The 57,671-nt window shown below is 54.4% G+C and carries 50 protein-coding genes and 8 pseudogenes (1 of these 58 running past the window's edge); 36 read left to right on the top strand and 22 right to left on the bottom strand.

Annotated features, from left to right (window positions below; all coding sequences use genetic code 11):
- Positions 1-656 carry the 3' portion of a bile acid:sodium symporter family protein gene (locus AC2FLP_RS18140; protein WP_496685354.1) on the top strand. Its footprint begins 199 nt before the window's first position, so only the last 656 of its 855 coding nucleotides appear in the window; its start codon lies off the left edge, out of view; its stop codon occupies positions 654-656.
- Positions 657-1,275: 619 nt separating this feature from the next.
- Here AC2FLP_RS18140 and AC2FLP_RS18135 read toward each other — a convergent pair.
- The 6 genes from AC2FLP_RS18135 to AC2FLP_RS18110 all read right to left on the bottom strand — a co-directional run bounded on the left by AC2FLP_RS18135 (position 1,276) and on the right by AC2FLP_RS18110 (position 8,915).
- A complete protein-coding gene (locus tag AC2FLP_RS18135) occupies positions 1,276-4,416 on the bottom strand; it encodes an efflux RND transporter permease subunit (protein ID WP_496685351.1) in 3,141 nt (1,046 codons plus the stop codon).
- 4 nt (positions 4,417-4,420) lie between these two features.
- Positions 4,421-5,521: an efflux RND transporter periplasmic adaptor subunit gene (locus AC2FLP_RS18130; protein WP_496710066.1), complete on the bottom strand. Its 1,101-nt coding sequence runs from the start codon at positions 5,519-5,521 to the stop codon at positions 4,421-4,423.
- Between the two features lie 238 nt (positions 5,522-5,759).
- A complete protein-coding gene (locus tag AC2FLP_RS18125; RefSeq protein ID WP_496685348.1) occupies positions 5,760-6,836 on the bottom strand; it encodes a DUF2652 domain-containing protein in 1,077 nt (358 codons plus the stop codon).
- A gap of 202 nt (positions 6,837-7,038) precedes the next feature.
- Complete coding sequence (locus tag AC2FLP_RS18120) at positions 7,039-7,452, bottom strand: ester cyclase (RefSeq protein ID WP_496685346.1); 414 nt, start codon at positions 7,450-7,452, stop codon at positions 7,039-7,041.
- 124 nt (positions 7,453-7,576) lie between these two features.
- On the bottom strand, positions 7,577-8,107 hold the full coding sequence (locus tag AC2FLP_RS18115) for a TetR/AcrR family transcriptional regulator (RefSeq protein ID WP_496685343.1): 531 nt from the start codon (positions 8,105-8,107) through the stop codon (positions 7,577-7,579).
- A 556-nt stretch (positions 8,108-8,663) separates the two neighbouring features.
- Positions 8,664-8,915, bottom strand: a complete 252-nt coding sequence (locus AC2FLP_RS18110) for an SH3 domain-containing protein (RefSeq protein WP_480547197.1) — start codon at positions 8,913-8,915, stop codon at positions 8,664-8,666.
- 252 nt (positions 8,916-9,167) lie between these two features.
- Between AC2FLP_RS18110 and AC2FLP_RS18105 the strand changes: the two genes are divergently transcribed.
- Positions 9,168-9,668, top strand: coding sequence for a methyltransferase family protein (locus AC2FLP_RS18105; RefSeq protein ID WP_480547081.1), 501 nt, complete (start codon positions 9,168-9,170; stop codon positions 9,666-9,668).
- Between the two features lie 188 nt (positions 9,669-9,856).
- Here the strand turns inward: AC2FLP_RS18105 and AC2FLP_RS18100 are convergent, their stop codons facing one another.
- The 3 genes from AC2FLP_RS18100 to AC2FLP_RS18090 form a co-directional block, all read right to left on the bottom strand.
- Complete coding sequence (locus tag AC2FLP_RS18100; protein ID WP_496685340.1) at positions 9,857-11,269, bottom strand: DUF6880 family protein; 1,413 nt, start codon at positions 11,267-11,269, stop codon at positions 9,857-9,859.
- Positions 11,270-11,491: 222 nt separating this feature from the next.
- The gene (locus AC2FLP_RS18095; protein WP_480547085.1) at positions 11,492-11,719 is read right to left on the bottom strand and encodes a DUF6429 family protein; all 228 of its coding nucleotides are present in this window, start codon (positions 11,717-11,719) and stop codon (positions 11,492-11,494) included.
- 233 nt (positions 11,720-11,952) lie between these two features.
- Positions 11,953-12,345 (bottom strand): GFA family protein, encoded by a 393-nt coding sequence (locus tag AC2FLP_RS18090; RefSeq protein ID WP_480547087.1) that lies wholly within the window; start codon positions 12,343-12,345, stop codon positions 11,953-11,955.
- Between the two features lie 342 nt (positions 12,346-12,687).
- Between AC2FLP_RS18090 and AC2FLP_RS18085 the strand changes: the two genes are divergently transcribed.
- From AC2FLP_RS18085 to AC2FLP_RS18060, 6 genes are all read left to right on the top strand, one after another.
- A complete protein-coding gene (locus tag AC2FLP_RS18085) occupies positions 12,688-12,981 on the top strand; it encodes a WGR domain-containing protein (protein ID WP_496685337.1) in 294 nt (97 codons plus the stop codon).
- A 526-nt stretch (positions 12,982-13,507) separates the two neighbouring features.
- The gene (locus tag AC2FLP_RS18080; RefSeq protein WP_496685334.1) at positions 13,508-13,912 is read left to right on the top strand and encodes a DUF3768 domain-containing protein; all 405 of its coding nucleotides are present in this window, start codon (positions 13,508-13,510) and stop codon (positions 13,910-13,912) included.
- A 220-nt stretch (positions 13,913-14,132) separates the two neighbouring features.
- Positions 14,133-15,557, top strand: a complete 1,425-nt coding sequence (locus AC2FLP_RS18075) for a ParB/RepB/Spo0J family partition protein (RefSeq protein WP_496685332.1) — start codon at positions 14,133-14,135, stop codon at positions 15,555-15,557.
- 34 nt (positions 15,558-15,591) lie between these two features.
- Positions 15,592-15,999 carry a hypothetical protein gene (locus AC2FLP_RS18070; RefSeq protein WP_496685329.1) on the top strand — a complete coding sequence of 136 codons (408 nt, stop codon included), beginning with the start codon at positions 15,592-15,594 and terminating at the stop codon, positions 15,997-15,999.
- A gap of 179 nt (positions 16,000-16,178) precedes the next feature.
- The gene (locus AC2FLP_RS18065) at positions 16,179-16,715 is read left to right on the top strand and encodes a hypothetical protein (RefSeq protein WP_170709445.1); all 537 of its coding nucleotides are present in this window, start codon (positions 16,179-16,181) and stop codon (positions 16,713-16,715) included.
- Positions 16,716-16,961: 246 nt separating this feature from the next.
- The gene (locus tag AC2FLP_RS18060) at positions 16,962-17,564 is read left to right on the top strand and encodes a class I SAM-dependent DNA methyltransferase (RefSeq protein WP_496685326.1); all 603 of its coding nucleotides are present in this window, start codon (positions 16,962-16,964) and stop codon (positions 17,562-17,564) included.
- Positions 17,565-18,040: 476 nt separating this feature from the next.
- On the opposite strand, the gene AC2FLP_RS18055 is transcribed toward AC2FLP_RS18060, so the two are convergent.
- Positions 18,041-19,069, bottom strand: coding sequence for an IS110 family RNA-guided transposase (locus AC2FLP_RS18055; protein ID WP_496685324.1), 1,029 nt, complete (start codon positions 19,067-19,069; stop codon positions 18,041-18,043).
- Between the two features lie 588 nt (positions 19,070-19,657).
- Here AC2FLP_RS18055 and AC2FLP_RS18050 point away from each other — a divergent pair.
- The 6 genes from AC2FLP_RS18050 (at position 19,658) to AC2FLP_RS18025 (ending at position 24,908) form a co-directional block, all read left to right on the top strand.
- Complete coding sequence (locus AC2FLP_RS18050; RefSeq protein WP_496685321.1) at positions 19,658-19,858, top strand: hypothetical protein; 201 nt, start codon at positions 19,658-19,660, stop codon at positions 19,856-19,858.
- A gap of 472 nt (positions 19,859-20,330) precedes the next feature.
- The gene (locus AC2FLP_RS18045) at positions 20,331-20,750 is read left to right on the top strand and encodes a hypothetical protein (RefSeq protein WP_496685319.1); all 420 of its coding nucleotides are present in this window, start codon (positions 20,331-20,333) and stop codon (positions 20,748-20,750) included.
- A complete protein-coding gene (locus AC2FLP_RS18040) occupies positions 20,747-22,582 on the top strand; it encodes a relaxase/mobilization nuclease domain-containing protein (RefSeq protein ID WP_496685316.1) in 1,836 nt (611 codons plus the stop codon). Before AC2FLP_RS18045 ends, AC2FLP_RS18040 begins: the two co-directional genes overlap by 4 nt.
- A gap of 86 nt (positions 22,583-22,668) precedes the next feature.
- Complete coding sequence (locus AC2FLP_RS18035; RefSeq protein ID WP_282170902.1) at positions 22,669-23,706, top strand: hypothetical protein; 1,038 nt, start codon at positions 22,669-22,671, stop codon at positions 23,704-23,706.
- Positions 23,707-23,970: 264 nt separating this feature from the next.
- A complete protein-coding gene (locus tag AC2FLP_RS18030; protein WP_282170903.1) occupies positions 23,971-24,288 on the top strand; it encodes a hypothetical protein in 318 nt (105 codons plus the stop codon).
- Positions 24,285-24,908: a DUF3800 domain-containing protein gene (locus tag AC2FLP_RS18025; protein WP_496685312.1), complete on the top strand. Its 624-nt coding sequence runs from the start codon at positions 24,285-24,287 to the stop codon at positions 24,906-24,908. Before AC2FLP_RS18030 ends, AC2FLP_RS18025 begins: the two co-directional genes overlap by 4 nt.
- 624 nt (positions 24,909-25,532) lie before the next feature.
- Here the strand turns inward: AC2FLP_RS18025 and AC2FLP_RS18020 are convergent.
- Together AC2FLP_RS18020 and AC2FLP_RS18015 are read right to left on the bottom strand one after the other, a co-directional pair.
- On the bottom strand, positions 25,533-26,819 hold the full coding sequence (locus tag AC2FLP_RS18020; RefSeq protein ID WP_281973948.1) for a glycosyltransferase: 1,287 nt from the start codon (positions 26,817-26,819) through the stop codon (positions 25,533-25,535).
- Positions 26,816-27,748 (bottom strand): FCD domain-containing protein, encoded by a 933-nt coding sequence (locus AC2FLP_RS18015; RefSeq protein ID WP_281973947.1) that lies wholly within the window; start codon positions 27,746-27,748, stop codon positions 26,816-26,818. The genes AC2FLP_RS18020 and AC2FLP_RS18015 overlap by 4 nt, the downstream gene beginning before the upstream one ends.
- A 191-nt stretch (positions 27,749-27,939) precedes the next feature.
- Here AC2FLP_RS18015 and AC2FLP_RS18010 point away from each other — a divergent pair, with 191 nt between their 5' ends.
- The 9 genes from AC2FLP_RS18010 (at position 27,940) to AC2FLP_RS17970 (ending at position 36,765) form a co-directional block, all read left to right on the top strand.
- Complete coding sequence (locus AC2FLP_RS18010; RefSeq protein WP_281973946.1) at positions 27,940-28,989, top strand: polyamine ABC transporter substrate-binding protein; 1,050 nt, start codon at positions 27,940-27,942, stop codon at positions 28,987-28,989.
- Between the two features lie 106 nt (positions 28,990-29,095).
- Positions 29,096-29,950, top strand: coding sequence for an ABC transporter permease (locus AC2FLP_RS18005; protein WP_281973945.1), 855 nt, complete (start codon positions 29,096-29,098; stop codon positions 29,948-29,950).
- A gap of 1 nt (position 29,951) precedes the next feature.
- Entirely contained in the window at positions 29,952-30,743 is a 792-nt protein-coding gene (locus AC2FLP_RS18000; protein ID WP_281973944.1) for an ABC transporter permease, read from the top strand.
- Positions 30,740-31,804, top strand: a complete 1,065-nt coding sequence (locus AC2FLP_RS17995; RefSeq protein WP_281973943.1) for an ABC transporter ATP-binding protein — start codon at positions 30,740-30,742, stop codon at positions 31,802-31,804. Before AC2FLP_RS18000 ends, AC2FLP_RS17995 begins: the two co-directional genes overlap by 4 nt.
- 19 nt (positions 31,805-31,823) lie before the next feature.
- Positions 31,824-33,110 carry a nucleotide disphospho-sugar-binding domain-containing protein gene (locus AC2FLP_RS17990; protein ID WP_281973942.1) on the top strand — a complete coding sequence of 429 codons (1,287 nt, stop codon included), beginning with the start codon at positions 31,824-31,826 and terminating at the stop codon, positions 33,108-33,110.
- Positions 33,107-33,466: a cupin domain-containing protein gene (locus AC2FLP_RS17985; RefSeq protein ID WP_281973941.1), complete on the top strand. Its 360-nt coding sequence runs from the start codon at positions 33,107-33,109 to the stop codon at positions 33,464-33,466. Before AC2FLP_RS17990 ends, AC2FLP_RS17985 begins: the two co-directional genes overlap by 4 nt.
- Positions 33,467-33,479: 13 nt before the next feature.
- The gene (locus tag AC2FLP_RS17980; protein ID WP_281973940.1) at positions 33,480-33,824 is read left to right on the top strand and encodes a cupin domain-containing protein; all 345 of its coding nucleotides are present in this window, start codon (positions 33,480-33,482) and stop codon (positions 33,822-33,824) included.
- A 12-nt stretch (positions 33,825-33,836) separates the two neighbouring features.
- Positions 33,837-35,342 (top strand): aldehyde dehydrogenase family protein, encoded by a 1,506-nt coding sequence (locus AC2FLP_RS17975; protein ID WP_281973939.1) that lies wholly within the window; start codon positions 33,837-33,839, stop codon positions 35,340-35,342.
- Positions 35,343-35,376: 34 nt separating this feature from the next.
- Entirely contained in the window at positions 35,377-36,765 is a 1,389-nt protein-coding gene (locus AC2FLP_RS17970; protein ID WP_281973938.1) for an NAD(P)/FAD-dependent oxidoreductase, read from the top strand.
- A gap of 379 nt (positions 36,766-37,144) precedes the next feature.
- Here the strand turns inward: AC2FLP_RS17970 and AC2FLP_RS17965 are convergent, their stop codons facing one another.
- Positions 37,145-38,857, bottom strand: a complete 1,713-nt coding sequence (locus tag AC2FLP_RS17965) for a winged helix-turn-helix domain-containing tetratricopeptide repeat protein (protein WP_010443842.1) — start codon at positions 38,855-38,857, stop codon at positions 37,145-37,147.
- A 28-nt stretch (positions 38,858-38,885) separates the two neighbouring features.
- On the opposite strand from AC2FLP_RS17965, the gene AC2FLP_RS17960 reads away from it, so the two are divergent.
- Together AC2FLP_RS17960 and AC2FLP_RS17955 are read left to right on the top strand one after the other, a co-directional pair.
- Positions 38,886-39,623: a polysaccharide lyase family protein gene (locus AC2FLP_RS17960; protein ID WP_010443840.1), complete on the top strand. Its 738-nt coding sequence runs from the start codon at positions 38,886-38,888 to the stop codon at positions 39,621-39,623.
- Between the two features lie 625 nt (positions 39,624-40,248).
- Positions 40,249-40,464: pseudogene (locus AC2FLP_RS17955) on the top strand (DDE-type integrase/transposase/recombinase); the annotation flags it as partial.
- Between the two features lie 289 nt (positions 40,465-40,753).
- Here AC2FLP_RS17955 and AC2FLP_RS17950 read toward each other — a convergent pair.
- Complete coding sequence (locus AC2FLP_RS17950) at positions 40,754-42,448, bottom strand: sulfatase-like hydrolase/transferase (protein WP_496685307.1); 1,695 nt, start codon at positions 42,446-42,448, stop codon at positions 40,754-40,756.
- 258 nt (positions 42,449-42,706) lie between these two features.
- Between AC2FLP_RS17950 and AC2FLP_RS17945 the strand changes: the two genes are divergently transcribed.
- The 5 genes and pseudogenes from AC2FLP_RS17945 (at position 42,707) to AC2FLP_RS17925 (ending at position 47,670) form a co-directional block, all read left to right on the top strand.
- Positions 42,707-43,750: an alpha/beta hydrolase gene (locus AC2FLP_RS17945; RefSeq protein ID WP_496685304.1), complete on the top strand. Its 1,044-nt coding sequence runs from the start codon at positions 42,707-42,709 to the stop codon at positions 43,748-43,750.
- A gap of 545 nt (positions 43,751-44,295) precedes the next feature.
- Positions 44,296-44,646: pseudogene (locus tag AC2FLP_RS17940) on the top strand (IS30 family transposase); the annotation flags it as partial.
- Between the two features lie 147 nt (positions 44,647-44,793).
- Positions 44,794-45,633 (top strand): outer membrane protein, encoded by an 840-nt coding sequence (locus AC2FLP_RS17935; protein ID WP_496685301.1) that lies wholly within the window; start codon positions 44,794-44,796, stop codon positions 45,631-45,633.
- Positions 45,634-45,805: 172 nt separating this feature from the next.
- Positions 45,806-46,959, top strand: a protein-coding gene (locus AC2FLP_RS17930; protein ID WP_496685298.1) for an IS3 family transposase whose coding sequence is annotated in 2 segments (ribosomal slippage) — positions 45,806-46,073 and positions 46,073-46,959 — 1,155 coding nt in all. Because the reading frame shifts where the segments join, the coding sequence is not laid out codon by codon here.
- Positions 46,960-47,133: 174 nt separating this feature from the next.
- The gene (locus AC2FLP_RS17925; RefSeq protein WP_496685295.1) at positions 47,134-47,670 is read left to right on the top strand and encodes a hypothetical protein; all 537 of its coding nucleotides are present in this window, start codon (positions 47,134-47,136) and stop codon (positions 47,668-47,670) included.
- 188 nt (positions 47,671-47,858) lie between these two features.
- On the opposite strand, the pseudogene AC2FLP_RS17920 reads toward AC2FLP_RS17925, so the two are convergent.
- Positions 47,859-47,927 (bottom strand): annotated as a pseudogene (locus AC2FLP_RS17920) (hypothetical protein); the annotation flags it as partial.
- Here AC2FLP_RS17920 and AC2FLP_RS17915 point away from each other — a divergent pair.
- A pseudogene (locus AC2FLP_RS17915) lies at positions 47,901-48,152 on the top strand (integrase core domain-containing protein); the annotation flags it as partial. The pseudogenes AC2FLP_RS17920 and AC2FLP_RS17915 sit on opposite strands and share 27 nt — an antisense overlap.
- A 99-nt stretch (positions 48,153-48,251) precedes the next feature.
- On the opposite strand, the gene AC2FLP_RS17910 reads toward AC2FLP_RS17915, so the two are convergent.
- Positions 48,252-48,770: a hypothetical protein gene (locus AC2FLP_RS17910; protein WP_496685292.1), complete on the bottom strand. Its 519-nt coding sequence runs from the start codon at positions 48,768-48,770 to the stop codon at positions 48,252-48,254.
- A 425-nt stretch (positions 48,771-49,195) separates the two neighbouring features.
- Here AC2FLP_RS17910 and AC2FLP_RS17905 point away from each other — a divergent pair, with 425 nt between their 5' ends.
- Complete coding sequence (locus tag AC2FLP_RS17905; RefSeq protein ID WP_496685290.1) at positions 49,196-49,495, top strand: hypothetical protein; 300 nt, start codon at positions 49,196-49,198, stop codon at positions 49,493-49,495.
- Between the two features lie 187 nt (positions 49,496-49,682).
- Here the strand turns inward: AC2FLP_RS17905 and AC2FLP_RS17900 are convergent, their stop codons facing one another.
- The gene (locus tag AC2FLP_RS17900; RefSeq protein WP_496685287.1) at positions 49,683-50,465 is read right to left on the bottom strand and encodes a bestrophin-like domain; all 783 of its coding nucleotides are present in this window, start codon (positions 50,463-50,465) and stop codon (positions 49,683-49,685) included.
- Positions 50,466-50,582: 117 nt separating this feature from the next.
- A pseudogene (locus tag AC2FLP_RS17895) lies at positions 50,583-50,708 on the bottom strand (helix-turn-helix domain-containing protein); the annotation flags it as partial.
- An 84-nt stretch (positions 50,709-50,792) separates the two neighbouring features.
- On the opposite strand from AC2FLP_RS17895, the pseudogene AC2FLP_RS17890 reads away from it, so the two are divergent.
- The 3 genes and pseudogenes from AC2FLP_RS17890 to AC2FLP_RS17880 form a co-directional block, all read left to right on the top strand.
- Positions 50,793-51,392 (top strand): annotated as a pseudogene (locus AC2FLP_RS17890) (IS6 family transposase); the annotation flags it as partial.
- A gap of 77 nt (positions 51,393-51,469) precedes the next feature.
- A pseudogene (locus tag AC2FLP_RS17885) lies at positions 51,470-51,706 on the top strand (transposase domain-containing protein); the annotation flags it as partial.
- A 68-nt stretch (positions 51,707-51,774) separates the two neighbouring features.
- A complete protein-coding gene (locus AC2FLP_RS17880; protein WP_496685284.1) occupies positions 51,775-52,545 on the top strand; it encodes an IS110 family RNA-guided transposase in 771 nt (256 codons plus the stop codon).
- On the opposite strand, the gene AC2FLP_RS17875 is transcribed toward AC2FLP_RS17880, so the two are convergent.
- The 4 genes and pseudogenes from AC2FLP_RS17875 to AC2FLP_RS17860 form a co-directional block, all read right to left on the bottom strand.
- Complete coding sequence (locus AC2FLP_RS17875) at positions 52,542-52,787, bottom strand: hypothetical protein (RefSeq protein WP_496685373.1); 246 nt, start codon at positions 52,785-52,787, stop codon at positions 52,542-52,544. The genes AC2FLP_RS17880 and AC2FLP_RS17875 overlap by 4 nt on opposite strands.
- Before the next feature lie 339 nt (positions 52,788-53,126).
- Positions 53,127-53,477 (bottom strand): annotated as a pseudogene (locus AC2FLP_RS17870) (TniQ family protein); the annotation flags it as partial.
- On the bottom strand, positions 53,477-54,331 hold the full coding sequence (locus AC2FLP_RS17865; RefSeq protein ID WP_496685282.1) for a TniB family NTP-binding protein: 855 nt from the start codon (positions 54,329-54,331) through the stop codon (positions 53,477-53,479). The gene AC2FLP_RS17865 and the pseudogene AC2FLP_RS17870, both read right to left, overlap by 1 nt.
- Positions 54,309-55,964 (bottom strand): transposase, encoded by a 1,656-nt coding sequence (locus tag AC2FLP_RS17860; RefSeq protein WP_496685368.1) that lies wholly within the window; start codon positions 55,962-55,964, stop codon positions 54,309-54,311. The genes AC2FLP_RS17865 and AC2FLP_RS17860 overlap by 23 nt, the downstream gene beginning before the upstream one ends.
- Positions 55,965-56,504: 540 nt before the next feature.
- Between AC2FLP_RS17860 and AC2FLP_RS17855 the strand changes: the two genes are divergently transcribed.
- Positions 56,505-57,671: metal-dependent hydrolase family protein (locus AC2FLP_RS17855; RefSeq protein ID WP_496685279.1), on the top strand; the 1,167-nt coding region annotated here is incomplete at its 3' end.

Genomic DNA, 57,671 nt, shown 5'->3' with positions numbered 1-57,671 from the left:
TCGCAATCGGCTTGGCCATTCTTGCGTCATCCCCGGGCGCGCCGCTCACAACGCGCCGGTCGGAAGCGGCGGGCGCGGATTTTGAGTTCGTCTCAGCACTGCAGCTGTTCGTGGCGCTGCTGGCCGTATTATATACACCCTTGGCATTGGCCGCATTTGCCAGCATTCACGAAATAGAAATTGAACCGGTTGCACACGGCTCTGTAGCACTGCAAGTCGGCATGGTGACTTTGCTACCAGTGGCTCTCGGCTGGCTTTCGGCGCTTCTTGTGTTGCGCTTGCGTAACCGCCACAACCGCATCGTGGCAATGCTGTCCAGGAGTCTTTATCTTCTCTTTCTGTTGGCCTTGCTGCTGGCACTGGTATTTGTACCGGACCTGCGCAATTCAATGGCAATCGGTTGGAGCGGCGCGGGCGCAATCGTAGTGATATGTGTGATCGCGCTGGTCAGTGGCTTTGTTTTGGGAGGCCCCGATCGCAAGAAACGTGCTGGTCTCGCGGTCGCGACTATTGCACGAAATATTGGCCTCGCACTGTTCATTGCGGAATTGTCCGAGTCGACCTACGCCGCAATTCCGACGATACTGCTATTTGCAGTGACTGGCGTGTGTATTGCCCTTCCAGCGTCAGTAATCGTCAAATGCATTGCCAGGTAAACGGCATTGCCAACTTATCGTCGACTAGAATGCGCCAAGCGCGCTTCATACTCGGACACGTGACCTTGATACCTTCTCGATTTTCTAAAGCCCATACCTAGAAAGTGCATCGTTAACGGTCGCGCGGAAACGTACAGACTGAAACGGCAATGCTTTGAAGAAATGATCCCCATTGATGCCAGAGTGTCGCGATTGAGCACGACTTGCCCATTTTGCTGCGGTGGCTGGTTCACCTGCCAGATCATTTGCAATCACGGCTACTAGGTCCATCACTGGAAGCGCTTTCTAAGAATGTCAGGGCATTCCTTGTCTGCTATCAAATCACCCGAAACAGAAATGGACCAGCGTCCATCGAATCACGGGTTAGTCCGCGATCAGTAAGTTCGGACATCACTTATATTTGCGCTTGCAGCGAATGACCGTAAAGCGGGCTGCGACCGCAGCAATGCGGGTTGTCGGTCAAAGGCTGGTATGGGCCGTTTCTATTAGGTACTAAACTCGATTTTACGACTAATACCGAACAAAATGTAATGACGAATAAAAACCACATGAGAACTTGGTTTTCAATTATTGGCTCAGTCCTAACTCGGATTGATGCTGCCGTGCTTCTCCGAATGATCTAATGGACACTCGTGTCACCACCCAATTTCTTTTTACCGTGCACCTTCTCCCTGAACCGCTGCGCAATGATGTAAAGGGACGGGATGACAAATATGCCTACAAGAGCGGCTGCGATCATCCCGCCGAACACCGGCGTGCCGACGCCTCTACGAGCGAGCATGGATGCACCGTCAGCCACAACCAACGGGTAGAGCCCGGCGATGAAAGCAAAGCTGGTCATCATTACCGCCCGGAAACGCGCGCGGGCACCCTGAATGGCGGCATCCACCGCACTCAGCCCATGCCGGTACCGATCCATCGCAAACTCAACGATCAAAATCGCATTTTTGGCGGCAAGCGCTATCAGGACAACCAGTCCGATCTGGGCGTAAAGATTGTTCTGAAGACCCAGTAACAGCAGCGCACCCAACGCACCACACACCGCAAAGGCGACTGAGAATAGAACCGCAAGCGGTATCGTCCAGCTCTCATAAAGTGCGACCAGAAAGAGATATGCGAACAGCAAAGCAAGCCCCAGAACAATAGGTGTCTTTCCGGCGGCCTCGATCTCTTGCTGCGCTGTTCCCGTCCAATCGTAGCTGTAGCCCTCCGGCAGGGTCTGGGTCGCAATTTCTTCCATCGCCGCGATGGCCTCGCCCATAGATACGCCCTGAGACGGTCCACCGTTAATAGTGACGGCCTGAAAATTATTGTAGCGGGCAAGCATTTGCGGACCCAGAATGAGTTCTACCTTCGCCACGGCGCGCACTGGCACCATATCTCCGTCGCGATTTCGGACATGAATGCGAGCAATATCTCCGACATTGGCCCGGTATTTCTCATCTGCTTGTAAATTGACCTGCCACGTCCGACCGAACAGGTTCATGTCATTCACGTGATACCCGCCCAAAGTGACCTGCATGGCCCGGAACAGATCGTCGACGTTCACGCCAAGCGTTTGCAGCCTTTTGCGATCGAGATCGAGGTTCAGTTTTGGGGATTGCGCAGAGAATGTCGTGTAAACTCCGGACAATCGGGGATCGGCCTTGGCGTTTGTGACCAGTCCCGACGCAGTTGCGCCAAGATCCAGAACATTGGCACCATGCAGGTCCAGAAGTTCGAATTCAAACCCGGCACCGGTGCCAAGGCCAAGGATTGGCGGCAGATTGAACGGAAATGCAATCGCGTCTTCCAAACCGGCAAACTCGCGCCGGACATGCCGGATCGAGGATCTTACGGACAATGCTGGATCGGTCCGGTCTTCGAAAGGCATCATTATAGCAATGCCAAAGCCGCTGTTCGACTTGTTCAGACCGTCGACAAAGCTGAAGCCTGTGACCGTCATGACATCCTGCACTCCCGGTGCGGATTTGATAATAGCTGAGACGTCTTCCATCACTTTGGCTGTGCGATTGATCGACGAACCTTCGGGTAGCGCGACCTCGACGAAATAGGCCCCCTGATCTTCTACGGGAAGAAAGCCGGATGGCGTGATCTTGAACAGCCAACCCGCACCAAACAATGCGAAGCCGAGCAAAAGAACGCCTAAAATCGCGCGTCGCGCAAGAACTGAGACCGCGTATGCGTAACCGTCACGCGCGTTGTCTATACGGCGAGATATCCAGGCAAGTGGGCCGCGTCTGGGGCCGCTTTCCCGGCGCAGCAGCACCGCACACAGAGCCGGGCTAAGCGTCAGAGCATTCAGAGCCGAAATCAACATCGAAAAAGAAACGGCCACGGCGAATTGCTGGAACATCGTTCCCGTAATGCCTGGAATGAATGCTACCGGTACAAACACCGACAACAGAACACAGGTTATGGCCAGAATAGGGGCTGTAATCTGCTTCATCGCTTCGCCGGCGGCCTCGGGCACGGACATCTCTGGGTTCTCACCCATGACTTTTTCGACGTTTTCGATCACCACAATCGCATCATCCACGACGATGCCGATCGCAAGCACCAGTGCCAGCAACGAAACGGTATTGAGCGAAAATCCCAATGCCAGAATGAATGTGAGCGCGCCGACAAGCGAAACCGGAACCGCGATGAGCGGGATCAGGGCCATCCGAAGGTTGCCCAGAAACAAAAAGACCACGATCACGACCAGAGCAAATGCCTGTATCAACGTCTTTACGACTTCGTCGATACTGGCGCGGACGAATGTCACAGAATTGTATGGCACACTCCAGCTGACCCCATCGGGAAAGGCGCTCTGTAGCCCTGTCAGTGCCTTGTTTACAGCCTCTGATGTGTCAAGGGCATTTGCTCCCGGTTCAAGGTAGACACCGATCATCGCGGACGGTTTGTTGTCGAAAGAAGAGAACGAGTCCTGTGTTTTTGCACCCAATTCAACACGCGCAATATCGCGGATCAGGACAAATGAGCCGTCGGGAAGGGCGCGCACGACAACTTCTTCGAATTCGGCGATGCTGCTCAACCTGCCCTGTGTCTGAATGTTCAGCTGAAAGGTCGGGTCATTTGTCATCGGCTGCGCGCCGACGCGTCCCACAGCCGCCTGAACATTCTGTGAATTTAGCGCCGCGATGACATCGTCAACGGTCACTGAAAGATTGGTCATCTTGTCGATGTCCAACCAGATCCGCATAGAATAGTCCAGTTCCCCGAAAAGGGTGGCATCCCCTACGCCGGGCGATCTTTTGATGCTGTCCATAACGTTGATCGTTGCAAAATTTGACAGAAACAAATTGTCATTCTTCGGGTCGTCCGACGTAATGGCAACGACCTGCAACAGCGCCGACGACTTCTTTTTGGTGTTGACGCCGGCGCGCGTGACTTCTTCAGGCAGGGCGGACATGGCCAGGCTGACGCGGTTTTGCACGTTGACGGCGTTGATATCCGGATCGGTCCCGGGGGCAAACGTGACCTGCAGGTTATAGCTGCCATCCGATCCGCTCGTCGATTTCATGTAGAGCATATCGCTGACACCGATCACCTGTTCTTCGATGATCTGGGCAACGGTTGACTCGACCACTTCGGCCCCGGCACCTGGGTATTTGGTCGAAACCTGAACCTGCGGTGGTACGATGTCAGGGAGTTGTTCCACCGGCAGCTGCGTAACAGAGATCAGCCCCGCCAGCGTAATCACCACCGAAATGACAATGGCAAATCTGGGGCGTCGGATGAACAGTTGCGAGATCATGGGATCAATTCCCGTCGGCGGTTGATGAGGTCGTTTGGGGCGCTGAAACACTGACCTCAACACCGGCATGGACCCTCTGCAGGCCATCAGTGATAACTTGATCGCCTTCGCTCAGACCGCCTGAAATGACAGCTTCGGCCCCATGGGTCCGGTCCAGTTGGATCTGCTTTTTGACAACTTTATCGTCGCTTCCGACCGTAAAGACAAAGTAACCGGACTGATCTCTCTGCAAAGCCTTGGCGGGGATCACCAGAGATTTGTCGTTTGTAGGGTCGGTGACGATAACGCGCACCAGTTGGTTATCAATGAGACGTCCATCAGAATTGGGAAAGGAACCGCGGACCAGAACGGAATCCGTTCCGGACTGCACCTGTGTATCAATCACTTCGATGCTGCCCATTGCACCGTATGTCGTGCCATCGGCGAGGATCAACTGTAGTTTCAGCGGTTCGGTGTCGGACGCTTTGGCGCGGCGCGCGCGAAATTCAAGCAGTTCGGCTTCGGTTACCGGAAACGTAACGTGGATGGGATCGATGCTGGACAGCGACAACAGGGTTCCACCGTCCGGGCTGACAAATGCGCCAACGGACAGGTTCGTCAGTCCAATCCTGCCGTCAAAAGGCGCGGTTATCTTTGTGTAGGACAGGTTCAGCTGGGCATTTTGCAGACTGCCTTGTAGCTCAAGCACATGTCCATCGGCCTCACCTTGCTGGGCTTCAGCTTTTTGAACGACTGCTTGAGGTGTGTCACCTGTGGAGTAGAGCTTTTGCTGCCGATCAAGCTCGATATCGGCAAGCTTCTTTGCCGCCTGTGCAGCTTGTATTTGACCCTGAATTTCAGTGACAGTTGCCTCGTAAGAATCCGGTTCGATCTCGATCAGAACGTCCGCCGCTTTGACGCTCGAGCCGTCCTTGAAATTAATGGACTTCACAAATCCCGGTACACGCGCAATCAGGTCGACACGATTCAAGGCCTCGACCCGGCCAGTGAACACTTCGGTCAAAGATACCGCCTTCATTTCTGCCGCCGTCACGGTCACTTTGGGTTTCGTTTGGCTTTCCTGCGCCATGACAATGGAAGGAGATAGACCTAAGTGCAGAAACATTGCGGCGACTAACAACCTTATTGGCAAGGTTTATCCTCCTGAAGAATTTTGTAAGCACTCTCGTTGGTACGACGGTAACGTAATACGGTCGAAAATCCAGCAATTGACGTTGAGCGTCTTGCCCGCCAACTCAACCAGGTGAAAGTCGTCCCGATTAAGCAATACGGCTCGGTCTCGCCCCGCTGTCTTCAATACCCCGAAATTGCGGACGCAAGTTTATCACCCCATTTAAGATCTTTTAGGTCGAGGCGTTGAGTTGTTCGTCCAGATCAGAGAACGATGTGGCCCAGAATTCTGCCAGGAACGCTGAAACCTCCTGTTCTGAGATTTCCGACCTATTGCCCTCAGCATCCGTCGCTTGACCCATTGTGTATCGCAAGTCGGTGCCAGTGTTCGTTTGCGTCAGCTGATATGTCTCGGGGAGGCTTACTCCAGTGCGCGCCGGATCCTGGATGCAGGTCGAGAAATAGTGGAACGGTTCCCAATCCGTGATGCGATAGAAAAAGTCCGCCAATTCGTGAGAGCAATGATAGCCCGACCCATTGCCGAGGCGCCCTTGCGGGCTGTCGACGGTGATTTCCTGCACGCGGTTCATCCATTTCAGCTTTAGTTCCGGCGCGACCAACGCCTCCCAGACGACTGCAATTGGAGCATCGAAATGATGGAGGAATGTCCAAACTCCGTCTCCCTCGGTCAGAAAATGGCGCTCGCGGTTGGCACGCAAACGTTCCCAAGATTTAGCCAAATCGTAGACCATCATCGAAACCTCGCCAAAATGTTCGATGTCCTGTGAAAACGGTTCCACTATACCTTTGATATCCATGGCGTTTGCAGCGGCCTCGCTGAACAGCGCGTAGCTGCCTACACCAGTGGCTTCAACAACGTTCGTCTTGGCCATTCGGTGGACCAGAATAACGTCGGCGCCAGAAAAGTCCTTTACCGGGCCAAGTTGCATTTCTTCGAACTGGCCATGATGGGCGATAACCTTCAAATCCAGCCCTCCAACATTGGCGCAAGCGTTGCAGGTACAGGTTGTGTTGGCAATTATGTCCTGCCGACGAAGAGCAAATGCGTTGTAGAGGTTTTCGCAGATGGTCAGGAAGGTCTCGCCGGAGGGGAAATCCTGCCGCGTCGAATATGCCAAAACGGCATCGCCTTCGGTTTTCCAGAAATTGAGCGGATCACCTACTTGTTCGATCAGCACGCCCAGCAAGGATTTCAAAATCGGATTAGCGTGATCCATTTCCGAAGTGGTCAGAAACTGTGTGTATCCGGAAATGTCGGCGATCAACAGATATCCAGTTTGTGTTGACATGGCACGCTCTCCAAAAGAGTGTTTGGCAGGACTATTTTAATTCACAAAGGGTTCAAAACCACTTTGGACCCAAATGCGCTATAGACGGTCATCATGGTGTGTAGGCAGGGAACTCAGACGCATAGTTGCAGGTGAGATCCCGAATTGGTTATCAAGTTCACGCGACGCCACCCCAAAAGGCGGCGTCACAAAAGCGATGGCACTACGCCCATCCGAGTTGTTTTAGCGAATGCCCGTCATTCCAGATCTTGGTCATTCGAGCGATCTTGCGGCCTTCAAATTCCATAACATAGGCATAGTTGGTTGCGATTTCCTTGCCTGTGGCAGGAATCGGTCCACCTTCACCGGTTTGTTTGCCGCTGAATACTGCGGTGGCCGTTACGATGTTGCGTTCGTGATCAGTTGAGAATGAGGTGATGTCGTAGTTGCCATCTGGGATTGGGGTCAAAATTCCAGCGGTCCAAGCTGTATAACCTTCGATTGTCGAGATATCGGCCAATGCGTCAGCTTCACATGTAAAAGCGGCACCGTCCTGACAGTATGTCTTGCAGACGTTCCAGCCTTTGCCTGTTTCGCATGCATCAAAGAAGGCCATAGCCGTTTCGGAAATACTCATCGTGTTTCTCCTATCCCTGTTTCACTTACGTCCAGCGTGTCGTTGCCTTCAATTCCGTCTGGATGGGATAGTTTTAGAACATTTATTTTAAAAAATCAATTTTAAAATAAATGAAGGATGAACTTCACTCGCGAATTTCTCTCATGATAAAGTCGTAAAAATTTGGTATCACGTGCTTTTTTTCGTCGTGCCGCCCATACAAGACGGTCCCGTGAACGCAAAAAACCACAAAGCTTGCAAGCTGCGCCGTGTCCTTCTCCGCCCCGATGTCTCCATCCGCCTGGGCATTACGAAGAGCGGTTTCAACCAATGACTCGACTTCTGCGCAGAACGCGCCCACTTGCTTTGCGGCCTCAGGACTTATCACATGCTTTTGTGCAAGGTGGTTCATCATCAGGCAGCCCTTGTACTCCGATTTGGCGGCCCCCAAAAAAACGTTTCGGAGAAACATTTCGACGCCCTCTAAGTTAGGGTTGTCGATCAGAATACGATAGCGCGGCCCGATAACATGATCGCGGTAATGATCCAAAGCTGCTGAGAACAATCCTTCCTTGTCTCCAAACTCCTTGTACATGCTGGCCGTGTTCAGCCCGGTTTCGCGGACAACGTCACTTATCGATGCAGCTTTGTAGCCGTGTTGCCAAAAAACACCCATGGCTTTTTCAACTACGGCATCGCGTGAATATGATCTTGGTCTACCCATCGGAGTATATTAAAATGGTCATTTGAAAATCGCAACACGTACCGTCTGAGCAAGATCAGAAAAACTGTTACGCAGGGTAGAATCTTCGTGAGTTGCTACGGGCGGCTGGTCGCGCAACTGTATCTTGCCAGCGCAGCGGGTCAGTTTGGTCTACACGATCATGGAGAAAAGGCTCGGGAGACCCTATCGACGTCAGTTCCGGACCTCAGGGTTAGCGGCATGCGTCGGTTCCATTTTCATGATCCCACACGCTGGTGCGCGATTCTGGATGGGCTTCGCGCCTTCAGCGAATGCCCCCAAAGCGGGCGCAGGTGTAGCATCTGGACTGGCCGCCGGATGTCGGCTTTGGGCCGTAAGTGACTTCACAGATTCAATTGAAGGGCCGACTCCTTTGTGGCTCGCAAGTCAGTTCAAAGCTCATGTTAGCAGTGCCAACTAGACGGAGAGGGCCTCTTCTGCCGACATATCATGGACGTTGTTAAATTTGGTAACGTTGATCACTGTTTTTTCAAATTTTTCTCAAGTATGCCCAAGAGACATACCCCTTGAGCCCACGTGCGCGCTCCAAGGAAACGCGGCACCACCGGGTGCCACCAGTTTGCTCGCAACTGTGAACTCGTAAGGCGGTTCCATTTGGCAGACCAACAATCACAATGTAGCCTGTTCCAGGCCCACCACGCATTTTCAGCATGTCACCGTCTTCGACGCCAAATACCTCGTATTGTCCGAGCGAGGCGGCGGCTACGGGTTCAACGTTCATGATGGTGTCTAGGAACAATGCCGCTAGGGGTAAGAAGATTGCATTGCGCATCGCGATTTCCTGCTTGTTGCCTCAACTACAATCGTAGCAAATCAGGTCACCAAAATGAACAACTCCAAGACAGAAATATGAGAATTACCAAAGCTCAAGGCGATGATTGTCGCGTCAAATGATTTCCGCAAAATGAATATAAAGTTCGGCGCGATCCCGATGATAGACAAGATATGGTAATTCTACTCCATGTTTTGGCGAATGACTAAAGCAGTGCTTATCCTTCCGGGTACAGTGCTGATCTACATCCCGATATTGATCCAATGGTTCAGCGACCGTTGGCCATTTGACACAGGTGTTGGAACGCGTCTGCATTGGGCCGTGGCGGCGATGTTAGCAGTCCCCGCGCTTGTTTTGGCCGCCAATACGATGAAGCTGTTTGTTCATGAGGGGCGTGGAACTCCTGCACCGTGGGACCCACCTCAAAGATTTGTGGTCAGCGGACCTTATCGCTATGTGCGCAACCCGATGCTTTCATCGGTCATTCTAATGATATTGGCGGAAGCGGTGGCGTTGAGCAGCCCGCCCCTGCTCGGTTGGGCGATAGTGTTCTTTCTCCTCAACACACTTTATTTCATATTCGTAGAGGAGCCGGGGCTGGAGAGACGTTTTGGCGAGGGCTACCTAAAATACAAGGCGGCGGTACCACGATGGGTTCCCACGTTGCGGCCGTATGAGCCCCCAGGTGACAACGGCAGTTGAATTACCGGTTTGACTCGCGACCTGTGAGTTCGCTCATGATCAGATCGCAGCTTTCGCGAAGGACCGCAATGACGCGTTGCTCCGTGGCATCACGGCACTAGACCGTGTGACCACTCAAGTCCACACCCATAACCTCTGACCCAAACTGGGTGACGGAACCTACTGGCTCGTGGCGACTCAGATTGCTCCTAATCGACCCGGGTCCAGAACCCTGATTTGCGGGGGTGCGCTTTCGTAAGCCTGGCAAGATAAGTTGTGTGGTCGACCAATTTGCCGAGGCAACTGGGATTCGTCTCTTCAGCCAGCAGGGCCAGTTTCCCGAGGTATTTCGCGCCGTGCCCATAAGCCTTGGAGCGCGCGCGATCCAGGATGTCGTCCAAAAGTGCCCGGTAGAGTATCGTTGCTGCCAGCGGATAATCGTGCTCCAGAAGGGCTGCGACTTTCGGCAAGATGTGCCAATCACCACCGTTCCAGCGGTGCGGGTGCATTACGATCAGATTTGCTGCCAGATCGAGCCGCGGCCAGTCGAGGAAGAATTGCAGTGCCAACTCGGGTTCAGCCTTTTCCAACGCGAAGGCATGGGCGCGGTCTTCAGCTTCGACATCCTCGAAATCCGACAGCTGCCTGAGGTAATCCCGCAGAACAACGGCGGACAGCTTCGCCTCGAAGCAACGCCAGCGCAGGGCCTGCGCAGCAGGCTTGTCGCCCGTGGCTTCCAGGATACGCGCCTCCAGGCTGACTCGTGCCGGCGAAAGGTCACTATCGGTCTCGCCAAACGCGCGCTGCCCCGGTTTGCGCACCCAATCCAGCGCCTCGACGCTGCGGCCAGCATCCAGAAGCTGCGCGGCGATCCCCAGCGTGTCCTGCATACGCGGCTGCTTTTTTGTCTCCAGCGCGATGAGCAGATCGAGATCCCCCCGCGCTAGGGCAATGGTCTGGCGCATCGCTGCCCATTGTGAGGTCATGGAATAGAACCAGCCATCCGTATTGCCCGCCACTTCTTCAGCCCGCCGCTCAGTAATGGCATCCTTCAGATCGGCATCCCAGCGAGCCAGGCTGCTTTGCGGCAGATGCGGCGCCACGATCTCGGTTACCTCGACCAGATAGCCGTGAGTGCTTTCGCCAAGGGCGGTCATGATCTTGTCGGGTAGCAGATCCGCTTCGGGTGTAGCCATGCTCTGCGCCAGATCACCTGTCGCGGTGATTGCCTGATAATAAACGTCCTGAATGCGACCCGAAGAATCGTCGACACGCTCGAACACCTGTTCATGGGTGGCGATGAAGCGCAACAGCCGGTCTATGGCAAGCCCGGGCGCGGCAGCACCAAGCTCGGAAGTAAGGGTAATGGTTAGACTGCGCAGATCGTCAGCAAAGGCGCGGGCCTTGTCCCACTCGATGAAACTCTTTGCCCGCGCCAACCCGGACAGCCTCCGGTCGATCAGCCTGGCTATGGCCTCGGGGCCGGATTTCCCGGCGAGCGCCGCCTTGACCTGGCGCCGGAACCCCGCATTGCGCTCGGCTTCTTCCAGCACCAGCTGCGCGAGCTTGTCGGCACCGAGGTCTTTCAGCTTGTCAGTGGACAGGGCAGGCTTGCGGGCCATGGGCGGGTCTCGATTTTCACTGTTACCTAAATAAGTGCCTCGACCGGATCGTGAGGGCAAGGATTAGCTGTCTGGCCCATGAAATGCCGCAGGAAGACCCAATGGTCGCAATTTGATACCTGCGATGCCGCATCCGACTGACTGGTCAAAGTCAAAGCCAGGCTGTCTATAACGCAGAGACGGATGCGCCACTCAACGGCCAACCCCTGTGCGGCGGGCAGTTCAGGTTTTGCCGAACATCCCGGCCAGCACTGCTTCCGCCTCTGCGAGCCCTTCATCGGTCAGAACCAGAGACTTCGCCCGACCCGCGGGATTCTCGATCAGGCCCTTTTCATAGAGCCGGTCGGTGATCGCCCAGTCGATCCCTTTCCAGACCCGCCGACCGTCATGCAGCGTCAGGCTCAGAATGGCCAATGCTGCCGCGTCCAGTTTGTCGTTGTCCAATTCCATGGGTTCCACTCATATAGACTATCTTGTGATCATTCTGAAGCCACAGCGAAGATCCGCACAAGGTTTGCGGGGGGGAGGATTTGGGTGCGGAATCTTTCAACAGACTTTCTGCGGCGCAGTCGTCGCTGCATTGGAATTGTTGCTTGACGCATAAATGTCTGCAACGCGAAAGCTGCATCGCGGCGTGAGGCCGGATAATCAATGGCCGGGTCGGGCTGTAAAGACATGTACCGCTACATTTCTTCCAAATGGTGAGGAATCCTGGCCCAGTTGGGCGCATCTTTCACAAATACCTTTTTTGTTGGTTTGAAATTGCCCGGTTCATCCAACGTACCGGCAGCGATGCTGGTCAGCCCGAAGGATGTCAGACCCCACAAGTTTGATCCGCAGATTCCGCAGAAATTCCTGATGACAGGGCGTCCTTCCTTTGATGTTTTTTCAAAGGTCAGAGGTTTACCTTTCAGCAGCTGCAGATCTTCGGATTTTATCATGTACCCGGCGTAACCGTCTGTACCGGTCATCGACAGGCAGTCACTACAGAAACACATGAGTTGCAAAACCGCGTCACCGGTGATCCGATATCGAACTTCACCGCAAAAGCATCCACCTTCCAGTGGCTGAGACATGTTCCTTCTACTCCTTTATGTCGATTAGGAGGATAAAAAAATATCGTATGTGCTCTGGCAAATAGCCACAACAATTCCTGGTTTTGAACGGTGGCTCCATTCTGTTTTCTACCACGAAACCTAATGCAACGACTGGGAGCAATAAGCTGTTCTTTCCAACGTGTGCGCCATTCGTTCGACGGAGATCTTTGTACCGCCGATAAGTGGTTTCTCACCCGAAGCGCACATTCGTTTCCAGGCCCAAATGTGCCGTGGAAACTGCAAGAGAACAACCTATCGGTAAGTAGGTTGATGCCGGGTCTCATTCCGGATCAGAATCCTTTCACGGGAATTGATTTCGCAATGTCATTGGACAGACGGGCTGAGTTTGCCGACAATCGCGTCATGGAACTGACGGCAATCACACCTGTCCACCTGATCCATGTGGATCCAGACGTCAACATGGCGCGGTTCTATGGAATAGAGTTGCAGCCGACGCTGTTTGGCGAAGTTTCCGTGTTTCGTACCTGGGGACGTATCGGCACAAACGGACAAGCCATGTTGGTGACTTACGAAGATGAAGCCGAGGCTGCCGAAGCGCTCCAAAACCTCGAAAAGCAAAAGCTCCGACGAGGGTATGTTCCGGTCGGTGAGTGATTTCGGGTGGCAATTTGTTTCCATAGCAAATCCCGAGCCAGCCGGCTCGTGACCGGGCTCTAGGTTCCAGCCGGCAGACCGGCTTCCACCCAGAACACCCCAGCATGATCTCCCTGACGCAATAGTCCCTGACCCGTCTCTCGCGAGCCGGGGCAGGGGCTTTGGGTCATGGTCACTCCATGCCGTGGTGATCTGCCCGTTCGGGTGACGATCCCTTTTGCGCTCCCGCAGGATCGAAGATCCTTTGGCTTTTTTTGTTGGTCAGGCGGGATTTGGACAAGCCAAACGCCCCCCGACGTCAGGGGGAAGGCGCGGCCTCCCCCCTCGGACAAGACAAATAGACAAGACCGTGTCCTCGCGCGGTGCGCTGCGGGCCGCACCACTCTTGTCGATTTGTCCTGTCTCGCCCCTCTCCGCGTTCGCCACGGGGCAGGTTTTAGAGACGACGCCCTTTCAGGGCTCGGCTCAAAACCAGCACCAAAAGGGGATCAACCCCGGAGGTCGCACCACAAAAGGAGAGACGGTTTTGAACAGTGAAGCAACAAAAGACATCGAGAATGACGCAACTCTGCAGGCGGCAGAGATCGCGGCGCAGAATGACCTGTTTCGGAAAGCCCTGATCGATCCGACTGCGGCGATCGAGAAGCAGTCCAAAGGCATTCAGGGACAGGTGTTTGTCACGCCGGGCGTGTCAGGCGAGGGGATTGAGTTTCAGGCTGCGGCTTTGAAGGCAGTGGCATCGGATGACCAGTTTGACGAAGGCAACGATCCTTATGGTGATCACACATTCGGAACGGTGACTGTCAGCGGTCAAAAGCTGTTCTGGAAAATCGACCTTTATGACGCGGACTACAAATACGGCTCCGAGCGACCGTTTGATCCCGCAGTGACCCGCCGCGTCCTGACCATCATGTGCCCCAGCGAATACTGATCCCAATCCCAATCCAGAAAGGAGGTGAGTTCATGAACCCATACACCCTCGCGCGTCAACGTCAGTTGGCTTGGAACAATCTCAAGAACGGCGGCCTATCCGGCAAGATCGCCCGCGCCTTCTTGAAACAACACGCAACCGCCTAATCGGCCCCGTTCTACCCCCGAAGGGGTAGGGCACCCTTAACACAAAGCAAAACACTCAAACAAGGATTTGCCCCATGAGCAAAATTGAAACATTCACCGCACCTGAAACCATCGAAACCGTCGCACTGTCCAATCTCTACCTGTCTGATCTGAACCCACGACAGGAGGTCACGGAGGAAAGCATCGCCCTGCTGGCCGACAGTCTGGTCATGTGCGGACTGATCCAGAACCTCAGTGGCCTGCGGGATGCAGATGGCAAAGTCGCCATTGTTGCCGGTGGCCGCCGCCTGCGGGCTCTGAATATCGCCGTGACCGAACGGGTCGATCTGGCACAGGTTCCCGTGAAGGTCACCGACAATCCCTTTGTGGCCGAACAATGGGCCAATGCGGAAAACACGGCCCGTGAAGAACTGGACCCGGTGGACGAGGTCCGCGCCTATGGCAAGATGGCCGAGAAATCCCTGTCTGTTGCCAAGATCAGCAATGCGTTTGGCGTGACCGAAGCCCATGTGCGCCGCCGCCTCGCGCTTGCCGATCTGCCCGCCGCCGTATTGGACGCGCTCAAAGCTGGTGAGATCAGCATGGGACTGGCCAAGGCCATGACCGTCAGCACCGAGGAAGAGAAAATTCTGGACGTGCTGGAACAGGCCAAGGAATGCAGGTGGTTTAGTGAGCATGATGTGAAACAGGCCCTGACGTCGGAAGCTGTCAGCAGCACCAACCGCAAGGCCGTGTTTGTGGGGCAGGAGGCCTATGTAGAAGCAGGCGGCACGGTCACCGCTGATCTCTTTGCCGATCAAACCCTGTTCAATGACGGCGTGCTATTGGATCATCTGTTTGCTGAGAAACTGGCGGCAGAAGCAGCGAAACTGCGCGAAGCGGAAGGCTGGGACTGGGTGGAGACCCACGAAGACAGCTACATTCCGTATGGATTTTCGGGAAGCGAAGGCATGCACCGTCTGGAGATGGTGAGTCGAGAGTTCACCGAAATACAGGCCGAGCGGTATGACGCACTTGCCGAGCTCTATGAGGGTGAAGCTCTGGACGCGGATGGCGAAAAGGAGCTGGCCGCGCTCGAGGACTATGCCGCGCCGTATTATTCCGACGATCAGCGCAAACTGTCCGGTGTGTTTGTCTATGTCGGCAACAGTGGCGAAATCAAAACATCATCAGCCTATGTCGCGGCAGAACATGTGCAAGCCGCCATTGAGGCCGGTGTTCTGGCCCCGGTCAAAAAAACCAGAGATCAAGGAGGCACCAAAACCAGCCTATTCGCAGAAGTTTATCGACGATATGGTGGCGATCCGGCTGGCGGCGGTTCAAACGGCCCTGCTGGACAAGCCGGATTATGTGCTGAGCCTGTTTGCCTTCTCCGCAACCCCGGCCTCCGGTCTGACCAGCACCCTGTTTGGGTTTGGCTATGGTGGTGCCGAGCGGAACACGCCCGAGATCGACGACCAGTTCATCCTCGACCCGCGTCTTGGCGGGGAGCGGGATGAGGCGGCGGAAGCAGCCTATGACCAGTTCCATGAGATGGCCGCACTAGGCAGCGTCGAGGCGTTCAAAGCGTTTCGCGAGCTGGGCAAGAAGACCCGCAACGGTGAGATCACTAGTTTTCTGGCCCGGCGGTTCCTGACCCAACGCCCGGAGTTCATGGCGGAGATCGAGGCTGAGATTGGTGCTGACATGCGCACGATCTGGACCCCGTCCGCTGAGAACTGCTTCAAACGCTTGAAAGGCTGGCAGCTGGATGATCTCTACAAGGACCTGCTGGACCTGCATGTGGACACCGACGCCTTCAAAGCCTTCGCGAAATCCAAGAAGGGCGCGAAGAACGAGGCGATGCACAAGCTCTTCAACGATAAAGAGCATCAGGCGGCACTGGGTGTGACCGAGGCGCAGAAAGCCCGGATTGATGCATGGGTGCCTGATTGCTTCTGAACCCAGCGGGGCAGGGCGCATCGTGCCCTGCCTGTCAATCTCTGGCTGTGTTAGCCTCAATGATGAAAACCCAAAGTGGCATTGCGCAAATACCTCGTCGCGCATAGCTATCAGAGGTCGGTCACCCGGCTCATTTTTTCTAAAGCGATCACTTGATCAGAACAGATTTGGATAGACCCATGGACACCTCATCAAACAAGCTGGAAAAAGCGGCTCGCCGCGTTTGGAAATCCGCACAGATGTTTGTCGGGTTTCATACGGATCAGGAGGGCAAGCCGCGCGAACAGCCAAAGCTCTGGCCACCGAAGAACGGGAGCGCGTCGATCCACAACGACCCCAGCGCACAGGAGGCGATTGTTGTGGTCAAAGCCGCTGATCCGGAAGCAACGCAGGACGTGCAGATCAAGCTGCATCCAAACCGTATCGTTGTGCGCCGCGATGCGGATATGTGGTGGCAGGGAGTTGCGATGGATCAGCATTCCGTGACGGTCCGAATGGCTGACAATACGCTCATTGAAATCCGCCATGACGGGTCGGTGAAACGTCGCTCGGCGGAAGATGAAACCCATGTTGAGGCCGATGGCAGCATCTTCAAGTTCACCGAGTTTGCCGAGGCGCATATGACGGGTGACGGGGTGGAGATCACCCGGCGCACCGAGGATCGGATTGCCACGATCACGGCCGATGGTGTTGTCGATCGCGCGCGCAAGCGTTAGCCTGCAATCAATACCTCGAGACTTTCCTTCGATTAAACTTGTGGCCCGCTTCGGTGGGCCTCTTTCTTGTGGGAAAGATCGTCGGCAGAGGCTTGCCGAGGCCGCCTCTATTCCCTCCACATGCCGTTCCAAACCCATGTTGACTGTTGTCGCCAACCTAGCCAATGTCGCGCGTTCGTATCGATGCGTCTGCCTCAGCGCAGATGTGTTGGAGCCGATGAAATCCCACAAGGAAACGCAAGCAACATGACTCATGACTGGAACGACTATGCGGATTGTTGGGACGACAATAGCGACGTCAGACGTTACGCAAATCACGCTTTTGCCTCGCTCCACGAGCACCAGGATATTCGTGGGAAGAATTGGCGATCAAAGCGCGTGCTCGACTTTGGGTGCGGGACCGGATTGCTGGCGGAGAAAATTGCACCGCATGTGGAGGAAGTTGTCGCCGTCGATACATCAGAGAATATGATTGCCGTCCTGCAGGCAAAGAATCTGAGAAACGTCAGGGCGGTTCACGGAGATATTCTGTCGGGAAATATTCCGGAGCTGGAGAACGGGTTTTCGGGTTTCGATTTAATTTGCGCTTCTTCCGTTTGCGCCTTTCTTCCAGATTACAGTGGTGCCGTGGCAGTACTGGCCGGTTTGCTCAACAAGGGTGGGCATTTTGTGCAGTGGGATTGGCAAGCGTCAGGCAATGACGGTTTCGGATTGACGTTAAATCAAATGAAGGCCGCGCTGGAGGCGGCAACGCTTGGCTCAATTCGGGTCGAACGGATATTCGAGTTCGAATCTGATGAGCAGGTAATGCCTGTTCTGATTGGAGCGGGGGTTCGAAATACGGAATGATCTTGTGTTTGGATGAGTGAATAACCATAGCGTCCAAATAGCCGACCTTTGGTATGGCTTGGAATGCGTTCAAGACTTAAGAACGGACGGTTACTCAGTCCTTGCAGGTTTCGTGCGTCAGTTCGAACGTTGAGCCTGGATTGGGCAGCAAAGCTCAAATCCGAGTGTTAGCGGTGGTTATTGGTCAGATTTCACCTCGCCAAGTTGAGTCCGTCTTCTGTGGTTGCCGCCTGGGATGCAAGAGATAATAGCTAGTAACAGACGTGATCGAATGCGGACTTCTGTCAGGCCTCTGGTTTGCGGCCTTTCCGATGCCGCAGGGCCGGTATGGTGATCAGCGGATCAGGTCCAAATCTGTTAACCGAGTTTTTCATACTCTTCCGGACTCTCTGGTTTCCCCGACCCAGATCGTTCGATCATTTGCCCATGCAAACTATTGCTTTCTCACATCTACCAGCAACTGAAAAAGGCAGGTCTTAACTTGCCGCAGTCAGTGCCGGATCCCGATAGTCTTCTCCTTTTGTCATCATCGCCCAGATCTGCCGTGCCATCTTGTTGGCAAGTGCGATTGCGACCAACATGCGCGGTTTCCGTTCCAGCATTTTTGCCAGCCAAGAGCCTTCCCGAATGCTCCTGCGCCCAAACCTGCTCAACCGTGACATTGCTCCGATTATCAACAATCGCCTTATGTCGGCTTGTCCGGCTTTAGACACGCGGCCAAGCCGCTGTTTTCCACCCGATGATCGTTGCATCGGAACCAAGCCTAACCAGGCCGCGAAGTCACGCCCGCGTTCAAAGGTACTCATATCAGGCGCGAAGGCTTCAATTGCCAAGGCAGTCAATGGCCCAGCTCCGGGCATTGTCTGAATTCGCTTTGCGAGACCTGTTTCCGAAGCCAACTTATTTGCGCGTTTCGTACGTGCTTCTATGCGAGCTGTCTTCTCGGCGATCTGCGTAAGAAGATCAAAGCACTCCTCACGCACCAAAGCCGGAAGTTCGTTGTCTTCAGCTTCGACGATCTCCTTCAGGCGCTTTTGATGCGCCACTCCTTTGGGCACCACATGGCCATATTCATAGAGCACGGCTCGCAAAGCGTTCGTAAGCTCAGTGCGCTGGTGCACCAGACGCTCCCGCGACCGAAATAGGACAGCCCGAGCTTGCTGGGCCTCTGATCTGGGTTCAACGAAGCGCATCTCCGGTTGGCGTGCTGCGATGGCAATTGCTTCAGCATCTGCGGCATCATTCTTCTGCCGCTTGATGAATGGCTTTACGTATTGAGGAGCAATCAATTTCACCTGGTGCCCGAGGGCAGCCATTTCGCGGGTCCAATAGTGGGCGCTGCCGCATGCTTCCATCACGACTAAAGCAGGGGGATGATCCGACATGAATTTCCGAAACTGAGCGCGTGTCAGTTTCTTGCGGAATTTTACATGCCCCTCCGGTGATGCTCCGTGAAGCTGAAAAACGTTTTTTGCCAGATCTACGCCGATCATTGTATCTTGCATAGCGGTTGCCGTCCTCTCTTAACGTGGGCGATGATCCCACCATTTTGGCACAATGCGATGCCGTCTGATGAGGGCGGCAACCACCCCATCTGTTAACCTGATCCACGCAAGCGCGGACCAGGACCGGACCGTCCGGTCTTTGGCCTCCGCCAGTAGGAATGGGCGACTATTGCCGCCGGTGATCGTCCGTCTTTTGCCACGAAGGTCATACCGATCCGCAAAGGCCACCCGCACTCCAAATTGAGCACTGCGCCCGTGTCGGACCGAGGCGATGTTGCCGCCATAAACCACATCGCATTGTTCAGATGGTCCGCGCGCAGCGATCCCAGAAAGTCTTGCCTATTCACTTGGCCCGACAGTTTCAACCTCGTTGCTGGAGATGATCCTCGGCTGCCGTGTTTCTGAAGGGATGAACATAAGCGGGTAGTCGGGGAAGACGCGCGGTGCCCGGACCGGGCGCTGCGCTTCAACAGGGAATTTCCCCTGCACCTATGGCGCATTCCGCGCGGACCAAATTCTCTGCTGACATCCCCTTTTGTGCCCGCTTTTCCCATGTTCATCGAAACACGCCATAGCGAGGATCAAACAATGGCAACTCAAACTCTAAAACTGAACGTCAAGACCGGTGAAAAAGAAGACAAAAACTTCTGGGATCGGTGCGGGGTTCTTTTCGTCAATACCGATGAGAGTGGCAACATCACCTCGATCCAGGTCAAGCACAACATGTTCCCCGGCGTTGAGATGGTGGCCTTTCCGAAGCGCACCGATGACGATCCCGTCACCGAGTGACAGGAGGGCAGGGCGGCGCAAGCCGCCCTTTCTTGCGCTCCGGCCAAAACCCGGACCACAGATGCGCCACACGTGGCGCGAGGCCTAACGGCCGGGCAGGGGCGGTGACCTTCCGCGGTGCGGTAGCTCTCAACCCTGCCACACCCGCCGCGCAAGCGGCGGGAAACAGAGCGCGCTGAGGCGCGCGAATAATGCCATACTGACCTTGAACGTGCCGGTATGTGACGGGCGCCGTTCGGGCAGCCCATGCGGTGCATGATTGCCCTGCGCCAGTCCACCGGCACCCACGCCTGCTGGCTGGAAAAGGGGCGGGACCCTTTTCCCGGCGTGGAGATTGCCTCCAAGAGCAAAACTGTTCCGAGGGCAATTTTAGAAAATGCGGATTTCTAAAATCACCCCCGGTTTCCTCTTGGAGAGTATGACAGGATAAGGTAGTTGTGTTACAAACTGAAAATACAACCAGAGGTATACATTGAGCAAGCCCTCCGACACCACCGTCTTTTCCGTACGTTTGCCTTTGGATGCGCTGGAGCGTTTGGAAGCGGCTGTGACCGTGCTGGGGGCCAAGAGCCGCAATCAAATCATCCAGCGTCTGATCTATCGCCTGATCGGTTATCTCGATCCTGACCCCGCTGTTGTCGATCTCTGGCAGAAGAACTTGCGGCAGGTTCAGGGCGGATACACCAACCTCAACCAGCTTGCGAAATCGGCCAAGCGCGGCACGGTGATCTGGACGGACGACGACCGCCGCGACGTCGAAAATCTCCATCGCGCGATCATCCAGCACCGGCAAGACTTGAAGGCGATGATCATTGCCGCCCGTCGAAACCGAGAGCCGGAATCCGCCATTCGCCGGATCTTGCGCGACGACGATTGGACACCTGAAGAATGAATGCCGCTGCCCGTGATCTGACAGCGGGAGACTTGCTGGAGCTTGCGTTCCGCGAGGCTCAGAAAGGTGTCGATCGTACCAAGAAGATCACTCAGCAGCTGCAGACCGCCAAGCGCATGAAGTTCATGATCTCGCGGGCCTCATCCATCAAGGCGCGGCTTGGTGCCGTGGTTGGCAAGCCTGAGGCAGTTGTGAAACACGTCCGCAAAGGCGGGGTAAAAAACGCGCATGAGCTGCGCCGACAGATCAACTATCTGACCGTCAGGGCAGAGGGTGTATTGGACATCCGAGACAATGGCGTGACCCCGCTCGTTGCGGATCAGGTCAGTGATTTGATCGAGACTTGGGCCGAGGATTTCAACGGGAAAACCAACTACGGTTACACCCGTCACTTGATCGTTTCTTTCCCCGAAGGTACCTATCCGGACGCCGCTCATGAGGCCGGTTTGGAGTTCGCTGATCGACTATTTGGAAGCGGTGATTTTGGCGATACGTGGGACTATCTGACCGTGTTTCACAACGACACTGACAACCCCCATGTCCACATCGTTGTGAACAACCGAGGCGTTGAACATGGGCAGTGGTTGGCTATGGGAATGAGCAGCGAAATGAACATCGACGTTCAGCGCTCTATCCAGGTCGAGGTCGCTGAGGAATACGGAATTGAGCTGACCGCGACGACCCGCGTTGAACGCGGTTTGCGGCAGGAAGTTGAGACCGACACTTGGAAAGTTCAGGCCGGAATGTCGGTTGTTGAAAGCACTCCGGAAGTCGAAGTTACGGCCCGCGACATGGCCGCCGATGTGATGACTCTATCCATCGCAAGAATGTCGGATCTGTTTGATGAGCGCGCCAACGCCGTCAAAGACCGGATCGAAGAGTACGCCATCATGCTCGTTGAAGGAGAGGAACCTATGGTATCGAGAATGGAACATCTGCTGGATCAGGCCCATCATTTTGATGACTATGGCGAGCCTGGAGACCCGTCTTATGTGTCGCCCGAAGTCATGAGCAATTTGCGGCGACACATCGAATTAGGCGGTTCTGAGGAAACGATTACACCCGAGCTGAAGGCGCAGGTTGTTGCCCATATCAGCGACGTCCGGGACAACGAGCAGAGCCATCCGCACCTGTCTGCCCTTGCTGATATTGTCGATGACAAGGAGTTCCAGGCGTCCGCAGATTACGCCCCGGCATCACGCCGCTACGAGGTCTATATGCAGGATACCTTGGGCGAGGGGGCCTATGAGGACTTCCAGACTCAGACCAAAGAATTGCTGCAATCCATCGACAAGATGGAAGGGCTGGCCCGTGAGGTTGACGACCCTCATCTGCGTGTCGCAATGGATATTCAGATTGGTGAGCTGAAGGGCGACGTTGCGGATCTGCGCACTAACGACCCAGACCTTCAAGCCTTCATCATCGAGGACCGCCGCTATTCAACGATGATGGGAATGGGCACCGCCGAAATGGATGTCTTGGATTATCCAAAGGCCGAACAGTGGGCGGCGATCCGCAACGAAGTCACCGACACGGCCAGCAGCTACGGCCTCGATGGCGAGGCATTTGTTGCCCGCTTTGGCGATCATCACAACGTCACTTTGGGTACTACAATGGGATGGCGCAGCGACGACATTTTGACCGCAACGGCCCACTTCCAGGCTCAAGGATTGTCGGACAGCCACGACCGCGCGGAGGCCGTTGTTGACGAGCTGCACCAGCTTGCTTCTTCCAAGATCATCGCAATCTCAGAAGAACTCTCGGACGTTCACGCCCACGCAACGCACCCGCTCTTGCAAGGGCGCGGTGACGATGACGGTCACAGCCTATAGGACTTCACCCGGTCTGCCTGATGAGTGCGCCAACGCCGTAGGCAGATCCATCACTGAGTTATCCATCAACTCGCAAAGGAAAAACTATGGTTTCGCGTACAGACTATCTTTTGAACGAAGTTGAACACTTCGCACCCTATTCCCAATTTGATCAATCCGCCCCGCGCGAGGATCGCGTTTCAGAGCAGATCGACATCATCAAGAAAGAACAGCAGGCGATGGGCTTTGATCGTGCAGCCATCGCTTCAAAGAGCTTCGACATCGAGGACCAGGCCAACCGCCGTGTTGACGAACACACGGCGCAACAAAATCTGGTCGAAGAACTGAAAATCGAATTGGAGGCTGCGGAGCGGTCGGGGGAGCCGGTTGATCTGAACGATATGCAGGCCTTGGTTTCTCAGCACATGAACGATGCTCAGGAATACGACCTGTTTCACCCCTACTATTCGTCCCTTGCGGATCTGTCCGGCGACAAAGGTTTTCAGGATTCCGACGATTACCAGTCTCCCGGTGATCGCTATGTTCAGTATATGCAATCCGCTCTGGGGCAGGCCGGTTTTGAGAACTACGAACAGCAGACCAAGGATATTGTGAACTCTATCGAGAATATGGAAGCTCTTGCACGAGAGGTCGAAGATCCGCACTTACGTGCCGCCATGGACGTGCAGATCGGCGAGCTAAAGGGCGATGTTGCAGAATTGCGCCCATACGACACTGACCTGCAGGCGTACGCTGTTACTGATGACAGTTACACCACATCCATGAATGCGGCCGAGTTGGATAACCTGGACCCGACAGAAGCCGAAAAATGGCTGGCTGTGCGTGATGACATTGTGGCGACTGCCAACAGCTTCGGACTCGATGGAAACAAATTCCTAGCCCGCTACAACGATCATGACAGCGTTTCAGTCGGCACAACGGCGACTTGGAAAGACGCGGATATTTCCACCGCTGCGGCCCATTTTAACAGCCAAGGCGTGCCAGACAGCTACGAGCGCGCCGAGGCCGTTGTCGGTGAGCTTCATCAGGTTTCATCCAGCAAGATTGCCGCCGTGGTGCAAGAGATTGCCCATACCCGCGAACAGGTGATGCACACCCACGAAAATGATGATCACAGCCTCTAGGACTCCTTGGATAAACGGGGAGGTGTACCGCTTCGAGAGGTCGGCCGACATACGAACGTAATTCACATTCAGAGCTGATAATTGCTGTAGGATCGCGGTGAGGTTTCAAGCGCGCGTATTCATCCCACCTTTTTTAAACGAGGGTTGGTTAACCTCGATGAAATGATGCACATGGGCTTGATACCAAGCGACTCCGGAAATACTGATTTTACCGGCGAATACGACGCCACATCGAGAAGATTAGACACCTAGAGCATCACTAAAATGGCCTTTACCGTTGAAGATTACCTACGCGACGACTACCGAGAGCTGAAACAAATCAATCCTGATTTTGAGAGAGAGTTCGCGGAAAACCGCATGTGTTGGTTTTCCGAAAGTTGTGTGAACAAAGTGGCGATTCTTGCTGCCCTAAAAGAATACTTCGAATATGACGAACTGGATATGGGGCATCCCCCTCCGTTCGCCGAATATGTCGTGTACGATCACAGCCATTTCTTTGCGACAGATCCGATCTTCAGAGAAATTGCGCAGGCGCGCTACGATGAATGGGACCGTCGCACTACAGAGGAATACGGGGCTTGAGCGCGCTCGCTTTTATTGATGAGTCCGGAGATCCTGGCTTCAAGTTGGACAAGGGTTCATCCCAAGTCTTTGTCCTCTGTGTAGTTGTGTTCAAGGATGCGGCAGCGTCGAAGCCTGTAGGGGATGAAATCGCCGCTCTGATGGGCACAGAACGTGTAAAGCCCGAGTGGAAGTTCTCAAAAACGCGTGACGTCTCGCGCGACGCTTTCTTTGAAGCTGCTGCGGCCTGGGACTTCCAATGTCGGTCTGTCGTAGTACAGAAAGAAGAGATTATCTCTCACCATCTGCGAACAAAACCACGACGGTTCTACAACTACTTTACAAAAATGATGTTTGAGAAGGACGGCGGTTTGCTCAAAGGTGCAAAGGTCGTACTTGACGGTTCAGGTGACAGACGGTTCCGAAAGGAACTTGTCGGGTACATGAGACGCGAGCTTCCAAAAGGCTCCATCAAGAAATTTGACTTCAGAGATTCACGAAAGGATCCGTTGGTTCAGCTGGCAGATATGTGCGCCGGTGCCATAGCACGCTCCTATTCGGACAAACGGCGAGACGGTGCCAGATGGCGCACAATGCTAGAGCGGTCTGGGTGCGTCAGCGATGTGTGGGAATTCAAGTAAGGGTGCGCTCTGCTGACCTATCCATGTGAACCCATGGAACGCACACCATACGGAGACAGTTCGGTACAGCAGGGCGACTTCACAACTCGTATATAAGCTGCGGCCCATACGATTTCCACAAAAAAAGGGGCATATAGCCCCTTTTTTTCGACAACCCTACAGGGTTCAACGAGCCCTAAGCCGCCGTCGCTGCGTAATTTGGCTGCTGTGGGTGCATTAGGCCGCTTACAGCACTTTGCCGACCTTGACCCCTTGGTGCCCGTCAATTGTCTGAGTGAAATTACCGAATGTCGGCTGCGAGCCCTTTCTGACGGATGCCGCGCGGGGCGCGAATGGCAGCAAAGCGTACGATTCTGAATCAGGGAAGCCTGACGACGAAGGACCATCAAATGCGCCTTCAATGCATTTTACCAAAACTTGTTGGCGTTGGGTTTCGACGGGGAAGATTCGACTTTTTACTGCGTGGGATACGCGCCAATCTTCTTGCGAGCACCCATTTTCAATCGGTCAGCAGGTCAGTTGCTTCTGACATAAGGTACTGCGCAAAGAAAAGACGCACGGCGATCAGAAACTGCCAAATTCCGGAGCGATTTCTGATCGTGCCAAGGGCATTGTCGCCTAACATCAAGCCGGTACAAGAGCCACCTTCAGGACAGCCTCTGCAGCTTTTCGCGTGCCCGAGTGCTTCTTCATCACATCCGACATTTCAGCTAGATGAGTTTTCATGGGCGCATTGTTCAACAGCTCCAGAATCAGGGACCGCAGGTCTTCTGGCTCCCAGTCTGCGCGATGGATTGCGCGCCCCACGCCCACGGCCTCGGCGCGTTGCGCATTGTCATGACCATCCCAGCAATAGGGCATCACCAGCGACGGAACACCGTGATACAGAGCCTCGCAAAAGCTGTTGTTGCCACCATGGTGGATGATCACGGCGCATTCGGCCACAACAGAAGGTTGGGGAAACCAGCTTCCCAGAATGACGTTATCAGGAACCTGACTATAAGCCTCCAGAAAGCCACCCACATTCACCAGGAACCGCGCCGGCAATGTGGCGAAGACCTCTATCATCCGCCCGATCAGCTGTGTGTCACTTGCCCCGAGAGAGCCGAAACTGAGATACACCAGCGGGCCGTTGTCCTTGGGGAAATGCGGTGACTTGAAATGGCCTTCATCCCTCACGCAGCCTTCGAGAAAGACAAACTGGCCTTCAGGCAAAACCTCGGCGCGCTGGTACCGCACGCAGGCAGGCGCCAGAAGCAGGTTGAGCCACGGTGACGTTTCAAGAAAAATCCCTGCGGGAAGGGGCGGTAGTTTCCGGGCCTTGCGAAATTCGTTGTACCTGCGATGTGGGGCGCGGGTGTTGTCCACATAGGCCTTTTCGAATTCGGTACGTGCCGGAACATCATCGGGCGCCAGACCAGAGAGATACGGTGGCACGTTGGCATCAGGTAGCTCGGTTTCCGCACAGGATACGATCCGCACCCAGGGGCAGCCAGCGTTTGCGACAGCGGGAAACATGATGACGTTATCGAGCAGAATTGCATCCGGTTTGATCCGGTTGAAGAGGTCTCTTAATCCGTCTTCGACAGCTTCGGCTGTGCTGACAATCGCCTCCCAGGTTGGAGCGACGTAGGTTGCCAGCTGATCGAGGGCGGACAGGTTGAAGTGCGGTAGATGCGTGTTGATAAAGCCCTGCCAGTAATCTTCATTTGACGCGTCGTTGCTGCGCCTTTGCTCAGGAAGGTGATACTCCTTGAAACCATATTCAGCGAACACGCCGGTGAAGCCCGGGTGGCAGATAAACACCGGGTTGGCACCCTGTCGTTCCAGTTCCTGAGCTATCCCGACGCAGTTCAGCGCGGCACCAAAGCTTGCCTCGGGGAACAGGGCAATGGTTGGCCCGGATGTCATGACTGCACCCCGCGTTTCATTGGAGGAATACCGCGGTTGGCGGCTTCGGGGCGGCGCACCCGGGACTTGCGTAGGTGCAGGACCATCTGGTCCGCCGCCAGGTCGAACTGATTGCGCTCAAGGCTTTCAAGAATTTCCAGATGCTCTTCCAGCGATTGCCGTAGCCGGAAATCCGGTATCGAGGCATCTTTCTGGGTGGTCCGGCGCAACCGGTGATGTGTCAGCAGGCTGCCGCGGATGAAACGGTTGCCGGAACATTCGGCGATGAAGCTGTGAAACTCTGTATCAATTGCCCGGAACCCGGAACAGGTGATGCTTCCGTTACGAAGCTTCAGGATGTCTTCCATCTGGCTGCGCAGCAGCCCGGCGCGCTTGAAATCCATTGTGAACCTAGGTGCCAGGATCGCCTGAGGTTCCATGGTCAGACGGAAGGCAACGCTGTCTTCGACGGAATTTGGGGAATCAAGGATTGGCTGAAAGGCCCAAGATCTGCCGGGCAATTGGGTAACAATGCCATCGCGAGATAGTATTTTTAATGCATTAAGTACAGTATTGCGTGAGACTTTGTAACGACGCACGAGGGCACTGGCGGACTGAACTTCGCCGATACGGCGCTCGGCGCGATCAGACAGAATGCGCCTAGCTAGGGAATCTTCGAGGTCTTCTAGCCTGCGTACTGCTTCGGCCTGTTCTTCTCGTGTCTGAATTGCCAGAAAATAACCCTCCTCCTCCTTCCATGACAGAACTCCGTTTTCTTCCAAAAGCTTAAATGCAGACCTGATTGGGGTTCTCGACACACCACAGGCGGCGGAAAAGCCCTGTTCGGGCAAGTGGTCGCCGGCCTTCATGCCGCGTTCGAACGCTATGTTCAACACTTTTTGGGCTAGCTCGAGGTGGTTTTGTCGTGTGTTGCGACGCGCATCGGTCATCAGCTCGGCCTTTCGGGGGCAAAAAATTCGGGAAACAAGCCACGCCCCGAAAAAGAACATTGAATACAGATTGACGTATCTTTTCACATAATAATACTGAATCCAAGGCGGTCAGCAAGAACCGCTTTGAAGAATCTAAGATCACGAAGCGTTGGCTTTGCGATCATCCAACATTGAACTGGAGGAATGGTATGTTCCACAAATCACCTACTGCCCGGGCCCTGATTGGGGTGGGTTTGACCTGCTTCGCAAGTGCCGCATGGGCTGAAGATCTCGTTGTGTCCAACTGGGATGGCTACATGGCACCTGATGCCGTTGAGGCGTTTAACACCGCGTCCGGCAACACCGCTGAACTGGTGCTACACGCAACCAACGAAGAAATCATGGGCAAGCTGATTGCCTCGAAGGGCAAAGGCTATGATGTGGTCTTTGTGTCTTCGCCGTTCGCCGAAGTGTTGCACAACCTCGGGCTGGCTGAGGAACTGGACCATGCAAAGCTGCCCAACGCGGCCAATCTTTATGCCGAGGCAACGACGCTTAACCACGATCCGGGCAATAAGTTCTCGATGCCTTATGCGTGGGGCACAACCGGGTTGTGCTATCGCTCAGATCTGGTGGCCGACGTGCCCGACAGTTGGATGGACCTGTTAGCACCAAGTGATGCAGTCTCCGGCAAAACCACCATGCTAGCCACGGATCGCTGGCTGTTAGGTGCAGGGCAACTGGCCAAAGGTTATTCGGTTAACGAAACGGATGCCGACAAAATGGCCGAGGTCCGCGACCTGTTGATTAGCGCCAAGGGCACGCTGCTGGCCTATGACGACACCACTTTCTATTCCAAACTGGTATCGGGTGAAGCGGAGCTGGTGCACGCATGGGATGGCTGGTGCAACTATGGCATCGCCGAAAACGCCGACATCAAATACGTTGTGCCTGAAGAAGGGTCTGATCTGTGGGTTGATACCATGGTGATCCTCAAAAACTCTGAACACAAAGACGCGGCTTATGCATTCGTGGATTACATCCTGGGTGCCGAAACGCATCGCTGGGCGGCAGAGAACATTTTGTACAAGGTTCCAAATCAGGCCGCGATGGAAGGGCTGGATGCCAGTCTGATTGAGACTTTCCCGAACATGGGCATGAGCCCGTCCGAGATGACGGCCTATGAACAACTTCGTGATGTGGGTGAAGCGCAGCGAGACTATTCGCGCATCGTTTCGGAAATCAAGGCGGCGAACTAACATCGCCAAATAGGTTGGGGCGTTTCGCCAAGGCTTGGTGCCCCTTTCCGCTATTGTTTAACCTCTCCCGTCGCGTTGCAGCGGCGCGTGGACAGAAATTGCCGCCATGAAAGACCGCAAACCCATCTACCTAATGTCGCCCGCGCTGGCCTGGTTGACCGCGTTCATGGTTATCCCGTGTCTGCTAATTTTGGCATTGGCGTTTTTCCGGCGCGGTATTTACGGCGGTATTGAATACACTTTTACGCTCGAAAACATCGCACTGGTGTTTGACCCGCTTTATGCCGGTATCTTTCTCAAATCGGCCTGGATTGCCGGGCTTTCGGCTTTGATCGCGGTGGTCGTTGGTTATGCGGCGGCCTACGCGATTGCCGCGATGCCGCGCCGGCGCCAGCCTGTGCTGCTGTTCTTCGCAGTGCTGCCGTTCTGGTCAAACTATCTGGTGCGCACTTATGCTTGGATCGTGCTGCTGAACCGCGAGGGACTGATAACCGGTATCGCGCGCGCCTTGGGGTATGACGGAGAACTGCCCAAACTTCTCTATACCGAAGGCGCCGTTGTGGCCGGGTTGGTCTATAACTACCTGCCCTTTGTGATTCTTGCCTGTTATGCGCCGCTGTCGCGCCTGAACCCAGAAATATCCGAGGCCTCACGCGATCTGGGCGGATCAGGCTGGACCACGTTTCGCCGGGTGATCCTGCCGTTGACAGTGCCGGGAATCGCCACCGGTTTCGTGTTTGTCTTCGTCCTGTCGATCGGCAACTTCGTAACCCCGGCATTGCTGGGGGGTGGGCAATTCCAGATGATCGGCAACCTTGTTTATGCCCAGTTCCTGACCGCCAATGACTGGCCGTTTGGATCTGCGCTATCGATGATATTGATCGCAATCATGATGGGGCTGCTGACATTGCAGACCTTTGCGACCGAACGTGCCTCTGGCGGCCGTGGCGGAGGCAGCTGAGATGGCCGGGAAAAGCAACCTTCGCCTGATGTACATGATCATTGCGGCCGTGTTTGCGTTTCTTTACGTGCCGATTTCGGTGTTGTTCGCCCTGTCCTTCAACGAAGGCGGGTTGCCCACGGCCTGGACCGGGTTCTCGGTCAAGTGGTATGGCGCACTTCTGGCCAACGATCAGATCCTTGGCGCGGCCCTGAACACCCTAATCGTAGCCGTAGTGTCAACGCTGATGGCAACGGTTCTGGGCACCCTGTTGGCAATCGGCGTGGAAATCCGTCGGCGCAAGGGGCGCTTTCTGGAAACCATCATCTTTGCCCCGATGATCATCCCGGACATTGTTCTGGCCATCGCGCTTCTGAGCTTCTTTTCCATGCTGAATGTCACAATGGGCCTGCACACGATCATTGCCAGCCACGTGGTGTTCAACCTGGCCTTTGTGTGTTCGGTGGTGCGCGCACGCCTGAAAACCTTCGACTGGTCGATTGTTGAGGCCTCCACCGACCTTGGCGCATCCACCCCGGTCACATTATGGCGGATCGTGCTACCGGTCATGATGCCCGCAGTCATTGCGGGGGCGCTTCTGGCTTTTACCCTATCGGTGGACGAATTCATCATCGCCTTTTTCACCGCCGGTGCGGGACGCGATTCCATCACCCTGCCCATGCAGATATTTGCCATGATCCGGTTTGGTGTCACGCCTGAGATCAATGCGCTGGCCACCCTCGTCATGACGCTGTCGGTGGTTGCACTGGCGCTGTCGCAACGTCTGAACCGCGGAGGTTTGCCGGGACAATGACCACCCCTCTTTTGTCACTTCGCAATGTCGAGAAATGCTTTGGCGCTGTTCAGGCGGTAGCCGGCCTGTCGCTGGATATCGCGGAAAATGAGTTCTTCGCGCTTCTGGGTGCCTCGGGTAGTGGCAAAACCACCCTGCTGCGCATCCTCGCCGGGTTCGAGATGCCAAGCGCGGGCACCGTGCATCTTGATGGTCACGACATTTCGCATGTGCAGCCGAACCATCGGCCCGTGAACCTGATGTTCCAGTCCTATGCACTGTTCCCACATATGAGTGTTGCACAGAACATCGCCTACGGGCTTGAAATGGAAAAACTGCCCCGCTCGGAGATCAAATCGCGGGTGGCCGATATGCTGGACATCATCCAGCTATCGCATCTTGCTGGCCGCAAACCCGATCAGTTGTCAGGTGGCCAGAAACAACGCGTCGCACTTGCCCGCGCGCTGGTCAAGAGACCCCGCCTGTTGCTACTGGATGAACCGCTTGGCGCTCTGGACAAGAAGCTGCGCGGCGAAATGCAGCTAGAGTTGAAGCGCATCCAGGATGAGTTTGGCATCACCTTCATTGTCGTGACCCACGATCAGGAAGAAGCGCTGGTCATGGCCGATCGCATTGCCATTCTGAAAGATGGTCAGCTACTGCAATGCGGCAACCCAAGGGAAATCTACGAGCATCCTGCCAATCGCTATGCTGCGGATTTTATCGGTGTCATGAATTTCCTGCCTGCAAAGGTATCGGGCGGCAAAGTTCTTGCCGCCAACGGCCAGATGTTCAAGGCTGAGCTTCCCGATGGCCTAAGCGACGGGGCGGATGTTGTCGCGGCAATCCGGCCAGAGCGGCTTCACTTGGGCGGCGAGGGCAATGACAACAGCCTTTCAGGCACCGTGCGGGCGATGGCCTATCATGGGCTTGATCTGCACCTGCATCTGGAAACACCCACATCCCCGCAACCGGTTTTGGTACGCCTGACCGCTGATGCGGCTGAAATACGCCCCCTGTCGATTGATGATGACGTCACCGTCGGCTGGTCGGCCAAGGATACCCGCATTTTTGCGGCTTGAAACAACAAAGGAGACTACAATGACACAGAAAACCTTTGCATTTTTCCCCGAAGCGGCTTTTGGCCCGGCGCTGAACTCGGTTGGTATTGCCCAGGCGGTGGAACGTATGGGCCACAAGGCCGTGTTTCTGTCCGACCCTGGTTTTATCGAGGTGTACGAAGGCTATGGGTTTGAAGCGCATCCGGTCAACCTGTCCGAGCCGATGCCACCTGAACAGATGGCCAAGTTTTGGGAAGACTTTATCAACGGTCATATCCCGAATTTCCGCAAGGCGCCGATCGACCAGATTGATAACTACGTCAAGGAATGCTGGGAGGCGATTGTCGACAGCGCCAAATGGGCGGAAAAGGATCTGCCGGGAATTCTTGCCAAGATCAAGCCGGATGTGATTTCAGTTGATAACGTCATCCTGTTCCCCGCGATCAAGCAGTATGGCGTGCCGTGGGTACGCATCATCTCATGCTCGGAAAACGAGATCGAGGATGACAGCATTCCACCGCATCTGTCGGGTATGGCCGAAGACGATATAGCAGGTCACGCCGCGTTCCGGGCCCGGTTCAACGAGGTGATCAAGCCGATCCATGGCGATTTTAACGCCTTTTTGGAAACGACGGGCGAAGACGCCTACCCGATTGGCCAATTCTTTGAAGCGTCGCCCTACATGAACCTGCTGCTCTACCCCGAGCAAGTGAAATACACCCGGTCCGCGCCGCTTAATCCCGCACAGTTCCAGTATCTTGAAGGCTGTGTGCGTCAGGACGAACCTTATGAGGTGCCGACTTTCAAAAAGAACAATGACGGGCCGTTGCTTTATATCTCGTTTGGGTCTCTGGGGGCGGGTGACACTGATCTGCTCAAGCGTCTGATCGATCTTGTCGCCAACTCGCGCTACCGTGCGTTGGTCAATGTCGGCGACTACAAGGAAGAGTATTCAGACATCCCCGACAACGTCATCATCGAGGGCTGGTATCCGCAGCCTTCGGTGATCCCGCAGGTTGATGCGGTTATTCACCATGGCGGCAACAACTCGTTTACCGAATGCCTCTATTTCGGCAAACCGGCGATTATCATGTCCTATGTCTGGGACGGGCACGACAACGCGATGCGGGTGCAGGAAACCGGGCATGGGTTCCGCTCGGATCGCTATGAATGGACCGACGAGGAATTAATCGCGAAGATCGAAGCCTGCCTGACGGATAAGGCGATGGCCGACCGGTTGCAGCAAACCTCGGCCCATATGCAATCGCAAAACGGACAGGAAAAAGCCGCCAGGATACTGGTTGATCTGGCAGGGTCATCCGCATGACCAACCTGTCTTCTACGGCCCCCCATATCCATCAGGCGACCAACTATGATGACCTGCTGGATTGGGGGCCACAGCCCGATATGGTCGAAGGTCAGTCACATTCCACCGGGCGGCTTTTGCACAAAGGACCGGACAATTCACCGGAAACCGGCGTCTGGTTGTGTTCGCCGGGGTGCTGGCGGTTGTCTGTGCCGCGCGACGAGTTCTGCCACTTCGTCGCCGGAAGAGCCACCTATGTGTCAGACAGCGGTGAAGTGATCGAGGTCAGTGCGGGCACCTGCGTGCTGTTCCCTGCTGGCTGGACCGGAGAGGCCACGATCCACGATACCACCCGCAACATCTACATGCTAGCCTGAAGGGGACACGCCGATGAAAACACCCGTGATGCACAAGCCGCTTGAAATCACTGACACGGTGGACTGGGGCGAGATTCCGACCATGATCGAGGGCACATCGCACACGTCCGGTAAACTGTTGCACAAGGGGCCGGACGGGCAAAGCGAGTGCGGCTTGTGGATCTGCACGCCGGGCAAATGGGACTGCCATGTCACGAAGGATGAATTTTGCCACTTTCTGGAAGGGCGATGTACCTATGTGCATGAAAGCGGCGATGTCATCGAGATCATGCCCGATACGGCTGCGTTTTTCCCGCAGGACTGGAAAGGGGTGTGCACGGTACACGAGACGGTCAAGAAGGTCTACATGATCCGCTGAAGGGAGCGCAGAATGCCTGGTGAAACGACAGCGCGATATTATCTATCGCCAACCTACGAACTCAGCCAAATGCCGGGTGTGCCAGTGATCGACCCGGCCACTCAGGATCAGGTTGGTATACGCGCCCAGGTATCCGGTGAGGAGCTGGAAGCCACTCTTGCCCGGGTCAATGCAGCACAAAAACTGTGGGCAAAAGTGGATGCCAAATCCCGAGCGCAGAAGTTGCACGCGCTGGCCAGCAGGATCGAGGCCACCGACATGACGCAATGCGCCATTCTGATGAGCCGGGAGATGGGCAAGCCTTACCCCGAGGCGATTGGTGAGGTCGCAAACTGTGCACCCGTCTTCAGGTATTTCGCAGAAATGGCACGGGATGAGGCCGGTAAGCTGGCCGGCACCACACAAGCCGGATCGCTGCAATATGCGCGGTATGAACCTTACGGCGTTTCGGCCCATATCATGCCGTTTAATTTCCCGATCCTGCTGATGTGCTGGACGGTTGCGGCCTCATTGGCGGCGGGCAATGGCTGTGTCATCAAACCGGCCGAAGCGGCCACACTTTCAACGCTGGAATTCATGCAGGTGTTTGACGATATGCCACCGGACCTTGTGGCCTGTCTGCCCGGCGGGGCGCAGGTTGGACAGGCACTGGTGGAAAGCGACAAGACCCACGCCATCGCCTTTACCGGCTCGGTGGCGGCGGGGCGGGCCGTGTCTGGTGCCGCAGGCGCGCGGATGAAACCGGCAGTGATCGAGGCTGGCGGTTCTGACCCGATGATCGTTACAGATCATGCGCCGCTAGACATTGCCGCCGCCGGCGCGGTTACCGGGGCATTCCACCTGTCCGGTCAGGTCTGCACCTCGACCGAGCGTCTGTTTGTGACGGATGCCGTCCATGATGCGTTTGTAAGAGCTTTCGTTGCGGAAACGAGCCGTCTGCGCATTGGCAACGGGCTTGAAAAATCCGAAATAGGCCCATTGGTCAGCAAGGCGGCACGCGACAAGGTAGAGCGTTTGGTGGCTGATGCCGTGAACAAGGGTGCAAAGGTCGAATGCGGCGGGCGGGTGCCACCGGGGCTGGACAACGGCTGGTACTATGAACCAACAATTCTGACCGGATGTCGCCCGGATATGGATCTGCTAAAGCAAGAGATTTTCGGGCCGGTTGTTGCCATTGTCCGCGTGCCTGATTTTAACGCGGCGCTGGAACAGGCCAATAACAGCCCCTTCGGGCTGGGCGCTTCGATTTTCACCACCGACCTCGCCGAAGCACATGAAGCGTCAGAGCGGTTGGAGGCGGGCATGGTCTGGATCAACAACCCGATGATCGACAATGATGCGTTGCCGTTCGGGGGGTGGAAAAGCTCGGGCCTTGGGCGCGAGTTGGGCCGGCAGGGGTTGGATGCATTCCGGCGCTCAAAAATGGTTGTTCTTGATCACAAACCGGTGCGCCATGAGTGGTGGTACCCTTATCCCGACGATTGGTTTCTGGAAACAGGCGGGCGCAAACATGTCTGATCCGTTCATGCAGTACTTTTAGAAAGCCTGTCAGGTGCAAAATTTTTGCGATCCCGATCAGTTAACCAAAACACCGTTCTGGACCAGTTCTTATGTGCCAGGGGCTGACAACCCATCCCTTGAGGATGATCTGACCTGTGATCTGGCGATCGTCGGCGGGGGATTCACCGGCCTGTGGAGCGCGCTGAAGGCCCGCGAACGCTGGCCGGACAAAAACATCGTTGTTCTGGAGGCCGACAGATGCGGGAATGCCGCCAGCGGGCGCAATGGTGGTTTCTGCGCCCCAAGCATTTCACATGGGGCGGCCAATGCCGTTGCCCGCTGGCCGAAGGAAGCCGAAACCCTTGTCCGGCTAGGCCACGAGAACCTTGATGGGTTTCAGCAAGATATCACAGATTTCGGCATAGACGCCGAGTTTGAGCGCGCGGGAAAGCTTAATGTCGCGGCCACCCCATGGCAGGTGCAGGGCCTGAAGGCCACGCAGGAGGTTTTTGCGCGGTTCGGGTATGACACGCAGATTTTGCAAGGCGCTGATCTGCACGACAAGCTGAACAGCCCCGTATATGATACTGGCCTGTTTGAGCCCAATTATGCTCTGATCAATCCCGGTAAACTGGTTGCAGGCTTGCGGGAAAATTGCATCGACAAGGGTGTCGAACTATATGAGCATTCACCGGTAACAGCGCTTCCCAAACAGGGTGCGTCTATCCGGCTGGCAACCGATAAGGCGCGCATTTCCGCGCGACAGATAATTCTGGCCACAAACGCCGCCGTGCCGTTGCTGAAACGCCTGCGCGCCGCGATTATCCCGGTGTTTGACTACGCGCTTGTGACTGAGCCGTTAAATGCCGATCAACTGGCCGCCATTGGCTGGGAGGGGCGGCACGGGGTCGCTGACAGCGGCAATCAGTTTCACTATTCCCGTAAAACCGCAGACAACCGTATCCTTTGGGGCGGGTACGACGCTATCTATCATTATGGCAGCGACCGCGATGTCGCCCTGCAGGATCGGCCAGAAACGTTCAACCGGCTTGCCGGTACTTTCCGGGCGGCTCTCCCGGCACTGGACGGCGTGCAGTTTTCGCATGCCTGGGGCGGGATCATCGACACCTCGGCCCGCACGACGTTCTTTGTCAACACCGCCCTTGATGGCCAGTTGGCCTATGCGATGGGGTTCACCGGGCAAGGGGTTACCGCCTCGCGGTTCGCGGCCCTTGCGATGCTGGACATGCTGGAGGGCAAACAAACCGAACGCACAACGCTGAGCATGATACGCCGCCGCCCGGTGCCCTTTCCCCCCGAGCCGCTGAGAAGCCTTGCAATCCGCCGCGCGCAACGAGATCTGGCCTGGGAAGATCAGACCGGAAATCGGTCGTTTTACCTAAGGTGTCTTGATCGGCTGGGAATTGGCTTTGATTCCTGAAGACGTCAGACCGCCATCGCACAGCCAAGTGGTCTTATGGATTGGCCTTCCCTTTCAACACTTTTCACCTCCCTGGCCGATTTTGTCGCTGTGCGTGGCTTGAATCAATCCTCTCCAGGTGAAAGGGAGAGCATGAGTGTTGGAAAGCAGGTAAATAGGACTTTACTACCTGAGCGTCTGACGACAGGTGGCAGAACTTTTTTGATATCCGACATTGGAGCAATCGCAGCGAACTCACACTCAGTCCGCTCAGCAGACATTGAAGCCCTCTGAACCGGCTCAATGCCCTACTGAAAATGTCAGATGACTGCTCTGAGCCCTGAGTGCGTTTTTCCGCGCGATGAATGATTGTCTGCAATGCCGTGATTGCGGGACGCCATCAATGCTGAGGCATTCCGGAAGCCTCCATCGCGACAAGCCAGCGATCCAGTGCCCCGGGGGCGGTCCACATCCGGGATTCTATGCCCTTCACCCGCGAAACGGTCCAGTCAGGGTTCTCCGCAAGATAGTCGCTCATGGCTTTTGCCGCATTGTCTTTGTCGCCAAGGCAATGGTGAATGGCCGCAAGGAGTTTGTTTGCCGCGACCGGCATCGAGGGCGCTGATTTGAACGAGTCCAGAGCGGTGTCACAGTCCCCTTTCTGCCACAACGCCCACGCCTTGTTCCATTGCAGGTCAAAGTGTTTGAGCGGGTCAATGCGCTCCAGCTGACCAAGTGTCGCCAGGGCCTCATCCGTCTTGCCCTGATATATCTGCGATACCGCGAGCCCGTTGCCAACGATGGTGGACGAAGGATTCAATTCGATCCCGCGCTGGAATGCGCGTGCCGCGTCTTCGACATTGCCGTCGAACATCAAGGCCCGCCCGAGCGCATGGTAGGCCAGGAAATTGTTGGGATCGAGCTCGACGCCCCGGCGGGCGAGATCGTTCATCCGTTTGCGCAGGGCCACTTCGTCGCCTTCGATCCAGCCATTGTGGAGCCCGATACGCAACGACAGGGCCTGCCCCAAAAAGCCCCAGGCGGAGTCCGGGTAGTCCTTCATGGACTGTTCCTGTTCCTCGATATTGATCAGCAGGTTTTCGCGGGTGAAGTTGCGCATGATCCGGCTTTGCGCTGCATTCGAGATCATCAAGGCGCTGACATCGCCAGCGGACATGCTGGCATCCGCGGTATCAATCACGTTTGTGCCCACAGCCTTGGCGATTATTCGGCTGATTTCGCTGTTTGCCTCAAGCATCGCACTCAGCGGCACGTCGAACTCATCCGCCCAGATATGGGCTTCTGTTGCGCCGTCGATCAACTGGGCGGTGATCTTCAGCCGCGAGCCGTCATATTGCTGGCTGCCTTCAAGAACCAAATCGGCCCCAAGCGCCTTGGCGATCTCACTAATCCCTTGAGGCGAGTCGCGAAACTGAAAGCTGGAGCGGCGCGAAATGACCGCCATCTGTGGAAACCGTGCCAGGGCGGTTATGATGTTTTCACTGATCGCGTCGCTCAAGAAGCCCTTGTGCGGCTCGACAGAGAAATCCTCAAACGGCAGGACGGCGACCACCGGTGCATCGATGTCGTTGTCAGGGCGCGTCAGAACATAGGCGGTGATCAGGGCGAAAACCGCGAGGGCGGCCACCATCGAATAGGCGCCAAGCCGTTTCTTCGAAGTCGTGGAGTGGGTTTCCGGGGCGGGCAGGACCAGCCTGTAGCCCTCACGCGGAACAGTTTCGATAATGCGTTTTTCGGTATCGCCCACCACGCGTCGGATTTCCGCGATGCATTGCGCGACGCTGTCGGCTGCAACGGCGCGGCCTGACCAGATCTCGTCGATCAGCGCTTCGCGTGTTACTGTCTGGTCGGCTTTTTTTGCCAATGCCACAAGGACTTCGCGGGATTGATGCCTCAGCTCTATTTCGTTTCCGGCCAAGTCGTAGACCCGGCCGGTTGTCCGCTCGACAATCACGGTTCCCAGGCGGATTTCGGAAGATTTCAAGGTTTTTCGTTTGGTAAATCGCACCGGCTGGTCCTCCAATTCGACCATCGCCAATGCCCACTGTCTCGACTTTTTCGACAGTGGCCCTTCGGCAACGGGGAGGAGCATCTTCCGCTCCCACGAACGAGGATACTTGATGAAACGTGTGACGAAAACAGCGAACCATCTTCTAATGCGAACTGCACGTGCGGGCCTGCCGCCGCGCATTCTTGCAATTTCAATTGCATTGCTTCTCGCCAACTCGGCTGTTGCCGAGAGTTTCGATTTGACCACACCTCGTGCAGATGCCCCTGTTCGCCATGCGGACGGAAGTGAGAGTTTCCGGCTTCTTCCTGGCGAGTGCAGCGATCGTGAATATTTTTCTGACGAGTTACAACGCAACACCTCAGATTGTGGCCGCTCCCGAAACAGGATCGAGTACTTCGAAACATCGTCATCTGGCGCCGGAGACCGGCGTATGTACGAGTGGGAGATCTTCATTCCGGAGGATTTCAGCTACAATGCACTCAACGCACGTTTGACCGTCGGCCAATTCGAAACGGGCGCCGATATGCTTTATGGTTTCGAACTGAATAATGATGGCTACACCTTCCGAGCACGCGACTGCATCTCTGCGGACGATTTCGGTGACTGGCACAAGGTCTCTGTGCGCATCCAATACGATTCTACGCCGCGCAAATCCCTCAAGGATAAAACGCCCGGTGTGTTTGTGGTCGAATGTGATGGAAAGGTTATTGCCGACTCATCTGGCAGACCCAATATGGCCGAGGGCGGCGAGATTCAGTTCAGATATGGCCTCTTCGGTGCCAAGAATATCCCTGACACCGACAACGTCTCGGTATCATATCGGAACGTCCGAATCTCGGAGTGGTAAGGGCTGCAGGCCACGCAAAACCGGCGCCTTCGTGTTCCGGATACTCTCGGCTATGCGCCGTGTCCGTCACGTGTCGTGCGTCTTGATCCCCCCCTTACATATACGGACCCGCTCGAAAAAAAGCGGGAACCGGTTCTTGGGTAAGATAATTGGCAGCAGGCGGCGGACACCCGACTTTGTAGCTTGAAAGCTCAGTTTCGCCATCCGTCGAGTTGGCGTATTGATATTCGCAATCATGGCAGCGGAGGCTGCACACAGAGGGTCCAAAAACAGCTCTATCTCTTGGAAGCTGACCTTGGTACGATGCGCCGCGAAGGTCAGGAAAGTCCCGCATAGCCGCTATCCAAGGTTCCAAAACACTGCATATTTGATTTAAAGTCCGCTTCCTGTGCATTACCGCCGTCGCTGAGGTCTAGTGCTGCACTAGCAGCGAACGCCAGCTCTGTGGCCGATATTGTTGAAAAACAACGTGTTGCTGGCGCAGAGAGAGGCGTACCGAACTGAGCGCGAGTGCCTTTCTTGTCAGGCTTTGCTCGTTTGCTGCGGTGCGGTGTCCGTCGTCAGGGATTTTGGGACAGATGGCCGCCTGAGCTAAGAGAGGATCTGGCGTATCTGTTTGGTTTGATTAAATGACGGCTCATGCGTTCGGTTATGGCCAGAGCATCGCAACCACGTGTGGAGCTACGATTTCGTCCATTGCCGAACCGATGATGGTAAAGCCTTCCGGACGCTGAATATCCTTGATGAACACAGTCGAGAGTGCCTCGCGATCAGGGTGAAGCGGAAGCTGAACTCGACCGACGTGATTGACGCCCTGACGGATCTGTTCATCCTTCGTGGCTGTCAGACGTCAGCACCTTTGGGACAGTTTAGGGTGATTTGATAAGAGAGGGTTTCTGGGACATCGTAACCGCCAAGGAGTGGAGATGAGACAGAAACCCGGAACACGTAAGAGCCACGGCGAGAAGGTCGTCAAGGATATCCACCCGCAGCGTTTGAACTCGTCAACAGCCAAAAGTTTGCAACAGATCCGGGCCGCAGCCACCGCTTACTTTGAGAGTTAGGGGTCCCTGTTATTGCGCTCGCTTTTTACGGCTAGGGGTTTACTACCCCTAACTATCGCTCTGATATCATCGAGCAGGTGTTTGTCGCATAAAGAAAAATTCTTCGACGACGGCTGCAGTTTCTGGACGTAGATTAGTTATCCCTTCATATGGGACTCCAATGCCAGGAGGAGAGTCCGGATATTTCTCTTTACGTTGGAAGTGCCGCTGAATCATATTCACAAACTTCGCACTGCCCCAAGCTCCGATTTCTGTTGATACGGGGTACCTTTCTTGGGGATCACGATAGAGGTCATAGAAGTCTGCTAGAATAGCGTTCTCAATATTTCCACCTGGTATGGCTAGTTTGAATTGCTCTTTCACAACAGCCTCCAGTTTGTGGATATTGTATAGGAAGACATAGTCACGTCGACCGTGAGACTCACCATTCAAAAACAAAGATGTCTGGTCGATACCGTCAATGATACGGTCTCGCGGAATGCCAGATGTTGCGCCAGCCACTCGCGCGAGTGTTGTGAATAAGTCAGAGACGTGGAACATGTCACCTACCACCGAGCCAGCTTCAATTAAGTTTGGCCAGCGGACAAATGCGTCTACCCTTACTCCACCTTCGGTGGTAGAGCCCTTACCGCCCCTAAAAACCATTGGGGTGTAGCCAGATTGGGGCGAATACTTGGTGAAGTGCCCGTTATCACCCATAATGATTACGATTGTGTTATCCTCAACACCGAGCGCCTCCATCTCCGCGAGCAGTTCTCCAACCCATTCATCGACAAGCTTCATCTTTTCAACATAGGTGCCGCCATTGGGTGTAGTGTATTCCTCAGTTGTCGTCCGAGGCCCCGTAAGCGGATAGAGCGGCCAATACTGAAGGAAGAAAGGCTCATCTTGGGCAGCGAGCTCGCGAAGCTGTCCCTTCGCTTGTTCTTGATAGCGTACGTTCATTTCGTGATATTTGGCCTCAGTCCAACGCTCTCCCGACTCCATGTGCACCTCACGCACATCCTCATTGCGAATACCTTCTACGCCAGTGGCGAGACGAGCTGAGTCAGTTCTCAACCAACGGTCGAGGGTAAACAAATCATCGTAGTTGTTGTCACCTATGCCAACCGAAACCTCTTCGTTAGCGGCATCATCATTGTAGATTGTCAACTGACCTTGCTGGTGGATCGGGAAGGCCGCGAAGTCAAACCCTTGAAAGTTGGGCCAGGATTGTCGTACGTCGCCCATGTGCCATTTGCCGACATGCGCGGTGTTATACCCTGCGTCAGAAAGCACTTCTGCCAAAGTAACCTCTTCATCTGCCAAACCGAAACCCGCCAGTTCCACCTGCGTGTTCCCCATGCCATTCCTAACTGGATGCCGACCGGTCATGAAAGCGACTCGTGTCGGTGTGCATGAAGGTTCCGTGTACATGCGCGCCAGCCGCATACCTTCATCAGCGAACTGATTGATCGAAGGTGTCTTGTAGCCTCTTATCGAATTCAGCGTTTCGCTTCCCAAGTCGCCGAAGCCGATATCATCAATAAGAATGTAGAATACGTTTGGTGGCTTGCCCCCATTGGCCTCCTTAAAGGATTCTAGCGTTTCGTCGATAGCCTGATCTTCCTCAGTCCAACGCTCCGCATTCTGTGCTTCCAAAATATAGTACTCAGCATCTCGAACAATCGGGGCGTCTTGTGCAAACGCTTGATGCCCCACCATTGCTGTCACAATCGCCGCAGCGGAAATTGAATAAAACACTCTGGCTCTTTGATACATTGAGGCTTCCAGTTTTAAGTTTCTTCTCATGACGATTTCGGCTTTGAGTATTGAGAGCCTATTGGATGTTGACAACAACAAAGTTCGTGGATCATAGAAATTTAATAATATTGTTCACATGTTTGGCTCCTAGTAGACTGGTTATTTAACAGCAATTTCTTCGCGACTATCCAAAGCATCTTCAACTGGAGTGAATTTGTGCGTGTTCTAACCTTATTACTTCTGATTGTAGTGGCTGGGTGCGGAGGCCCTCGAGACTTGGTCGATGTCGAAACTGCGGTGCCCATTGAAGCGGTGTCGCAACTGAAGCAACATCGCATCTACATTGCTACGCCACGTGCAGTGTCCGATGATCCCGCGGAGTACTTTTCCGGCCAAAGGGCTAATGAACTCAGTTTTGCCGCTGTGGACGTGACCGTCCCGCCCACCCATAAGAAGGGTAAAATCGAGCGCCCAAATTCGATACCCACGGATCCGCGGAAACACTTTGTTATTCGAACGCCCCATCGTTTTGAGAATAGTTTGGATTTCCAGCGATCTTTGAGTACCCAAGTCAAGTCACGAAAAGCATCGGATCGCGATGTCCTACTTTTCATACACGGATACAACACAAACTTGACCAGCGCAGTACTTCAAATGGCACAGTTTGTTGAGGACACGGGTTACAAGGGTACTCCGATCCTCTTCACTTGGCCGTCGCGTGGGCAGACCACAAAATATGTTTACGATATCAACAGTGCGCTTATCGCACGCGACCATTTGATCAGTATGTTCGCCATCATGGAGAATTCGGCGATAGAAGGCTACGATTTGGTAGCTCACTCTATGGGTACTTTCTTAGTTATGGAGGCTGGGCGTCAAATTTCGATTACCACCGGACTTAATCCAACCGGAAAGGCTAACAATGTTGTTCTTGCAGCACCAGATATCGACCTCGATCTCTTCGTCTCGCAGATAAATCAGTTCCCGGAACGATACAGACGATTTGTGGTGCTCGTTTCGGAAGACGATAAAGCACTTGCCGCCAGTCGGCGGGTAGCGGGGGGTGTCGACCGGGTCGGCCAGACACCAGTGGAAACTCTGGCAGGCTTGGGTGTTAACGCCATTGATCTTAGCGCAGTCGAAGATCCAAATTCACTGGCTCATTCGAAGTTCAAAGATTCGCCTGAAATAGTCCAGCTTATCGGTTCAGCTCTCAACCAAAACTCCAGCTTTTCCAATGAGGCGCGTTACTCTCTGGGACGTAAAGTCGGAAACAGCATTGATGGTACGTTAAAGGTTGTAGGAATTGGGGAACAATAGTTCGCGGCGCGGCTGAAACTTCCCGCAACGCGAAAATGCCTTTTCTGTTAAGGCTCGTGCTTGTTAAATAGCTAAAGCGTTTTGCGTTTTACCTGAGGCATATCCTGCAGCTTTGAGGAAGTTCCAGCATTCGTTTGGGTTGAATAGATCGCAAATGTCAGCGAACGCTTCGAACAAGGCATCGAAGGTTCTGGCTCCGATGCGCCGCAAATGCGCCTTGACCTGTAAGCGGTGCTTTAATCCCACCATTCCTAATGGTTGCTTGATCTGCGAATCCGTTGCCGAGAGTAGTTTGGCAATGGAGTCGGATATGGGAGCCCACATAGAGCACCATATGGAGGAGCTTTGCCAGATGGAGGTCATGGTTGGCCAGTCTGGCAAGCGGCGTTGGTCGGATGAGTACAAGGGTCTGTCAATGGCATCTCAAATTTCCCCAAAACGGGCAGGTTAAAATTCCCCAGTTTGGCGGTTTTGGTTGTCAGCCGGTTCGGTGACTTGCAGCTCCGTTCTTTGGCGGACGCCGTAGAATTGAGGATGGGTGGCACGCAAAGGTGTGCGACCTACCCCACCTGGCACACAAATCCATTACCTTTGATCGTGGCACCGAGTTCGTCTCATGGCCGCACCTGGAGGCAGAGACCGGGACACAAACCTGGTTCTGTGACCCTGCCTCTTCCTGGCAGAAAGGCACCGACGAAAACACCAACCGGCGTGCTCGAAGATGGCTGCCACGGAAGCGCGACATCACGCCGGTCTCAGATCATGAATTGAAGGTGATCAGTGACCGCCTCAACGCATCGCCCCGCAAATGCCTTGGGTGGAAGACGCCAGCGGAGGTCTTCCGGGAGAATATGATGGAAGAGATGGGTCAACGCACCTACCCTAAGAAGGAATAGGAGTCGCAGTTCAAGTATCGCTCACAGTACCTGTTTGCAATACTCAGACCTAGTTGCAAAAATGCTGTGCGAACTGCACATGTCCTAAAGATATGTCAAATCTTATTGTGGTCGCGCGAGTAGTTATGCGAGTTAAGCATACAACTCATGAAGCTGTTCCTGCAGGCCCCAAAAATGAAACTACTCCTGAGTATTGTTACCGGCCTCATTCTAACTGCAAACACCTTGGTTTTGGCCAGTAGCCCAGCGGGCGCCCAGAGTTTGCCGCGACAGAATGATCCTGAAATGGGGTGGCGGCATACAATTACACCGTACCTCTTCTTACCATTCACTACAGAAGGTACATCTGAAATTGACGGAATTGAAGCCGATATTGACCTTTCACTAAGCGATATTTTGGACCTTCTTCAAGGCGCGGCTTCTGTTCGATACGAAGGTTGGAATGGAGATTGGGGAATTCAAGCCGAACTTTATCATGTCTACATTGGGGAAGATGGAACTCTACCCGGGCCACTTACGACAGATGTAGAATTGGACATCAAACAAACATATTTTTCATTTCAAGGTGCCTATCGGTTCGCAAATGGTATAAATGCGGCAGGTCATCGCTACGCGGCAGACGTTTCCTTTGGTGTCAAGTGGAATCGCCTTAAGCAAGAAGTCGACCTAAGGAACGCGATAGGTGGAAGTACATTTGGTGGAACCGAAGAATGGTTCGAGCCGATGGTTGGTGTCCGGTATGGTTTGGAGTTGAACGAAGATTGGCGCGCAGTTGCCCGGGCCGAACTGAGCGGGTTCGGAGTCAACGGAGATGACCTGCAATATCTGGTTTTGCTAGGTGTCGATTGGCAGGCTTGGGAGAATGTAAATCTACGCTTTGGCTATCAGTTTTATGGCATTGACTATTCGACCGAGCGCCCGAATGGCAGTTTTGCGTACGATATCGATCAGAACGGGCCATACTTGGGTCTCGCAATCCACTTCTAGAATTGATCGTCTCTCCGCTTGTGCGTTAGGTTCGCCTTACTGGTTGCAGAGAAGTCAAAACCGCTCACGGAAACTGAATTTTCATGCACATATGAGCTACCCCCTGAATTTCGGACACTGACGTAAGCTACGATTTGTTGTCTGCTGATCTTCGACGAAGAGGAGATCAGAGATGTCGAAACGGAAGAACCATTCGCTCGAGTTCAAAGCGAAAGTCGCGCTCGAGGCTTTGAAGGGCGAGCGAACTGTTGCTGAGTTGGCGAGCCAGTTTGGCGTTCACTCAACGATGATCCACAGCTGGAAACGGGCGCTTCTGGAAGGCGCGTCCGGCGTGTTCGAGCGTGGCGGAAAGAAGCCCCCAGAGATCGGCGAGGAGCAAGTAAAAGAACTGCACGCGAAGATCGGGGAGTTGGCCGTCGCCAACGATTTTTTGTCACGAAAGCTCAAGCCGTGGATCGGCAAGTGAGGTGCGAGATGGTCGAGCCTGCCAATACCAACCTGTCGATTGGCAAACAGTGCAAGCTGTTGTCGATCTCGCGGTCATCGTTTTACTACATGCCCAAGGGTGAGACAGCGATGAATCTGATGTTAATGCGCCAGATCGATGAGCAGTTTCTGGAAACACTGTTCTTTGGCGTCCGGCAAATGACTTGGCACCTGCGAAACGAAGGCCATCTGGTGAACGAGAAGCGCATCCGACTCTTGATGCGGCTGATGGGCTTGATGCCAATCTATCAGAAACCAAACACCAGCAAAGCGGCGAAAGGGCATAAGACCTATCCCTATCTGCTGCGTGGCCTACGGGTGGAGCGCCCCAATCAGGTCTGGTGTGCCGACATCACGTATCTGCCGATGCGCAGGGGCTTTCTGTATCTGGTAGCCATCATGGACTGGCACACCCGAAAGGTGCTGGCCTGGCGCATCTCGAACACGCTGGAAGCCGACTTCTGCGACGCAGCACTGAACGAGGCCATCGCCAGGTTTGGCTCACCGGAGATCATGAATACAGATCAGGGCAGCCAGTTCACCTCGTTTGCCTGGACCGACCGGCTGCGCCGATCCGGAGTGCGTATCTCGATGGATGGCAAAGGCCGGTTCCTCGATAACATCTTCGTCGAGCGGCTCTGGCGGTCGTTGAAATACGAATGCGTCTACCTGCACGCCTGGGAGACCGGATCAGAGGCGAAGGCGGGCATTGGGAAATGGATCGATTTCTACAACCGCAACCGCCCACACTCCGCCCTTGGCGGCAAACCCCCAGCCGTGGTCTATTGGCTGAGAAAAGAAGAAACCCAAACCGATCAGCAGGAGCAAAGAGTAGCTTAAATTAAGCCGAAACCTGTCCAAACATTGGGGAGTAGCTCACATAATCAAGGTTTGGTGTTGCCCAACAGTTTTTTAGCATAGCCATAAACTGACCGTTGATAGCTAAGCATAGGCTAGATAAAGAGATTACCACCAGCGCTGCTCTTAGAGGCTCAAAAGTCAAAAGGAACTGATATGATAACGAAGCGAACACTCTTTACAATTACAGCTGCGGTGCTCCTGACTGCCTGTTCAAATATCACAGAAATTGAACGGTCTCAGAAAGAAACTGGGCCGTTGAATTTAGACTCGGTAGTTGTGGATGTCAGCGATCTTAGAGTGACGACCGAAGGCCGCTCCATCAATAGAACTACCGCCCAATTGCAAGAAGACATCCGACGCGCCGTCACGGCAGAGGCTGAAAAACGATCGGTGCCTGACGGACTTCCAGCAAACATTAATGTTGATGTAGAGAGGGTCTATCTTGCGCGCCCGGTTGATCGAGTGCTTGCTGGTACAAGTTACATTGAGAGTGTTGTATCCGTAACCGATGCAGAAACTGGTGCATTCATTGTGGAACCGGTTGAGGTCAAAGCAACCGCGGAACAACTACGTGGACCTGGCCCCATCGGAGCTGCAACAGCTGCAACGACATCGCTCACAGATGACTATAACAACGTACTAAACGCGTATGCCCGAGCATTGCTCGCTTCGTTGGATGCTTCCAGGTAGTTGGACTTTCTCGGTTCGATGCCGCCCCTGTAGATATGCACGGATGTCCGTCATCGAATGATTTGGAATTGTCATCGGCGGTGAGAAAGCTGGCCACTGTTTGGGTGATCGGAGCCTTGGCAAACGCGCGCCCAAATAGCTGCCGGTTGCCGGGGCGTCTTGGTCCGTCAGGACCAATTTTTTATGTTTTAGGAGTTCAACCGAGCCCTGCTCTGTGCCAAGCGATAGATTTCCGCGTTCATCTCCAGAATGCTGACGTGGTGGGTCAGCCGGTCGAGCAAGGCACCGGTGAGGAGCAAATCCTAATCGAAGAATGGAGGAAACACTACAACACTCAACGACCAAATAGCGCCTTGGGCTATTGCCCGCCGGCTCCGGAAACTATCGTCACGATGGAACCCAGACCGATCATGCACTACATTCATACTGGATCATTTAGGTGGGGCTCATCAACACTTTGTTGTTGCATGACTGGCCTATGATCAAACGGGGTGATAGTATTTTGGAGAGCAGGTTAGGTAGGTAAGCGGTACCTTGCACTCTCAAAGCCTCAAAACACTGCAATCATTCGGACCAATTGCTTAGTTATCTGAAAACTGGATGACCAAACCCTGATCCGCCTCAAGAGAAAAGTTCCATCCCGATTCCTTGGTTTTGGCCACGAGTGTCACGCATTGCGAATTGACCAGTTGTATTTCGCTTCGACCAACTAGTGTAAGCGCTCCGCCAGCGGTACCATGATAGTGACCAATGAAGTCTTCCAAAGATTCCAACCCATAAACATCGCCAGTTATTCGAGCTTCCCTTGCACCAACTTCACCAAACTTTAGCCCGCGTGCTGAAAACTCAAACTCTTGACCATTTGTTAGAGTTAAGACTCCTTGTCCCCATCGGTAGCCCACAAAAAAAGCTTGTGATTCACCATCAAAAAGAAACGTACCCGATTTTGTAAGGTTTTCGGGGCAAGCATTTTCCGACGGCTCAGCCAAGGATGGTAGTGTTGACAGACACAACATACAACCGGCCGCTAAAATCAAGAAGGGCAAACTACAGCATTTGAGGTTCATGAAATCTTCCAGCGGGCTCCCTTTGACGATCATTAGCTGAAAACTCTTTTAGATAAACCTATCAAGAAAATCTCAGCCTTTTCAACTTAGAACCAAATCGTCTGACCGCCAAGCTGCAAATAGCCAGTTTCACCCTGTGTGCCCAACCGCTAGACTGCTCGTAGCAGAGGTGGCCGCGGCCAACCGGACCAGTGTTTTAGGTGGATCGCATGAAGAAAGAGACGATCCAGAATGGCCAAGAGCGTAGATATGTACGTACCTGCGAGACATCTTCTTTAAGCTCCAATTTGGAGAAGGAGGATGTAATCGATGACAGAGGACAAGCGAGAGATCCGTCGTGAATTGCGTGTTCTAGAGCACGCTGAACAGATCGGATCAGTGGGTAAGATGTGCCGGTATTTCGGGATTGGGCGCGCCAGTACTGCTCCGAGCAAGCGATGCCATCCGGAACAAGAAAGTTGCAGCCCGCCCGCGGGATCGCGCGGCTCCTGGCCATCGGGCGGGACCACCTGTGCAGGGCTGATGCGATCAAGGTCGCGCGGATCGAAGCTGCATTGCCGGCTTTGGCAACCGCTCGGGTACTCACAGATCGCTTCACCGACATGATGCGCAACGCACGCCAGGACGATTTGGCAGTCTGGCTCGACGCGGCCGAAAACAGCAGGCTGGATCCTTCGCCTGCGGCCTACGGCGCGGTTGCAGCTGCGCTGCGGAAACATGATCGAATGGGCAAACCGAGGACCAAGTCAATCGGCTGAAAACGCTGAAACGCCAGATGTATGGCCGCGCGAACATCGATTTGCCTGAGCCCGCCTTGTCACGGCGTCATAAGCACCAGGGTGCATCAACTTTGAGCCAGAGCCAGTTTTGAACGCTCATTGACACCCAGAGCCTAAGGTGCGCCAGTTTAAGGTTTCTCGAATATCTTGTGAAGTTTGGGCAATATCATGGTCGACAATCCGTTTTCTGGAGCATTTTCTCTTCGAGAATGCTTCGTTCATAGACAGTGTGAAAAGGCGCTGATATAGACGATATGTGAGCAGAGAATGGATACTGAGATATCCAAAGCGCACCGATCACGACTCCATTGATAGCTGAGAATGCTGCGATCCCGCTCGATATCACCGGTCCTGCATTAAACCCAATCATACAAGCTAAAGTACCCAAGAAACCTATTAGCACCACAAATTTCAATGCTACCGGTAAAGGGCTATAACCGCCGAAAGATCGTTGACCTCGCGCCATTTCGATCGTCCTGTAATCTTCAAAAACAAACGCAGAAGCTTTTTCTGATTCACGACTACTAAATGCCGCCTTTAGGGCAATGTCCAGTCGCCGCAGAGAATAGCCTGCATCAACGCTTACAGCTTCTTCAACAAGTAGAGGATGTTCTAATGTCAAAACTTGTTCAATGTATGTTACAAGTTCTTTTCGCGCTGCACGCTCTTCGGCTCGACCTGCCTCTGATAGACTTAAATAAAGTCGTTCGATCGCTAGCGCTTCCACCTGTGCCGTCTTTGTAAGTTCTTCTTGCTCAGTGATAATTGCGCTGAACGCGAGAGAAGCTACCAGGGCATGTAATGAACCGATCCTAAATCCAGCTGTAGCAAGAAACTCCTTTGTTTCGTCTGTTAGAGGCTCCTGATACATAGGACGTAGCAGATAGTGCCCCCCACCCACGATCAGCGCAAACCCAACGGGCCAGATCCAGAGATAGTCAGAAATCATCGCGAAGGTCCTTTCTCAGCTATCTTGCACCGGATCTAGAAAGTGATCAGCCCCACTTGTGTGGTCCAATTTGATTGTTAGTGCATGACCGGCCTTTGGTCCATTTGAACGATGGTTTTCGGGGCCGCCAGCCAAATATCGGTCATACCAGCGATAGAAAGTGGTTCTGGGGATGCCGAGTTTGTCCAACGTACACCTGATCGGCAGATGCGACCCTTCGACGAGGCGGATGATCTCCAGCTGGTTCCGTTGCAAACTCTTGGCCACTGACGCTTTCGGAATTAACGAGTGAATGACTGTCGGTTATATCAAGTCGAAAGCCAGCTCATGATTTCCTTCAAAGGTGCACAGTATCCGAAAGATGTGATCCTGTTCGCAGTATTCTTCTACGTTCGATACGGTGTTTCCTACCGCGATCTGGAAGAGATCATGGCGGAGCGAGGTGTTTCCGTCGATCACACCACATTGAACCGCTGGGTGACACGATACTCTTGCGCAATCGCTGAAACAGCACGCCGACGCAAAGGCCCATGCAACCGCTCCTGGCGAATGGACGAAACCTATATTAAAGTAAAGGGATCATGGGTTTACCTCTACCGGGCGGTCGATAAACACGGCAAAACTCTCGATTTCATGCTCTCACAACGTCGAAACAAACCGGCCGCGACAAAGTTCTTCGCCCGGATGTTGGAGATCAATGGTCTACCGGAAAAAATCGTCATCGACAAAAGCGGCGCCAACACAGCTGGTATCAAAGCCATAAACAAGATGCTCAATGGTTTTGGTTGCCCGATCCCAATTGAGATGGTGAGGCGGAAATACCTAAATAACATCGTGGAGCAAGATCACAGGTTCATCAAAAGACGAACTCGCCCGATGCTTGGCTTCAAGTCATTTGAATCTGCATCTGCAACTCTTTCAGGGGTTCTGTCGCAATCTATGTCACCACCTATCAGGTCGAGCGTAGTTCTGGTAGCGCGTGCTCAAAATAGCAGGAGCAGACCGTGACGATCTCATTCAAGGGCGCGCATTTTCCGAAAGAAGTGATTTTGTACGCCGTTTTCTTCTATCTTCGATACGGCGTGTCATACCGGGACCTGGAAGAAATCATGGCGGAACGTGGTGTTGAACTGGATCACGCGACGCTGAACCGTTGGGTGAGCCGATACGCCGGTCTTGTAGCTGATGCTTCGCGGTATAAGAAGCGTCCCGCCGACCGTTCATGGCGCATGGATGAGACTCTGAGTAATTGAGCGACAGCTCTCTTGGCCGGTGCATGATGGCACCGAAACAGCAAAAGGAGAGCAAGATGGAACAGTGTTTTGTTGGACTCGATGTCTCAAAAGCCGAGACATCGATTTGTATCTGCGACGAGAACGGTGACCCTGTATTTGCCGTTAAGAAAGTCACTGACCCGGATGTCATTTACCGGGCACTGCGCAAATACGTTGGATCCATTCAATGCGTCGTCCTCGAAACCGGTCGAATGGCGAACTGGCTTTATACTGAGCTGTCGGATCGGGGTCTGCCGATGGTTTGCATTGATGCACGCCAGGCTCACGCTGTTCTCAGCCAGATGCACAACAAGACGGACGCCAACGATGCCGCCATGTTGGCAGAGCTTGCAAGGACGGGGTTCTATAGGAAGGTCGAGGTCAAGAGCCGGATCGCCCAGGAGCGGCGGGCCTTGCTAAAAGCCCGGGAAGTAGCATTGAAGTCACGTGTGAATGTCGAAAACACGATACGCGGTCTTTTGGCCAGTTTCGGACTGCGGCTGCCAACGCACCTTCAAACCTACGAGGAGCGGATCCATGCAATCCTGAAAGATCGGCCAGTCTTGTCCAAGATCATCCTGCCTTTGCTCGACTTGCGGACAGTGGCCCTACGGCAAGTGGCAGCGCTGAGCAAAGAAATGGCGCGCCATGCAAATGACGATGAAGCCTGCCAGCGGTTGATGACAATCCCGGGCGTTGGACCCGTGAGTGCCGTTGTCACTGTGCCCTTAATTACTGGACGCAAATACATTGCCGGACATTTGGCCCGGTTTTGTGCCCTTAATTCTCGGATATCCACAGGCTAGCGGCGACTTTTTTCGAGGGTGCGATCCGCGCATCGGAGCAACTCCGCACGGTCCGCATTCACACCGAGTTGTTCGATTGCTTTTTTAGCCGCCGCCAGAAAATCGGGTTTAGTTGTGTTGTCCGGTTTTCGTGCCGGGAACCAGGCCTTCTGAATTTTGCGATCATCTTTCGCCGGGGTTGGCGAACTGCATGAAAGGTGAACGAGTTGATCCAATAAATTGCGTTGAACAGGGAATGCCATGCGTAGCCTATCTCGTGCTGAAGGATCACGTCGCATCGCAATAGATACGGCCACCAATGGTCGCGTCATCAATAGGTGAACAGCAGCGAGCATAGTATACCGGTCATGGCGGGATTTGGAGCAAAGCCCCGCGTGACGAAGTTCTGGCGCAAGTACCCGTACAACCTGTAGCGCCAAGTCCAATTGCCTAACAACATGCTGACTTCCGCGCCAATACAGTTGCTCCAACCACGCTGCGCCCTTCAAAGCTCGGACTTCCAACCGTAAGGGAACTTTAAACTCTGCACCTGGCGCCGTGCCGAGAGGTAACAGGCCAGTACCGCAGGAATTGCAGATCATAGACCAAGCATAGCGCCAGTGCCGCAGGGAAACTCCAGGCACTTTCCGCGTACATGTCGGACAGTACTGAAAGTCTGAACAGGGCACACATTCGACTGGAAACCCTGCGCGACGCTTGAGCAACATGCCCTGTATGTCACTCGACGGCAGATGAGCCAGAGTACCGAACCGATCGAAATTTGCGCCTCGCAGATCGTGACTGGTCTCCGGCGGCTTATCACCCGAAAGCCCGAGATAGCCAAGTAATTCAGGAACAGAGCAATAATTGGCTTCAGCAAGCCGGGTGACCCAACTTGATAACAATTCGTCTTGTAGCGGCGGAGGACGCCTCGGCAGCGGAAGAATAGTCACTAAAACGCCGGAACGGCCTGTCTTCGAATGTTCCAGCTGTGCTTGGCCCAGATCGGTTGCCAGGCTTGAACCGCCTCATCCGTGATACGCTCCTCGCCTGTCTCGATAGCGTCTATCGCAAGCGCCTTGACCATTGTGAATACTCGCGACGTAACACCGCCTGTCACACCCAGAATGGTTCGAAGCGAATGCACACTGAGGCTGGACCCGCGTTCCAATTGCATCGCAGCAATCAGCGTCTGGATAAGACGAGAGAATTCGATATCGTCTTCCCAGAACGGCAAGAAATGCTCGTCCAGACGCCGGGCCAGTTGTTCATCGCCGCGAATGGCGTCGACCGCTTCATTCACACCAAAGACGACGAGAGATGCACAGAGATCATTAGCGAGGAACCGCAGCATATTCAGGAAACGCCGTTGCTCGCGATAGCTGCCCGCCAGCAAGTTGTGGACTTCGTCGATCATGATCATCTTCAGGTCCATGTCGCGCAAGTGGCTGAGGGCGCGCACCTCCAGTTCGGACACTGTGTGCCGCCCCCACATGGGCGCACCGATTGATGCCAGAATGTGCTGATAGAAACGCCTTTCATCAGGGGCGGGTGGCGCCTGCAATAACAGGATCGGTGTTTGGGTAACGCCAATATCTGCTTCGTATTGAGTTGGGTACAGGCTTTCCATTCGCTTAGCGATCATGGTCTTTCCTATCCCTGAACTACCGTAAACCATAAGGCCAGGCATCCGGGACTGTCTTGGCATCTCCATGAGAGAATTGAGCCTGTTGAGTACAATATTTGCGCGATCGAATGCGATCCACCGGTCACTGCGGACCAGGTTAAGTCTTTCGTTTGTTTCCATGAATGTCATCTATCGGGTAGGTAGGAAGATCCGGATTATTGGTATCGATCGCGAACATCTCGCGGGATGGATCGCGTCTGGTTTTGTCGTTAGGAAGTCGCGCTTGACGTTCACCCTCCAGCCGCACCGCCAGGGTTTGCTGCTTTGCCGCGTGCGCGATGCGCCTTTGTTCTTCAATAATTTGAAACAGCATCGCCTCCGGGATCGTCCCGCCGTGGCGTTCGTGAAATATCGCACGCGCACGCCGCGACTCCCAAAGCGAAATCCGTGGCCGCGACAGATTCTTGTAGCGCGCTACTATGGTCCGTCCTTCGTCATTTACAGCCCAAATCTGGGACATATCGCGAGGGTCGTATTTTACAGTAACCTTCCCGACGCCACGGCCGATCATTGGACCAAATGCGTCGCTCCAATAGCCGACAGAAAACAGCTTGATCCCGGTTCGCGCCAACTGACGACGTTCGGAAGGAAGAAAGCTGATGCGTAACGCCTCGGTATCAACGACCTTTCTGCCTGCGCCATCACCACCGAGATCTGCCCAAGCCGCCAGCGGTGCTCTCCCCAATCCGCTGTGACGGGTATTGTGATAGCGACATATCTCCAAGTGCAGCCAATCCTCGAACTCCTCCAACGTCATCGCCGCATTGTCAGAGCTGTCGTAATCCCCCTTGTCCTTGGGGGATGATTGCGTTGTTCCCGGAAGTACATGAACTGCGCCCATGGTTGTCCCTATAAGACGTTCGATATGGCCGCCATAATGCGCGCGACCTGGTGGCCTGTACTCGATTGAGATTCCCCAATCTGCACAGGCCGACTGGAAGGCGTTGCTTCGGAAATCCCGCCCGTTGTCAACATGAACGGCTTGCGGAATCCCAGCAGCAGGCCAATACAACTCCTCCAGTATCTCTGGCGCCCGGATCGACTTCGTTCGCACGCAATGGTGCAGACACAAACCGATGGACAAGACTGACGGTGTATCAAAACTCACATGTACGCCCAGAACAACGCGAGTCGCGACATCGATGGCGAGAGTCAACCAGGGTCGCCCCAAAGGTTTACGCTCGAATTGATCGACAAGAATGATGTCAGCCAGAGTGTGATCGATTTGGACAACGTCTAAAGGGCGCTCCACATTCAAGGCCCCTACCCTCGGCTCGAAAACTTGCCTCGCCGCCTTTGCGCCTTTCCGTTTCCGCATCACCTCGCGTTGATCCATAGCGTCGACACGCGACTTGATCGTACGCCGAGTGGGAAGGCGATAGCCTCTCGCCGCGCACTCTGCCCGGATCTCGCTGACGATCCTCAGAAAGCTTGGGGGTTCTGGAACGAGATAGTGTTGACGTAGAACGCGCTCGATAGTGCTTTCTACATCTGGCTCCAGGCGACGTGAGCCATGCTTCGGACCGCGTCGTTTAGGGAGTAAGGAGCTCGCGCGCCCATCATTAATCTTAAGACGGCGGTAAAAATCCCAAGCGGTGCTTCTCGAAACGCCCATAATCTTGGCCGCTTCCAACAGTAGCGGTCCTATATCTTGCCCTGACTCCTCAAGTTCCAGTATTGGACGCAACGCATTGGCCCGTTCAACTGCGAGCGCTCTTTCTTCTGGGTTCTCTATTTCATTAGACAAGATCATCCCCACGCGACTTATCCACAGGACACTCCGTCCGGGAATTAAGGGCACAGTCCGGTAATTAATGATACAGTCCAGAAATTAAAGGCACAATCAAGCACTGATTTTGCTCAACTTTTTAAAACCAGCGTCCAGCAATTAAAGGCACAGTGACACACGCGATGAACGGCAAACAGGGCATCCTGTCGGAGTTCAGTAGCGGCGGGCTCTATTTCAGTCCGGACTGCCTGAATGTTGGCGGCGGCGGAGCGACCAAACGGTTGAATTGAGGTTCCTGCGGTCTTTCTGACGAGGCACCGCAGGCAGCGGGTGCGAGTTGGCAGCAGGTGCCTTGCAAAGCGGTCATTCATGCGGCATGCGGAATTTGTGAATGGGGGCTCAGAGCGGTCATCTGACAACTTCCGTCAGCCATCAAAGGCCTCCAAGCGCGCCAGAGGTCGGCAGTGCGGACAAAGCCGACCTTGCAGAAAAGTGAGGGAATCCTTGAAAAAGCTTGCTTCCGCTGGGATGGTTTCTCCGACAGAATTTTCTGAGGAAATTAGAATGCATTTTCCCAAACTTGCGGCGGTTTCGTCGGTTTTTCTCACTATAGCCAGTTCGCAAGCGCTCTCCCAGGATGGGGGGCCGATACTGTTCACAAACGTCAACGTGTTTGATGGTGTGAATGAGAAAATGATTACAAATGCCAATGTCGTTGTAACCGACAATCTGATCACAGATGTGTCCTCAGAACCCCTCGCCGTCGCCAATGGTATCGTGATCGACGGCGGCGGGCGCACGTTGATGCCGGGCCTGATCGACGTACACTGGCACACGCTTTACTGTTGCAATCCGCAGAGTGTGGTTGTGACCGGCGATATTCTTGAAGTCGCGGTGCGGGGTGCCATCGGGTCCGAAGGCACGTTAATGCGCGGCTTTACAACGGTGCGCGACGTTGGCGGCAATTCATTTGCCATAAAACGGATGATTGACGCAGGCGAGATCGAAGGCCCCCGTATCCTGCCGTCCGGCCCACCCGTGACACAAACCGGCGGCCACTTTGACTATCGCCCCTACCAAGCGGTTCCGACGAACGGCGCGGATTCGCAATGGTACTGGTACAGCGTTGGTTTGATGGCGCAGGCTGATGGTGTTCCGGAAGTGGTCAAACGCGCGCGTGAAATCATGCGCATGGGCGCAAGCCAGCTTAAGATTTCCACCGGTGGCGGGGTGTCATCCACTTATGACCCTCTGGATGTACGCCAATATACCAAGGCCGAAATCGAGGCTTTCGTAGAGGTGGCCGACACCTACAACACCTATGTTGCTTCTCATGTCTTCACGGACGAGGCCGTGGAAATTGCCGTTGCCGCTGGCGTTAAGTCCATCGAGCATGGCTTCTTGATGAGCCGCGAAACGATGGAACTGATGCGCGACAATGAAGTTTGGTTGTCAGTGCAGCCCCTGCTGGATGACGAGGATGGCTTTTCTTTCGACGACCCTGTTAGCCAGCAGAAATGGATCGACGTCACCAACGGTACAGATTTCACCTACAAAACGGCGAAAGAAGTTGGCGTGAAAGTCGCCTTTGGCACCGATATCCTGTTCGATCCCAAACTGGCCGAACGTCAAGGCGCGTTCCTTGCCAAATTGCAGCGCTGGTACACGCCATACGAGGTGCTGAAAATGGCGACTTCAACCAATGCTGAACTGCTCAAACTCTCAGGCCCG

It is taken from the genome of Ruegeria sp. CDSA141 (genome assembly GCF_059612005.1).
The sequence above is the reverse complement of the archived record's forward strand: the minus strand, read 5'-3'. Positions and strand labels throughout refer to the sequence as shown.

Coding starts and splice junctions, on each gene's coding strand:
- AC2FLP_RS18135 (WP_496685351.1), bottom strand. CDS start 4,416: ATGATCTCGCAACTGTTCATCCGACGCCCCAGATTTGCCATTGTCATT.
- AC2FLP_RS18130 (WP_496710066.1), bottom strand. CDS start 5,521: ATGTTTCTGCACTTAGGTCTATCTCCTTCCATTGTCATGGCGCAGGAA.
- AC2FLP_RS18125 (WP_496685348.1), bottom strand. CDS start 6,836: ATGTCAACACAAACTGGATATCTGTTGATCGCCGACATTTCCGGATAC.
- AC2FLP_RS18120 (WP_496685346.1), bottom strand. CDS start 7,452: ATGAGTATTTCCGAAACGGCTATGGCCTTCTTTGATGCATGCGAAACA.
- AC2FLP_RS18115 (WP_496685343.1), bottom strand. CDS start 8,107: ATGGGTGTTTTTTGGCAACACGGCTACAAAGCTGCATCGATAAGTGAC.
- AC2FLP_RS18110 (WP_480547197.1), bottom strand. CDS start 8,915: ATGAACGTTGAACCCGTAGCCGCCGCCTCGCTCGGACAATACGAGGTA.
- AC2FLP_RS18105 (WP_480547081.1), top strand. CDS start 9,168: ATGACTAAAGCAGTGCTTATCCTTCCGGGTACAGTGCTGATCTACATC.
- AC2FLP_RS18100 (WP_496685340.1), bottom strand. CDS start 11,269: ATGGCCCGCAAGCCTGCCCTGTCCACTGACAAGCTGAAAGACCTCGGT.
- AC2FLP_RS18095 (WP_480547085.1), bottom strand. CDS start 11,719: ATGGAATTGGACAACGACAAACTGGACGCGGCAGCATTGGCCATTCTG.
- AC2FLP_RS18090 (WP_480547087.1), bottom strand. CDS start 12,345: ATGTCTCAGCCACTGGAAGGTGGATGCTTTTGCGGTGAAGTTCGATAT.
- AC2FLP_RS18085 (WP_496685337.1), top strand. CDS start 12,688: ATGTCATTGGACAGACGGGCTGAGTTTGCCGACAATCGCGTCATGGAA.
- AC2FLP_RS18075 (WP_496685332.1), top strand. CDS start 14,133: ATGAGCAAAATTGAAACATTCACCGCACCTGAAACCATCGAAACCGTC.
- AC2FLP_RS18070 (WP_496685329.1), top strand. CDS start 15,592: ATGGCCGCACTAGGCAGCGTCGAGGCGTTCAAAGCGTTTCGCGAGCTG.
- AC2FLP_RS18065 (WP_170709445.1), top strand. CDS start 16,179: ATGGACACCTCATCAAACAAGCTGGAAAAAGCGGCTCGCCGCGTTTGG.
- AC2FLP_RS18060 (WP_496685326.1), top strand. CDS start 16,962: ATGACTCATGACTGGAACGACTATGCGGATTGTTGGGACGACAATAGC.
- AC2FLP_RS18055 (WP_496685324.1), bottom strand. CDS start 19,069: ATGCAAGATACAATGATCGGCGTAGATCTGGCAAAAAACGTTTTTCAG.
- AC2FLP_RS18050 (WP_496685321.1), top strand. CDS start 19,658: ATGGCAACTCAAACTCTAAAACTGAACGTCAAGACCGGTGAAAAAGAA.
- AC2FLP_RS18040 (WP_496685316.1), top strand. CDS start 20,747: ATGAATGCCGCTGCCCGTGATCTGACAGCGGGAGACTTGCTGGAGCTT.
- AC2FLP_RS18035 (WP_282170902.1), top strand. CDS start 22,669: ATGGTTTCGCGTACAGACTATCTTTTGAACGAAGTTGAACACTTCGCA.
- AC2FLP_RS18030 (WP_282170903.1), top strand. CDS start 23,971: ATGGCCTTTACCGTTGAAGATTACCTACGCGACGACTACCGAGAGCTG.
- AC2FLP_RS18020 (WP_281973948.1), bottom strand. CDS start 26,819: ATGACATCCGGGCCAACCATTGCCCTGTTCCCCGAGGCAAGCTTTGGT.
- AC2FLP_RS18015 (WP_281973947.1), bottom strand. CDS start 27,748: ATGACCGATGCGCGTCGCAACACACGACAAAACCACCTCGAGCTAGCC.
- AC2FLP_RS18010 (WP_281973946.1), top strand. CDS start 27,940: ATGTTCCACAAATCACCTACTGCCCGGGCCCTGATTGGGGTGGGTTTG.
- AC2FLP_RS18005 (WP_281973945.1), top strand. CDS start 29,096: ATGAAAGACCGCAAACCCATCTACCTAATGTCGCCCGCGCTGGCCTGG.
- AC2FLP_RS18000 (WP_281973944.1), top strand. CDS start 29,952: ATGGCCGGGAAAAGCAACCTTCGCCTGATGTACATGATCATTGCGGCC.
- AC2FLP_RS17995 (WP_281973943.1), top strand. CDS start 30,740: ATGACCACCCCTCTTTTGTCACTTCGCAATGTCGAGAAATGCTTTGGC.
- AC2FLP_RS17990 (WP_281973942.1), top strand. CDS start 31,824: ATGACACAGAAAACCTTTGCATTTTTCCCCGAAGCGGCTTTTGGCCCG.
- AC2FLP_RS17985 (WP_281973941.1), top strand. CDS start 33,107: ATGACCAACCTGTCTTCTACGGCCCCCCATATCCATCAGGCGACCAAC.
- AC2FLP_RS17980 (WP_281973940.1), top strand. CDS start 33,480: ATGAAAACACCCGTGATGCACAAGCCGCTTGAAATCACTGACACGGTG.
- AC2FLP_RS17975 (WP_281973939.1), top strand. CDS start 33,837: ATGCCTGGTGAAACGACAGCGCGATATTATCTATCGCCAACCTACGAA.
- AC2FLP_RS17965 (WP_010443842.1), bottom strand. CDS start 38,857: ATGCTCCTCCCCGTTGCCGAAGGGCCACTGTCGAAAAAGTCGAGACAG.
- AC2FLP_RS17960 (WP_010443840.1), top strand. CDS start 38,886: ATGAAACGTGTGACGAAAACAGCGAACCATCTTCTAATGCGAACTGCA.
- AC2FLP_RS17950 (WP_496685307.1), bottom strand. CDS start 42,448: ATGTATCAAAGAGCCAGAGTGTTTTATTCAATTTCCGCTGCGGCGATT.
- AC2FLP_RS17935 (WP_496685301.1), top strand. CDS start 44,794: ATGAAGCTGTTCCTGCAGGCCCCAAAAATGAAACTACTCCTGAGTATT.
- AC2FLP_RS17925 (WP_496685295.1), top strand. CDS start 47,134: ATGATAACGAAGCGAACACTCTTTACAATTACAGCTGCGGTGCTCCTG.
- AC2FLP_RS17910 (WP_496685292.1), bottom strand. CDS start 48,770: ATGATCGTCAAAGGGAGCCCGCTGGAAGATTTCATGAACCTCAAATGC.
- AC2FLP_RS17900 (WP_496685287.1), bottom strand. CDS start 50,465: ATGATTTCTGACTATCTCTGGATCTGGCCCGTTGGGTTTGCGCTGATC.
- AC2FLP_RS17880 (WP_496685284.1), top strand. CDS start 51,775: ATGGAACAGTGTTTTGTTGGACTCGATGTCTCAAAAGCCGAGACATCG.
- AC2FLP_RS17875 (WP_496685373.1), bottom strand. CDS start 52,787: ATGGCATTCCCTGTTCAACGCAATTTATTGGATCAACTCGTTCACCTT.
- AC2FLP_RS17865 (WP_496685282.1), bottom strand. CDS start 54,331: ATGGAAACAAACGAAAGACTTAACCTGGTCCGCAGTGACCGGTGGATC.
- AC2FLP_RS17860 (WP_496685368.1), bottom strand. CDS start 55,964: ATGATCTTGTCTAATGAAATAGAGAACCCAGAAGAAAGAGCGCTCGCA.